General features: G+C 31.9%; 68 protein-coding genes (1 of these 68 only partly in view). 44 read left to right on the top strand and 24 right to left on the bottom strand.

Annotated elements, in window-relative coordinates:
* The 3 genes from QZU75_RS02275 to QZU75_RS02265 all read right to left on the bottom strand — a co-directional run.
* Positions 1-588: the beginning of an ABC transporter ATP-binding protein gene (locus tag QZU75_RS02275; RefSeq protein ID WP_296881325.1), read on the bottom strand. It extends 1,119 nt beyond the left edge of the window; 588 of the gene's 1,707 nt are visible here — the first part of the coding sequence; it begins with the start codon at positions 586-588; its stop codon lies beyond the left edge, outside the window.
* Between the two features lie 83 nt (positions 589-671).
* Positions 672-1,472, bottom strand: coding sequence for a DUF169 domain-containing protein (locus QZU75_RS02270; RefSeq protein ID WP_296881324.1), 801 nt, complete (start codon positions 1,470-1,472; stop codon positions 672-674).
* Between the two features lie 104 nt (positions 1,473-1,576).
* On the bottom strand, positions 1,577-2,368 hold the full coding sequence (locus QZU75_RS02265) for a nitroreductase family protein (RefSeq protein WP_296881323.1): 792 nt from the start codon (positions 2,366-2,368) through the stop codon (positions 1,577-1,579).
* Positions 2,369-2,605: 237 nt separating this feature from the next.
* Between QZU75_RS02265 and QZU75_RS02260 the strand changes: the two genes are divergently transcribed.
* A complete protein-coding gene (locus QZU75_RS02260; protein WP_296881322.1) occupies positions 2,606-3,466 on the top strand; it encodes a DUF1002 domain-containing protein in 861 nt (286 codons plus the stop codon).
* A 50-nt stretch (positions 3,467-3,516) separates the two neighbouring features.
* Here QZU75_RS02260 and QZU75_RS02255 read toward each other — a convergent pair whose 3' ends face one another.
* Positions 3,517-4,416 (bottom strand): zinc-ribbon domain-containing protein, encoded by a 900-nt coding sequence (locus QZU75_RS02255; protein ID WP_296881321.1) that lies wholly within the window; start codon positions 4,414-4,416, stop codon positions 3,517-3,519.
* 627 nt (positions 4,417-5,043) lie between these two features.
* On the opposite strand from QZU75_RS02255, the gene QZU75_RS02250 reads away from it, so the two are divergent.
* The 4 genes from QZU75_RS02250 (at position 5,044) to QZU75_RS02235 (ending at position 6,107) form a co-directional block, all read left to right on the top strand.
* Positions 5,044-5,619 (top strand): acyltransferase, encoded by a 576-nt coding sequence (locus QZU75_RS02250; protein WP_394350224.1) that lies wholly within the window; start codon positions 5,044-5,046, stop codon positions 5,617-5,619.
* Positions 5,620-5,638: 19 nt separating this feature from the next.
* On the top strand, positions 5,639-5,797 hold the full coding sequence (locus QZU75_RS02245; RefSeq protein WP_296881320.1) for a rubredoxin: 159 nt from the start codon (positions 5,639-5,641) through the stop codon (positions 5,795-5,797).
* Positions 5,798-5,867: 70 nt separating this feature from the next.
* Entirely contained in the window at positions 5,868-5,987 is a 120-nt protein-coding gene (locus tag QZU75_RS02240; protein ID WP_292783792.1) for a rubredoxin, read from the top strand.
* A 9-nt stretch (positions 5,988-5,996) separates the two neighbouring features.
* Positions 5,997-6,107, top strand: a complete 111-nt coding sequence (locus QZU75_RS02235; protein WP_292742119.1) for a rubredoxin-like domain-containing protein — start codon at positions 5,997-5,999, stop codon at positions 6,105-6,107.
* Between the two features lie 10 nt (positions 6,108-6,117).
* Here QZU75_RS02235 and QZU75_RS02230 read toward each other — a convergent pair whose 3' ends face one another.
* Entirely contained in the window at positions 6,118-6,717 is a 600-nt protein-coding gene (locus QZU75_RS02230; protein ID WP_296881319.1) for a YigZ family protein, read from the bottom strand.
* A 67-nt stretch (positions 6,718-6,784) separates the two neighbouring features.
* On the opposite strand from QZU75_RS02230, the gene QZU75_RS02225 reads away from it, so the two are divergent.
* On the top strand, positions 6,785-7,177 hold the full coding sequence (locus QZU75_RS02225; RefSeq protein ID WP_296881318.1) for a hypothetical protein: 393 nt from the start codon (positions 6,785-6,787) through the stop codon (positions 7,175-7,177).
* Positions 7,178-7,200: 23 nt separating this feature from the next.
* On the opposite strand, the gene arfB is transcribed toward QZU75_RS02225, so the two are convergent.
* Genes arfB through QZU75_RS02210 form a run of 3 tightly spaced genes read right to left on the bottom strand, consistent with a single transcriptional unit; the run spans position 7,201 to position 8,914 of the window.
* Positions 7,201-7,893: a 2-amino-5-formylamino-6-ribosylaminopyrimidin-4(3H)-one 5'-monophosphate deformylase gene (gene arfB, locus QZU75_RS02220; protein ID WP_296881317.1), complete on the bottom strand. Its 693-nt coding sequence runs from the start codon at positions 7,891-7,893 to the stop codon at positions 7,201-7,203.
* Positions 7,894-7,903: 10 nt separating this feature from the next.
* Positions 7,904-8,386, bottom strand: a complete 483-nt coding sequence (locus tag QZU75_RS02215) for an RNA-binding protein (RefSeq protein WP_296881316.1) — start codon at positions 8,384-8,386, stop codon at positions 7,904-7,906.
* Positions 8,387-8,440: 54 nt separating this feature from the next.
* Positions 8,441-8,914: a type II toxin-antitoxin system antitoxin SocA domain-containing protein gene (locus QZU75_RS02210; RefSeq protein ID WP_296881315.1), complete on the bottom strand. Its 474-nt coding sequence runs from the start codon at positions 8,912-8,914 to the stop codon at positions 8,441-8,443.
* 304 nt (positions 8,915-9,218) lie between these two features.
* Here QZU75_RS02210 and QZU75_RS02205 point away from each other — a divergent pair, with 304 nt between their 5' ends.
* From QZU75_RS02205 to QZU75_RS02195, 3 genes are all read left to right on the top strand, one after another.
* The gene (locus QZU75_RS02205; protein ID WP_116591755.1) at positions 9,219-9,449 is read left to right on the top strand and encodes an LSm family protein; all 231 of its coding nucleotides are present in this window, start codon (positions 9,219-9,221) and stop codon (positions 9,447-9,449) included.
* 57 nt (positions 9,450-9,506) lie between these two features.
* Positions 9,507-9,695 (top strand): 50S ribosomal protein L37e, encoded by a 189-nt coding sequence (locus QZU75_RS02200; RefSeq protein WP_067042784.1) that lies wholly within the window; start codon positions 9,507-9,509, stop codon positions 9,693-9,695.
* A 156-nt stretch (positions 9,696-9,851) separates the two neighbouring features.
* Positions 9,852-10,262, top strand: coding sequence for a hypothetical protein (locus tag QZU75_RS02195; RefSeq protein ID WP_296881314.1), 411 nt, complete (start codon positions 9,852-9,854; stop codon positions 10,260-10,262).
* A gap of 47 nt (positions 10,263-10,309) precedes the next feature.
* Here the strand turns inward: QZU75_RS02195 and QZU75_RS02190 are convergent, their stop codons facing one another.
* Positions 10,310-10,645 carry a hypothetical protein gene (locus QZU75_RS02190; RefSeq protein WP_296881313.1) on the bottom strand — a complete coding sequence of 112 codons (336 nt, stop codon included), beginning with the start codon at positions 10,643-10,645 and terminating at the stop codon, positions 10,310-10,312.
* Between the two features lie 160 nt (positions 10,646-10,805).
* On the opposite strand from QZU75_RS02190, the gene rnc reads away from it, so the two are divergent.
* Genes rnc through QZU75_RS02170 form a run of 4 tightly spaced genes read left to right on the top strand, consistent with a single transcriptional unit; the run spans position 10,806 to position 13,995 of the window.
* Positions 10,806-11,477, top strand: a complete 672-nt coding sequence (gene rnc, locus QZU75_RS02185) for a ribonuclease III (RefSeq protein ID WP_296881312.1) — start codon at positions 10,806-10,808, stop codon at positions 11,475-11,477.
* Positions 11,477-12,943: a homoserine O-acetyltransferase gene (locus QZU75_RS02180; RefSeq protein ID WP_296881311.1), complete on the top strand. Its 1,467-nt coding sequence runs from the start codon at positions 11,477-11,479 to the stop codon at positions 12,941-12,943. The genes rnc and QZU75_RS02180 overlap by 1 nt, the downstream gene beginning before the upstream one ends.
* Before the next feature lie 39 nt (positions 12,944-12,982).
* Positions 12,983-13,681, top strand: coding sequence for an AzlC family ABC transporter permease (locus QZU75_RS02175; protein WP_363139632.1), 699 nt, complete (start codon positions 12,983-12,985; stop codon positions 13,679-13,681).
* Entirely contained in the window at positions 13,681-13,995 is a 315-nt protein-coding gene (locus QZU75_RS02170) for an AzlD domain-containing protein (RefSeq protein ID WP_296881310.1), read from the top strand. The genes QZU75_RS02175 and QZU75_RS02170 overlap by 1 nt, the downstream gene beginning before the upstream one ends.
* 236 nt (positions 13,996-14,231) lie before the next feature.
* Here QZU75_RS02170 and QZU75_RS02165 read toward each other — a convergent pair whose 3' ends face one another.
* A complete protein-coding gene (locus QZU75_RS02165; protein ID WP_296881309.1) occupies positions 14,232-15,170 on the bottom strand; it encodes an alpha/beta hydrolase in 939 nt (312 codons plus the stop codon).
* A gap of 533 nt (positions 15,171-15,703) precedes the next feature.
* Between QZU75_RS02165 and QZU75_RS02160 the strand changes: the two genes are divergently transcribed.
* Positions 15,704-15,874 carry a hypothetical protein gene (locus QZU75_RS02160; protein ID WP_296881308.1) on the top strand — a complete coding sequence of 57 codons (171 nt, stop codon included), beginning with the start codon at positions 15,704-15,706 and terminating at the stop codon, positions 15,872-15,874.
* Between the two features lie 293 nt (positions 15,875-16,167).
* On the opposite strand, the gene QZU75_RS02155 is transcribed toward QZU75_RS02160, so the two are convergent.
* Complete coding sequence (locus QZU75_RS02155) at positions 16,168-16,470, bottom strand: tetratricopeptide repeat protein (protein ID WP_296881307.1); 303 nt, start codon at positions 16,468-16,470, stop codon at positions 16,168-16,170.
* Positions 16,471-17,187: 717 nt separating this feature from the next.
* Between QZU75_RS02155 and QZU75_RS02150 the strand changes: the two genes are divergently transcribed.
* Together QZU75_RS02150 and QZU75_RS02145 are read left to right on the top strand one after the other, a co-directional pair.
* Positions 17,188-18,012 (top strand): hypothetical protein, encoded by an 825-nt coding sequence (locus QZU75_RS02150; protein ID WP_296881306.1) that lies wholly within the window; start codon positions 17,188-17,190, stop codon positions 18,010-18,012.
* A 248-nt stretch (positions 18,013-18,260) separates the two neighbouring features.
* Positions 18,261-19,109 (top strand): hypothetical protein, encoded by an 849-nt coding sequence (locus QZU75_RS02145; protein WP_296881305.1) that lies wholly within the window; start codon positions 18,261-18,263, stop codon positions 19,107-19,109.
* Between the two features lie 200 nt (positions 19,110-19,309).
* Here QZU75_RS02145 and QZU75_RS02140 read toward each other — a convergent pair whose 3' ends face one another.
* The 6 genes from QZU75_RS02140 to QZU75_RS02115 all read right to left on the bottom strand — a co-directional run bounded on the left by QZU75_RS02140 (position 19,310) and on the right by QZU75_RS02115 (position 24,672).
* Entirely contained in the window at positions 19,310-20,497 is a 1,188-nt protein-coding gene (locus QZU75_RS02140) for an ATP-binding protein (RefSeq protein ID WP_296881304.1), read from the bottom strand.
* Positions 20,498-20,645: 148 nt separating this feature from the next.
* Positions 20,646-20,786 (bottom strand): hypothetical protein, encoded by a 141-nt coding sequence (locus tag QZU75_RS02135; protein WP_223166056.1) that lies wholly within the window; start codon positions 20,784-20,786, stop codon positions 20,646-20,648.
* Between the two features lie 227 nt (positions 20,787-21,013).
* Positions 21,014-21,682 carry a hypothetical protein gene (locus QZU75_RS02130; protein WP_296881303.1) on the bottom strand — a complete coding sequence of 223 codons (669 nt, stop codon included), beginning with the start codon at positions 21,680-21,682 and terminating at the stop codon, positions 21,014-21,016.
* Positions 21,683-22,148: 466 nt separating this feature from the next.
* Entirely contained in the window at positions 22,149-23,144 is a 996-nt protein-coding gene (locus QZU75_RS02125) for a tRNA-dihydrouridine synthase (RefSeq protein WP_296881302.1), read from the bottom strand.
* Positions 23,145-23,251: 107 nt separating this feature from the next.
* A complete protein-coding gene (locus QZU75_RS02120) occupies positions 23,252-24,244 on the bottom strand; it encodes a tRNA-dihydrouridine synthase (protein WP_149732400.1) in 993 nt (330 codons plus the stop codon).
* Between the two features lie 50 nt (positions 24,245-24,294).
* On the bottom strand, positions 24,295-24,672 hold the full coding sequence (locus QZU75_RS02115) for a helix-turn-helix domain-containing protein (protein WP_149732399.1): 378 nt from the start codon (positions 24,670-24,672) through the stop codon (positions 24,295-24,297).
* A 76-nt stretch (positions 24,673-24,748) separates the two neighbouring features.
* Between QZU75_RS02115 and QZU75_RS02110 the strand changes: the two genes are divergently transcribed.
* The gene (locus QZU75_RS02110; protein WP_296881301.1) at positions 24,749-25,438 is read left to right on the top strand and encodes a DsbA family protein; all 690 of its coding nucleotides are present in this window, start codon (positions 24,749-24,751) and stop codon (positions 25,436-25,438) included.
* Positions 25,435-26,124, top strand: coding sequence for a metal-dependent hydrolase (locus QZU75_RS02105; protein ID WP_149732397.1), 690 nt, complete (start codon positions 25,435-25,437; stop codon positions 26,122-26,124). Before QZU75_RS02110 ends, QZU75_RS02105 begins: the two co-directional genes overlap by 4 nt.
* A gap of 121 nt (positions 26,125-26,245) precedes the next feature.
* Here QZU75_RS02105 and QZU75_RS02100 read toward each other — a convergent pair whose 3' ends face one another.
* On the bottom strand, positions 26,246-27,520 hold the full coding sequence (locus QZU75_RS02100) for an ATP-binding protein (protein WP_296812803.1): 1,275 nt from the start codon (positions 27,518-27,520) through the stop codon (positions 26,246-26,248).
* A gap of 279 nt (positions 27,521-27,799) precedes the next feature.
* Entirely contained in the window at positions 27,800-28,801 is a 1,002-nt protein-coding gene (locus QZU75_RS02095; protein ID WP_296812804.1) for a hypothetical protein, read from the bottom strand.
* A gap of 673 nt (positions 28,802-29,474) precedes the next feature.
* Between QZU75_RS02095 and QZU75_RS02090 the strand changes: the two genes are divergently transcribed.
* The 6 genes from QZU75_RS02090 to QZU75_RS02065 all read left to right on the top strand — a co-directional run bounded on the left by QZU75_RS02090 (position 29,475) and on the right by QZU75_RS02065 (position 33,351).
* The gene (locus tag QZU75_RS02090) at positions 29,475-29,711 is read left to right on the top strand and encodes a helix-turn-helix transcriptional regulator (protein ID WP_296881300.1); all 237 of its coding nucleotides are present in this window, start codon (positions 29,475-29,477) and stop codon (positions 29,709-29,711) included.
* A gap of 11 nt (positions 29,712-29,722) precedes the next feature.
* Positions 29,723-30,454 (top strand): DUF4013 domain-containing protein, encoded by a 732-nt coding sequence (locus QZU75_RS02085; protein WP_296881299.1) that lies wholly within the window; start codon positions 29,723-29,725, stop codon positions 30,452-30,454.
* 9 nt (positions 30,455-30,463) lie between these two features.
* Entirely contained in the window at positions 30,464-31,297 is an 834-nt protein-coding gene (locus QZU75_RS02080) for a DUF4013 domain-containing protein (protein ID WP_296881298.1), read from the top strand.
* 61 nt (positions 31,298-31,358) lie between these two features.
* Positions 31,359-32,273, top strand: a complete 915-nt coding sequence (locus tag QZU75_RS02075) for an ATP-binding cassette domain-containing protein (RefSeq protein ID WP_296881297.1) — start codon at positions 31,359-31,361, stop codon at positions 32,271-32,273.
* 9 nt (positions 32,274-32,282) lie between these two features.
* The gene (locus QZU75_RS02070; protein WP_296881296.1) at positions 32,283-33,008 is read left to right on the top strand and encodes an ABC transporter permease; all 726 of its coding nucleotides are present in this window, start codon (positions 32,283-32,285) and stop codon (positions 33,006-33,008) included.
* 70 nt (positions 33,009-33,078) lie between these two features.
* The gene (locus QZU75_RS02065) at positions 33,079-33,351 is read left to right on the top strand and encodes a zinc ribbon domain-containing protein (RefSeq protein WP_296881295.1); all 273 of its coding nucleotides are present in this window, start codon (positions 33,079-33,081) and stop codon (positions 33,349-33,351) included.
* A gap of 164 nt (positions 33,352-33,515) precedes the next feature.
* On the opposite strand, the gene mtrH is transcribed toward QZU75_RS02065, so the two are convergent.
* Positions 33,516-34,454 (bottom strand): tetrahydromethanopterin S-methyltransferase subunit H, encoded by a 939-nt coding sequence (gene mtrH / locus QZU75_RS02060; protein ID WP_296881294.1) that lies wholly within the window; start codon positions 34,452-34,454, stop codon positions 33,516-33,518.
* Positions 34,455-35,117: 663 nt separating this feature from the next.
* On the opposite strand from mtrH, the gene QZU75_RS02055 reads away from it, so the two are divergent.
* The 16 genes from QZU75_RS02055 (at position 35,118) to QZU75_RS01980 (ending at position 48,654) form a co-directional block, all read left to right on the top strand.
* Positions 35,118-35,528 (top strand): PadR family transcriptional regulator, encoded by a 411-nt coding sequence (locus QZU75_RS02055; RefSeq protein WP_296881293.1) that lies wholly within the window; start codon positions 35,118-35,120, stop codon positions 35,526-35,528.
* Between the two features lie 309 nt (positions 35,529-35,837).
* Positions 35,838-37,289 carry an asparagine synthase-related protein gene (locus QZU75_RS02050; RefSeq protein ID WP_296881292.1) on the top strand — a complete coding sequence of 484 codons (1,452 nt, stop codon included), beginning with the start codon at positions 35,838-35,840 and terminating at the stop codon, positions 37,287-37,289.
* Between the two features lie 107 nt (positions 37,290-37,396).
* On the top strand, positions 37,397-37,612 hold the full coding sequence (gatC, locus tag QZU75_RS02045; RefSeq protein WP_296881291.1) for an Asp-tRNA(Asn) amidotransferase subunit GatC: 216 nt from the start codon (positions 37,397-37,399) through the stop codon (positions 37,610-37,612).
* Positions 37,613-37,624: 12 nt separating this feature from the next.
* Entirely contained in the window at positions 37,625-38,110 is a 486-nt protein-coding gene (locus QZU75_RS02040) for an amino acid-binding protein (RefSeq protein WP_296881290.1), read from the top strand.
* 9 nt (positions 38,111-38,119) lie between these two features.
* Complete coding sequence (locus QZU75_RS02035; RefSeq protein WP_296881289.1) at positions 38,120-39,139, top strand: homoserine dehydrogenase; 1,020 nt, start codon at positions 38,120-38,122, stop codon at positions 39,137-39,139.
* 27 nt (positions 39,140-39,166) lie between these two features.
* Positions 39,167-40,378 carry a cofactor-independent phosphoglycerate mutase gene (locus QZU75_RS02030; protein ID WP_296881288.1) on the top strand — a complete coding sequence of 404 codons (1,212 nt, stop codon included), beginning with the start codon at positions 39,167-39,169 and terminating at the stop codon, positions 40,376-40,378.
* A gap of 1 nt (position 40,379) precedes the next feature.
* Positions 40,380-41,000 carry a flavodoxin family protein gene (locus tag QZU75_RS02025; protein WP_296881287.1) on the top strand — a complete coding sequence of 207 codons (621 nt, stop codon included), beginning with the start codon at positions 40,380-40,382 and terminating at the stop codon, positions 40,998-41,000.
* Positions 41,001-42,359, top strand: a complete 1,359-nt coding sequence (locus QZU75_RS02020) for an MATE family efflux transporter (protein WP_363139631.1) — start codon at positions 41,001-41,003, stop codon at positions 42,357-42,359. It begins immediately after the preceding gene.
* On the top strand, positions 42,359-42,766 hold the full coding sequence (locus QZU75_RS02015; protein ID WP_296881285.1) for a GNAT family N-acetyltransferase: 408 nt from the start codon (positions 42,359-42,361) through the stop codon (positions 42,764-42,766). Before QZU75_RS02020 ends, QZU75_RS02015 begins: the two co-directional genes overlap by 1 nt.
* A gap of 8 nt (positions 42,767-42,774) precedes the next feature.
* A complete protein-coding gene (locus tag QZU75_RS02010; RefSeq protein WP_296881284.1) occupies positions 42,775-43,554 on the top strand; it encodes an alpha/beta hydrolase family protein in 780 nt (259 codons plus the stop codon).
* Positions 43,551-44,006 carry a hypothetical protein gene (locus QZU75_RS02005; protein ID WP_296881283.1) on the top strand — a complete coding sequence of 152 codons (456 nt, stop codon included), beginning with the start codon at positions 43,551-43,553 and terminating at the stop codon, positions 44,004-44,006. The genes QZU75_RS02010 and QZU75_RS02005 overlap by 4 nt, the downstream gene beginning before the upstream one ends.
* Positions 44,007-44,077: 71 nt before the next feature.
* Entirely contained in the window at positions 44,078-45,694 is a 1,617-nt protein-coding gene (locus tag QZU75_RS02000) for a CTP synthase (protein WP_296881282.1), read from the top strand.
* A 96-nt stretch (positions 45,695-45,790) separates the two neighbouring features.
* Positions 45,791-46,657 (top strand): prepilin peptidase, encoded by an 867-nt coding sequence (locus QZU75_RS01995; RefSeq protein WP_296881281.1) that lies wholly within the window; start codon positions 45,791-45,793, stop codon positions 46,655-46,657.
* A complete protein-coding gene (locus QZU75_RS01990; protein WP_296881280.1) occupies positions 46,658-47,086 on the top strand; it encodes a class III signal peptide-containing protein in 429 nt (142 codons plus the stop codon).
* A gap of 161 nt (positions 47,087-47,247) precedes the next feature.
* On the top strand, positions 47,248-47,967 hold the full coding sequence (locus QZU75_RS01985; RefSeq protein WP_296881279.1) for a hypothetical protein: 720 nt from the start codon (positions 47,248-47,250) through the stop codon (positions 47,965-47,967).
* A 6-nt stretch (positions 47,968-47,973) separates the two neighbouring features.
* On the top strand, positions 47,974-48,654 hold the full coding sequence (locus tag QZU75_RS01980; RefSeq protein ID WP_296881278.1) for a TIGR00289 family protein: 681 nt from the start codon (positions 47,974-47,976) through the stop codon (positions 48,652-48,654).
* A gap of 2 nt (positions 48,655-48,656) precedes the next feature.
* Here the strand turns inward: QZU75_RS01980 and QZU75_RS01975 are convergent, their stop codons facing one another.
* The 3 genes from QZU75_RS01975 to QZU75_RS01965 are packed head-to-tail and all read right to left on the bottom strand — an operon-like array spanning position 48,657 to position 50,328.
* The gene (locus QZU75_RS01975) at positions 48,657-49,196 is read right to left on the bottom strand and encodes an AAA family ATPase (RefSeq protein ID WP_296881277.1); all 540 of its coding nucleotides are present in this window, start codon (positions 49,194-49,196) and stop codon (positions 48,657-48,659) included.
* Positions 49,196-49,933 carry a phosphopantothenate/pantothenate synthetase gene (locus QZU75_RS01970; RefSeq protein WP_296881276.1) on the bottom strand — a complete coding sequence of 246 codons (738 nt, stop codon included), beginning with the start codon at positions 49,931-49,933 and terminating at the stop codon, positions 49,196-49,198. Before QZU75_RS01970 ends, QZU75_RS01975 begins: the two co-directional genes overlap by 1 nt.
* 11 nt (positions 49,934-49,944) lie before the next feature.
* On the bottom strand, positions 49,945-50,328 hold the full coding sequence (locus QZU75_RS01965) for a hypothetical protein (RefSeq protein WP_296881275.1): 384 nt from the start codon (positions 50,326-50,328) through the stop codon (positions 49,945-49,947).
* 315 nt (positions 50,329-50,643) lie between these two features.
* Between QZU75_RS01965 and QZU75_RS01960 the strand changes: the two genes are divergently transcribed.
* Entirely contained in the window at positions 50,644-51,690 is a 1,047-nt protein-coding gene (locus QZU75_RS01960) for a ribonuclease H-like domain-containing protein (RefSeq protein ID WP_296881274.1), read from the top strand.
* Position 51,691: 1 nt separating this feature from the next.
* Positions 51,692-53,197, top strand: coding sequence for a HEAT repeat domain-containing protein (locus QZU75_RS01955; RefSeq protein ID WP_296881273.1), 1,506 nt, complete (start codon positions 51,692-51,694; stop codon positions 53,195-53,197).
* Here QZU75_RS01955 and QZU75_RS01950 read toward each other — a convergent pair.
* Positions 53,192-53,950: a ferredoxin gene (locus QZU75_RS01950; RefSeq protein ID WP_296881272.1), complete on the bottom strand. Its 759-nt coding sequence runs from the start codon at positions 53,948-53,950 to the stop codon at positions 53,192-53,194. The two genes, QZU75_RS01955 and QZU75_RS01950, sit on opposite strands and share 6 nt — an antisense overlap.
* A gap of 139 nt (positions 53,951-54,089) precedes the next feature.
* Between QZU75_RS01950 and QZU75_RS01945 the strand changes: the two genes are divergently transcribed.
* Together QZU75_RS01945 and QZU75_RS01940 are read left to right on the top strand one after the other, a co-directional pair.
* Entirely contained in the window at positions 54,090-55,118 is a 1,029-nt protein-coding gene (locus QZU75_RS01945) for a M42 family metallopeptidase (protein WP_296881271.1), read from the top strand.
* A 117-nt stretch (positions 55,119-55,235) separates the two neighbouring features.
* The gene (locus QZU75_RS01940) at positions 55,236-56,102 is read left to right on the top strand and encodes a hypothetical protein (RefSeq protein ID WP_296881270.1); all 867 of its coding nucleotides are present in this window, start codon (positions 55,236-55,238) and stop codon (positions 56,100-56,102) included.
* The last annotated feature ends 481 nt before the right edge of the window (positions 56,103-56,583 follow it).

Here is a 56,583-nt window from a genome sequence, read left to right as displayed (position 1 = left end):
TCTTGATGTCTTGTTGATTTTATCAATGATTTCCTGTGTTATCTTAAAGTAGGGAATCACCTTTACCATAATGACTATAAGAACAATAATGACGGTTATGAATGTAACTGCAATAATCCATGAAAGGTCTGTTCCAAGTTCAAAGGCTTTAATGATACTTCCTACACCCAGCATCGGAGCGAATATGAGTGTTGTAAAAATCATTCCAAGAATGCTTTGAAGCTGGTTGATGTCATTGGTTGACCTTGTAATAAGAGAAGATCTTGAAATTTCATTCAGTTCATGATTTGAGAACTTTAAAACTTTTGAATAGACTATTTTTCTCAGATCCTTTGCATAGCCTGATGAAACTCTGCTTGAAAAATAGGACACTGCAATAGTTGCAAGAGCAGATATTGCCACCATCAAAAGCATCATCTCTCCAATGGCTGCAATATAATTAAAATCGGTGTTTTGAATACCTGTATTTACAATATTTGCAGTATACTGCGGCAGTGTCAAATCACAGTAGACCTGAACAAGTAAAAACAGGAATATGGCAAAAATGTAACCGATTTTATTTTTCATCGGAGAGATTAATTTTTTCATGGATTATACTTTAGTTTTGATATTAATTAAACTTGTATAATTATATTTAAAATGAGAAAAATAAGAATTGTAAATTCCAATTCTTATTTGAATTTTTTCCACAAATCAGTTTGAAGAACACTGTTTTGTCCAACCTCTTCAAGTTTTAAAAACAACTCCCATGGCATTGACACTGTCATATAATCGTTTGGGATGAAATGTTTCATTTTGGAACGTCCCGCAAAATCAATAGGACCTAAAATCGGTTTAGGATCATCACTTTCAGCTTCTCTAAACACAAAGTTTCCAATCGCCTGGCATGCTGATGCCTGAGGAGTCAGGATACATGCATTGTTATCTCTAAATGATGAATTGATTTGAAGCAATGCAGTCAGTTCAATAGGATTAACAGTAAATATAACTGATTTTGGAATTTCATCTTCTGTTAAATTTTCAATACCTTTAAAAATCACATATTGGCCTTCATCATAAACAGGTCTTGATTTAATACTCTCTTTTGCTGTATCAAAATCACAATATATTCTTTCACCGTGCCTGAACATTTCACGGGTCGGTTTAGGCATTTTTTCTAATCTATCTTCATATTCTGCTCTGTCTGGAGCGGATTCAACACCCAATGATAAAAATGTTGCCTGAAAATCGATTGCATCCTCATTTGCCATACCTGAACCCCATCCGAATCCTACAGATATCCCTCCACAGGTGATGTGTTCACGGCCGAAATAGGTTGTTTTTCTTTTAGCTATTGTTTGTGCAACAAAACTCATTACGCATCCGCCATTTTCTGTTTTTGGACCGAATGCACCTTCAGGTTTTGTGTCGGATTTCAGTAAAACGATTGGCGGAAATTTCATCTCCAGTTCTTGTGATATAATGCTTTGCATATTAACTACCTCTATTTGAATTTCTGTTTTAGTGCTTTAAAAGTATTTTTGGGAATATATTTCATCCATCTGTCTATATGGGATAGGGTTAAATTATTTAATATTCACATGTACTGGACTTTAGTTTCACTGTGAGGTATTGTCCTTTTGAAAGTCTTTTTGGGATATCCTATTATAAAAGATGAGTACATGTGCTTTTTCGCATCGATTTGCGGGAAAAATTCCATCAGTTTATCATGGTCTATCTCATCGGCTTTCAAGATAAACAGGGAATAAAATCCTCCAAGCCCTAATGAATATGCCAGCAGTTCCATACGGGTATTGGCAATTACTGCACTTGTTTTGTCTGTTGAAAATGTCAATATTAACTGCTGACCCTGCCAGAGGAGAGGATGGTATTTTCTTGTTGAGGGGTCTTTCAGATAGTCTCCCAGCTGCTTTATTCTGAAAAATTTATCTTCTTCAACCTTGATTATGCTGTAGACATGTTTCATGAAGTCATTCAGTTTTTTGTCCAAAACTACAAATTCCACGTCCTGCTCGTTTTGAGCTGTTGGGGAATAGTACGCTCCTTCAAATATTCTATCAAAAGTAAACTTGTCTATCTTTTTATTTTTAAACCAGCGTATGGAACGCCTTCGTTTTAAGAAGTTTAAAAGGTCATGATAGTTTAATGGCATGTCCTTGGATGTGTATTCAACAATTCTGTCTTCATGACCTTTAAATATTTTAAGGGTAACCGCACCTGTTGGACAAATTGCCATACAGTGTCCGCATTCAAAGCAGTTGTTCCCGGTTTCAACTGCAACTTCGCCGATTTCAATATTGTCTCTGATGCATACGGATTTGCATTGGCCGCATCCGATGCACTTGTCTTCATAAATCATTAATTTCATTTAAACCAAAATCCCATCTTTCTTTGCTATAACATATATTTACATTAATATTATAATTTTCATTATTCAATTTCTCTAATCTTTTGATTGAACAATTTTTAGAATATGCTATTGTATCATTGTTTATTTTTTACATCTTTTTTTATATCTAAAAATCATTAAAAAATTTTCAAAAAACTGAAACATTTATATACTACTTCGAATAATCTAAAATAGGAATTTACTGAGGTGATAAAAATGCGTAAAATTACTATAGCAATATTAGCTTTAATTGTAGTCGCCATGTTAATCCCTGCTGGATTTTCAGGCGAAGCAAATTCCGTTGTAATAACTTACGGTGAGACAACTCACTCAAATTCAGCATATAAATCAACTGTCGATGATTTTTTCAAAAGTCAGTCAAATGTAAATCTAAACAATGCAGAATCAAAAATCATCTATGCAAGTGATGTAAACAAAATTTCAGGATCAATATCCGGAAAAACATACTCTTCCAGTCAGATATTGTCCTCTGCATTGGTGGACTTGAATGATAATAAAAATCTTCAGGTAAGTGTTGACAAATCAAAAATCACAACAATAACTGGTGATATGTACATTTCAGCATTAAAATCCGCTGGAATAACCGCCGGCCATGTTTATGTAACAAGCCCTGTATCTGCAACCGGAGAATCCGCTCTTGCAGGTATAATGAACTCATATGAAGAAGCAACAAATGTTGAAATTCCTGAAACAGTAAAAGAAGCTGCAACTGATGAAATCGTTACTCAGGCAGAAATCGTTGATAACTCAGGTGTTGATGCTGACAAATTATCAAAATTGGTGGATGATGTAAAACAGGATGTCTCAAAAGACAACGTAACTGACCACAACACAATTGTAAACATCATTAACAATTATGTTCAAAACAACAACATTAATATCACTAATTCTGATATTGAAAACTTGGCAAACACTATTGGGCAAGTACAAAACGTTCAAGGAGACGTAAACCACTATAAAACTCAAGTAAATAACTTCATGAGTGGAAATTCAACAGGCGGATTTTCACTTGACGGATTATTTGCATGGATTAACTCCTTTTTTAGCTGGAGTTAATTCCTAACTTTTTTTTTTTAAAATAAATGATGGTTAACTAAAAGTGGAGTTTATACTCCACTTGAAGTTACAATGGTTATGTTTTCTGTGTAGAATGGTGTTTTTGATTTTGCGGAATCAACTACTTTAATTTCGGCTGTTTTCGGAGCTTGTTCATTGAAATAGGTTCCTTTGAATTTATATGTTTTTCCGCTGTCGGGATGAAGTTCGTTCCAGCCTATTGTTGATGCAATAACTTTTCCGTCATCATCATAATAATTCACTGTCACTTCTAAATAATCAAATGAGGAGTCTACACGTATGTCTCCGGAAACATCACCGCTGTAATATCCGAATCCTCCGTCAGTTATATTTTGAGTAACATTTCCAACTGCAATTGAATTTTCAGAATTTACCTGATATAATGCTCCACCAGCTATTAAAAGGACAAAAATCAATACAAAGGTCAGTATAGGTATTGCCCATAATTTTTTGCTGTTAATATTCATTCCTTTAAAGTACAATGCTAAAATTGCAGCTACTATGAACAATACTGCTGAAATTTCACCAAAACGCCCAATAAACATATAGACTAAAACTCCAGTTATAATAAATTCGGCGGCAGCTATAACCGGTTCATTCATTTTTTCCATTAAATAGATTCCTATTAAACCGCCTATTATGGCAATTGCCATTGAGGACATGATTGATGTCCATCCCATTAACATTGGTGTTCCAAGACCTTCTCCAACACCAACTACAATAGCTATTATTGCTAATATTAATGGTAACTTATTTTTAAATTCATTTTTATCATTTTTAGTTTCAACAGATTTATTTTCATTACTTTGAGAAATTTCCGATTTATTTTCTTCATTTGTTGGATTTGTATTCAAGTCAAATCCGCAGGAATCACAAAATTCCGCATCATCATCAAGTTCTTTACCACATTTTCTGCAATATTGAACCATATTTTTCCCTCCTTTGTTATATAATTGTTATAATTAGTGTGTTAATTTATTGTTTTTTGATTATAAAAAAGTTATGATGATGTTTTTTTAATTTAGGTAGGATGTTGCTATTAATTTTTGAAAGGTGTTTTAATGATAAAAATGGTTGGAGGGATTTGTAATTCATTTTTTTTAATTTTGTAAGTTTTAATCCAATACTGTTTTCATTATTTTCATGAAGTTTTTTCATTAACGACTCAATTTTTTATCAAAACTGTAAAAATAAACCACTCAATATATATAGTAATTAGAAACATAAATTAAATCATTAATACATTAAATTAAATTAAAGATAGGTTTGATAATATGGTAAGATTTTCACAAAGTCTTGAGGATAGGCAACCAAAAAGTAGAGAAAAACCTTATGAACAAATCAAGGACAGTCATCATTATTATTCCCATGAAGAAAGACAGCCTCATGTAACTCATGTAAGTGATGATAGACTATATGCTCAACCTCATAAACCTATCTATCAGGAACCTGCCTATCAAAGACAAGATAACCTTCATCGTCCCGCCCGAAGGGAGGAAGTTGATGAAATTATCTATGAAAGGCCGGTTATCGAAAGGCAATCAGTAAAACCTGATATCTCAAAACCGGAATTGAAATTCCCTGCCGATCAGAATATCCAGTTTGGTGTTAAATATTCTCCAAATTCAAGACCTCCTGTAATTGGTAAAAACCCTACCATAAGGTCAAATTCCATTATCTATAATGATGTGGTCATTGGAGACAATTTCAGAACAGGGCACAATGTTGTCATTCGTGAAAACACCAATATAGGAGATGATGTATTGATTGGAACCAATACTGTTATTGAAGGTGATGTAATCATTGGAAATGATGTCAGTATCCAGTCCAATGTGTATATTCCAACCAATTCTGTAATTGAAGATAATGTATTTATCGGACCTTGTGCTTGTTTTACAAATGACAAATATCCGGTTCGTATTAACTATGAACTGCAAGGACCTAAAGTAAGGCGTGGAGCTTCCATTGGTGGTAACACAACATTTTTATCAAATGTTGAGATTGGAGAAGGATCCATTGTCGCTGCCGGAGCTATTGTTATACATTCTGTTCCTCCATTCTATCTGGCTATCGGAACACCTGCACGTATAAAACCGCTTCCGGACCACTTGAAAGTTCCAAACAGGTTTTAATTATAATGGAGATTATTTTATGGCTCAATATAAGTGTAAAATTTGCGGATATATTTTTGATGAAGATAATATTGAAGAAGGATTAAATATTCCTGCCGGAACAAAATTTGAAGACTTGCCTGCTTCTTTCAAATGTCCGAAATGCAGGATGCCAAAATCAATGTTTGAAAAAATTTAAATACTTTTATATATTACTATTGTTTAAAAATAATATTTAATTATACAAATGTATAAGGAGATTGTTAAAAATGGCAAAATTTAAATGTAAACTTTGCGGATATGTAACCGAAGAATTTGATGAATTACCTGAAGACTACAAATGTCCTATGTGCGGTGCAACTGCTGACATGTTTGAAAAAGTCGAATAGGTGTCTTCAATGGCTTTCGTTTGCAAAGTATGTGGATTCGTTTTAGAAGAAGACGAATTACCAGAAGACTACGTATGCCCTGTTTGCGGCGTACCTGCAGCAAATTTTGAAGAACAATAAGTTCTTCATTTTAATTTTTTTCCAGAAATTGCTTATTTTTAAAACTAGTTTTTATTTTTCCGGAGTATTTTTCAAATATTTTCAAAATGTCTCTGGCATCTTTTGACACTATATCATAGCTGACCTTGTCTGAATATTCCTTTTCAATAACTTCCAGATTGTTGTTTCTGACTTCACTGTCGGCCAGTTTGATATCTGAGTATTCAAATGTTATTGTATAGACTTCATATTCTTCTATTTCAAGAATTTCAGCATCTCCGATAGCTTCCATAACTGATTTTGAATATGCTCTTACAAGTCCTCCTGCTCCAAGTTTGATTCCGCCGAAGTATCTTGTTACTATTGCTGTGACGTTGTGGAGTTCGTTTTTCCTTAAAACATTTATCATAGGTTTTCCTGCAGTTCCTCCAGGCTCCCCGTCATCGTCAAAGCCTTCTCCGTCACTTACAATATGTGCAGTACAGTTATGGGTGGCATCTGCATACTGCTGGTTTAATTTTTGGATTATCTCCTTTGATTCTTTTTTTGTTCTGGTCGGAAACAAAGAACAGATAAATTGGGATTTTTTAACATTTATTTCGCTTTGCACCGGTTCTTTAATAGTTTTCATTTTATCAATATCTTTATATATTTAATCAAATATATTATTGTTAGTAAATTTTTGGAAGGTGTTAAAATTGTCAAGTCGTTCAGCTACTGTTATAGTAATATTAGTCATAGCGATTGTAGCTTTCTGTTTAGCTACTGTATTTGCATCTATGACCGGACCAATATCAATTTTGCCTAATGCAAGTAATAATTCAAGTGTTCTGGATAATCTCTCAGCGATTACAGATTCTGATGATAATTATCAGACATATAGATCTCAGGATACTTCAAAAGATTATTCACATAGTTATGATTACAGCCAATCCAGCTCTGATGATTCACAAGTAGAAACTACTACGGATAATTCACATGTGGAAACTACTGTGGATAATTCCAATGAAAAAACTCCTACTGATGATTCCTCTAGTCAATCAAAAACTAATATTAATCCAGATAAATCTAATGATAATAAATTAGGATAATTTTTTATCCTTTCTTTTTTTTTTTAAAAATCTAACAATTTTTCAATATCAAAGATTACAGAGTTAATTGACAGATTAAACAGTCTTTCTCCGTATTCCTCATCTATATAAACGCCGTTTTCTTCAATGTCTCTTGCGCCTTCTTCGATGTTTGGATCATCTTTGCGTGCCTGTGTAAATCCATGCAGGCCAATTTCTTCATATTCATCGACATTTGTCTGATTTACAAGTTCATCTTCATTGACAATGCCTAAAACTTTAGCCATTGACAGTTCACCGCTTCCTCCGTGAGGGCCTTCAGATGAGATTACTTTATTGTTGAATATTATTGATAAGTCTGTTTTGTCTTCAATGTCCCATAATTCAGCCATTAACGGTATATTTCCTCCATGGGAATTAACAATAACTACCTTTTCAATATCCAAAAATTCTTTTGCTGAATTTAAGGTGTTTATGACATTTTCTTTTAACACGTCAAGGGAAACATGAACTCCGTGGTCGATTGTATCCAGTTCATAGGCTGGAAAGATTATTCCTAAAAATTTGGCTCCGCTTAGAAGTGATGCCTGAAATGCGATATGAGCACCGATTTTTGCATCTGTGTCGATTGGAAGTGCAGGTCCATGGTTTTCAAGGTGGGACCCAAGTGCGATTATTCCGATTTTGTGTACTTGTGGATCTTTTATGTTTCCTGCTCTGTATCTTAGTTCGGCCATATAATCACCATTATATTTCGAAGTTCCAGATATCGTCGCCGACGTAATGTTTGGTTTCAACAGCTTTTCCGGAATCGTTTGCAACCATTTCTTCACCGCTTATCAGACTTACTCCAATGGCCAGTGGTTTTCCATGGGTTTCATCTATGATTAACACAATGTCTCCTGCTTCGACGCCTTCAGAGGCATCTACAATTCCAGGGCTCATTATGTCTGCGCCGTTGCTTACAAATCTGATTGCTCCCATATCTACAGTTACGGTTTTGCCGTCAATTTCATTTGCAAGTGCAGCTTTCAGAGTTGGAAACGGTTTGTCGTCAATTATTATAATGTATGGTTCGCCGTCTACAAGTATGAATGAATTAGGTTCCGCTTCAAGAATCTCTACATTTTTCTTGCCCTGAAGCAAGTTACCGTATTCGCCCAATTCCGCTTTTATTTCTTTAATTTTCTTTTTTTTGAGGAAATTTCTTTTTTTAACTTTTATTGCCATGTTTATCCCATAGTTTATTAATAAATAATATTATTATATTTGGGATAAATAAAGCTATTCATTATTTCTTAAAAAGACATCTGTGTAGTTTATTTCATCTCCCAGTCTGGTGTTGATTATGGGCTTGTCATGGCCTGCATATTGTGTTATTGTCGTTGCATTGTTGTTTGACAGCTTTTCGATGCACAAATCAATTATGTCAAGTTCCTCCTGTGTAAATTGAGGTGTAGGTATTCTTGTTGGATAATATCTGTGGATTGTCCTGTTGTAGTAGGGTTCCTTTCTTAAAAACAGCTGTTTTTTGGATATCAGGCTTTCGGTAATTTTTCTGAAATGTTTAGGTTTGATTCCTCTTTTGGATTTGATGTATGTTTCCTTTGTGAGAAACTTACCGTAAAGCTCGTAATAGTTAAAATCAATAAAGTACATTACTGTACACAATACTGTCTTGCCCAGATTAGGTTTGTTTGAGCATTTAAAGAGAATGTACATAATCAGATTGATATATTTTTCTTCATTGATTTTCATTTTTTAGCCTGATGATGGTTGGTGATATTATGGTCTGTTGATTTTTAAATATAAGTGAAGTGCAAGAGAGCACTTGATAACTAATTTTAAATAGTGCTTAGACTAATTATTTATTATCAGCATTATTTTTTTACTATTTTTACCTAAAATAAGGTAACCTTTATATAGTAGGTTAGTTATAATTAATAGTATTAGTTTTAATTAGGTTTTGTCTTATCTTAACTTGATTATATTATGTATTTGGGTATGATTGTTACTCAATTCAGATTTAAAAACTAAAATTTTGATAATATAAGGTGATATAATGAGCGGACAAAATGTTCAAAGACCACTTGACGCATTAGGAAAATCTGTGGACTCTCCAGTTTTAATAAAACTTAAAGGAGATCGTGAATTTAGAGGAATACTTAAGAGCTTTGATTTACACATGAATTTAGTTCTTAATGATGCAGAAGAGTTACAAGACGGAGAAGTAACCAGAAGACTCGGTGTTGTACTCATAAGAGGAGACAATATTGTTTATATTTCACCATAAATATTATTCAATACTTTTTTCGATCATATTTTAACGATAAACTAAGGAGGTGTATCAATGTCAAAGGGAACTCCATCAATGGGTAAAAAGAATAAAAAGACCCATATCAGATGCAGAAGATGTGGTAGAAACACTTACCATATACGTAAAAAAGTCTGTGCTTCTTGTGGATTTGGTAAATCCAAAAAACTCAGGAGATACAGCTGGCAAAATAAAAAACCAACTACTAGACAAAGATTAGTATAAGTTGGTTAAACTACGAAGATTATTTCATAATCTTCCTTAAAATCTATTTTTTCAATGAATTCAATAATAATTTTCAAACTGCTTTTTTTTAGATAATCTTATATAACATGACTTATAATTTAGTTATAATTAAATAATTTTTTAGGAGGCTTAATTATGGTCGACATAAATGATGTAGCTAGAGAACATGATGTAGATTTGGAAAACTGTGTTATTTTTATAAGAGGTAAAGACGATATATTGGCTGTTGACATTTCCAATGCCGGAATCAGACAAAGAAGTGATGATACTATGGGATTCACTTTTTCAATAACTCCAAAACAGGCATTGGCTGTGGAAAAATACTTCAGTAAATTTGCAACCGGTGAGAAGTTCTATTTTGATATTTCTCAAACAGGTTACAGGCCGGTATATTACAGAGGACTTTCCCAGATTACAAAAGAAGTCAGCAATGAGTATCATCCGAAATTCAACATAACTTTATTTGCTCAAAAAGCTATTGTGGAACCGGAAGATTCTTATTTTGCACCTACCTGTGCATGCTGTGAGTTTTGCCATATAGAATAGTGGTGTTTTATTTTAAAAATTTTGATGAAGTTTTGATGAGGAATTATCTATAATTCCCCTTCAACTGCATCCCATAAGTCAACTGCCCAGCCCTGGCCTGCATCAATTACCATATCAAGCAGTCTTACTTTGCCGTCTTTGAATCTGAAGAGTCTGTAGTCAATCTGCGGTTTTTTGGCTGTGCCTTCCTTGTTGCAGTCAAGGTATATTCCTTCACTGTATTCTTCTTCAAAGTTTCCGGATTGGACAAAATCGCCGATGAGTGAGTATCCGTTTCTGACGCTTTTGTCTAGTTCGTCTATGGTTTTTAACCATCCTCCCTGTGCTCTGAATTTTATGTCTGGGTCGACTTTTGTTATTTCTTCTTGCCAATTTATTATCATATTACCAAATCCTTTTTAGTATTACTTTCAATTTAGTTGATATATAAAAGAAGAGATAGAGCATTTGATAAGTAATATTTATAACTATTGTTATATAATAATAATTATATAAGTCAAATTTCATATTTATTAATATATTAATCAAGTATGGGCTTTAAAAATGAATTTATTTGAAAAATTTGATATAGATAGTAATAATCAACTGTTATATGATATAGCATTCACACACGGTTCATATGCTACATTGCATGATTTGGATTATACTTATGAGAGATTGGAATTTTTAGGGGATTCCGTTTTAAATATAATCGTTTCAGAATACCTCTACAATAAATATCCTCAATATGAAGAAGGCATGTTAACTAAATTAAGGGCAAATTATGTATGCCAGAATGCTTTGATTTACTATTCACATGAGTTAGGTTTGCAGGATTATTTGAAAGTAGCTGCTGATGAATCAAATTTAACCCATAATGAAGTGTTATCCATTACTGCGGATATATTTGAATCATTTTTAGGCGCCATATTTCTGGATCAGGGTATGGAATTTGCAAAAGACTATATCTCCAAATATGTATTTCCTCATATTGATGAAGAAAAAGTATTCTTTAGAGATTATAAATCTGCAGTAAAGGAGTATGGTGATGCAGAAGAACTTGAAATCACCTATCAGATGATTAACGAATACGGCGTTCCTCATGATAAGACATTCTTCATATCCATTTTGATTGACGGTGAAGAGATGGGTATAGGTAAAGGAAAAAATAAAAAGGAAGCTGAACAGGCAGCTGCAAAAATAGCTATTGAAAAATTAAATATCAGGTGTTTTTAATGAGTGAAGAATCTGTAGGCATTGTTGAGACAAAATATTTGGATATTAAAGAGCCAATTCAATTGGATAGTGGAAAAATTCTCAATAATGTTACTGTTGCTTATGAAACTTATGGTGAACTCAACAAGGAAAAGTCCAATGCCATCTTGATTTGTCATGCACTGACTGGAGATGCCCATGCTGCAGGCTGGCATGAAGGAGACAGAAAACCTGGATGGTGGGAAATAGTAATAGGTCCTGGAAAGGCAATTGATACTGATAGATACTTTGTCATATGTTCTAATGTTTTAGGAGGATGTAAAGGAACAACAGGTCCAAGTTCAATCAATCCCAAAACAGGCAAGCAATACGGTCTTGATTTCCCGGTAATAACAATCAAAGATATGGTTGAAGTCCAGAAAAAGTTAATAGATTCACTTAAAATTGATGAATTATATGCAGTTATAGGAGGATCTATGGGTGGAATGCAAGTTCTTCAATGGCTTATATCCTATCCTGATTTTGTAAAAAAGGCAGTGCCAATGGCTACAGCCGCAATGTCTTCACCTCAACAGATTGCATTTAATGAGGTAGGTCGCCAGGCAATATTTTCAGATCCTGACTGGAACAGTGGAAATTATTATGAAACAGGATTGAAACCTGAAAACGGTCTGTCTCTGGCACGTATGATTGCTCACATTACTTATCTTAGTGACGAGTCAATGGATATTAAATTCGGACGTGACCTGCAGGATAAGGATGAGATAAGCTATGACTTTTCAATTGATTTTCAGGTTGAAAGCTATCTGAAACATCAGGGAGAAACCTTCGTGAAACGTTTTGACGCTAACAGTTACTTATTCATTACAAAAGCGGTGGATTTATTTGATTTATCTCAAAATAATTCATTGATTGACGGATTTAAAGATATTAAAGCTAAAGTGGAAATAATATCAGTTGATTCAGACTGGCTATATCCGACAGAACAAAGTACAGAAATACTCACAGCACTTCATGCAAACAATGTTGATGCGACATTTTCAGAAATAAAATCCAACTATGGCCATGATGCATTTTTACTTGAAGGAGGTCAGCTAAACTTTATCCTCTCCAAATTCCTGGCAAACAATGTTGTCAGTGATTTGATGAAAGGTGTTGTCGTTACAATAAAAGATAACGCAGACGTCCATGAAGCTGCAGAAATAATGCTTGACAAACAGGTAACTCATATTCCTGTTGTTACCGATGACTATAAGCTTATCGGTATTGTAACCAGCTGGGATTTGTCAAAATCAATTGCAATGGATACAAATCATCTGAAGGATATCATGACAACAACGGTAAAATACTGTTTTGCAGATGATTCCATTGAAAGCGTGGCCCGTATGATGGGTGAATATGATATTTCATCTCTTCCTGTTGTCAATGAGGATATGAAAGTTTTAGGAATTATTACAACAGATCAAATTAGTCATTTATTAAGTTAAATAACTAATTTTTCTTTTTTTATGTTAATTTAAGGAGACATTACTATTTCTAGAAAATCCAAGTTTATTGATGGTGCTAAAAAGGGTATTCCAATCACATTCGGATATGTTCCGATGGGTATTGGCTATGCTGCAATAGCTATGAAGGCGGGATTTACTCCTCTTCAGACAATATCTATGTCATTTCTGGTTTATGCAGGAGCAGGTCAGATTATCGCAGCATCAATGGCGCTGACTGGTGCAACGGCAATAGCAATCATATTGACAAACTTTGTTGTAAACTTAAGATATTTTGTAATGTCTACATGTGTTTTAAATCAGGTTGAAGAGTCCAATCTGGGTTTGAATATTCTTGCAGCACACGTTACTGTAGATGAGTCATTTGCAATGTTTTCACTTTCTGAAGACTCATCGATTTGGATATATCTTGGAATTGCGATTACTGCATGGCTAAGCTGGTGTTTGGGGGCGGCAATAGGTGTTGTTCTGCTGGATTTGCTTCCGGTAATTGTTACAAACAGCTTTAACATTTCTCTATATGCGCTCTTTGTAGCTATTTTGGTTCCTGCCGTTAAAAAATCAAAACAGATTGCACTTTTGGTTTTGATTACAGCTGTTTTAAACATTGTATTAAGTCAATTTTTAGGAAACTGGTCTCTGATTGTTTCAACTTTAATTGGGGCAGGAATTGGAATGTATATTGTTGATGATGAATATTTTCTTTCAGGTGATGCCTAATGGATTATATCAGCTTGGTGATTTTGGGATGTGCAATTGTAACATTCATTCCACGTTTGATACCTGCATTATTCATTGACAGACTTGAGTTTCCGCCTAAAGCAGAAAAATTTCTGAATTTAATCCCATATACTGCTCTTGCGGCATTAATCTGTCCGGGGGTTTTGACTGTTGACAATCAGCTATGGTATATCGGTTTGATTGGTGCTGTTGTGGCTGCAGGTCTTGCATGGAAGAAGGTTCCTCTTGGAGCTATTGTAATATTGACTGTGGTTGTGCTGATTACTGTTTATTCAATTGTTCCTTTCTTTTAATTAGTGAAGAATTATCGGTTGGGGGTCTGTTTTACTGATTTTAGATAGTTTGGGATTTAACATTAACGCAGCCGATTTGAAATTCAGAACATTTTTTTTTTAAAAAGTTTTTCATACAGAACAGATTGCCGAAAACAATCTGCGTTCTATCAAGGGAAAGGTTGTAAGGTCACTCGATGAGGCTATTGAATATTATGGCGATGAAATCTTAAAAAAGAGTAGCGATACTCTTTAGCCTATTCCTCCAAAGTTTTAACAACACTTTTTACAAAGTCCCTTTTCTTTTCCAAATGAATGCCGTGTCCGCAGTTGAAATATTCAACATCAATATTTTCAATTAAACTGACTACCAGTTCCAGGTCCTCATCTGTTAGGGCGCCCATAATAATGTTTTCATCACCTATTACAGTATTGGCTTTCATGAACAATGTTTTGCATTTTATATTCGAAAGCAGATTCCTGTAATCGATGTTGCAGTTAAAGGAGTCATTGTAGAAATTTTCTCCGAAGTAAGGATCATATTCATTCAATCCTTGAAAAGCTTCCATAAATTTTTTAGGCCAGAACGGAACTTTCAGGGGTTTTTCCGGATGTTTTTTTCGATATTTTAATGCAGATTCTCCGGATTTTGCCCTGATCTTTTCCCTTTTGTTTTCAGGGAAAAAGTTCCAGGCATATTGGTTCATGAAGTAGTAATATACAAAATCAGTCTCTTCATCCTGATTGATGAAGTTATGGCAGACCGTTGACAAATCATTAAAGTTATAATAATTGAATCTCTTCTCACCGCAGCTTGAAAACAGTGGTGGGTCTTCCAATATCAGATTATCGCAAACATCGGAAACTGAAGCTATATAGCAGGATATAAGGCCTCCGGAAGAATGACCCAATATGGATATTTTATCATCAGTCTTGGATTTGATAAAATCAATCAAATCATCGCCTAAACTGACTATATTGTATTTTTCCTTGTTATGGGAGCTTTTTCCATGTCCATAACAATCCACTAAAATCAAATGAAACTTCTTAGACAACTTTTTCACTACATTCGAATAGTTCTCTGCATTTGCGGATTGGGCATGTATTATTAGCAGCAATGGATTGTCATTATTCGCTTCATAATAATTAATGATATCGCCGTCATCTGTCTCATACCGATAATTATCCAACTTCATTTTATCATCCCTCATGATTAGCTATTATTAACTTTTGTTAATGATGTATAATATATTTTAAAATCTAAATGCTAAGATTCATCTAGACAATGTTGATTTGGTTGTTGACCGTTCCAAAAACAATTCTCCAATTGAAACTGTTCGTATAAAACTTATAAAAAGTTGCGATACTTATCGATTTTCACAACTCAAATTCTAGTACAACAGAAAACATAAAAAACATAAAAAATTTTTAAAATGATTCATTAGGGTATTTTTTATTTGTTGCAAAACCATTTTTTATTTTACCATCTATTAAAGGCATTTTCAACTGTCCGATATTTTCAGACAATCCATAATTTACAAATGAAATTTTATTGCTGTAGTTTTTTCACCTATATATCAAATATAAAACATTTTTACACTTCAAAAGCAATTTTTACTTGAGTATAAGCCAAATAGAAATTATTTATACTATTTTATCTAATATTATAAGTAATCAAACTCTTAATCCAAAAGGAGGTGATATTATTAGGAACAAAATAATATTTCCGATGAGAGAATTTAGAACAACTGTTCTATTGAACTCTCCTCTTGGCAAATCTATCTATTTGAATGGAGGAATCCTTATGAGTATCCAAAGGAAATTTTGGATTGGAGTGCTCATATACACCATAATCATGTGGTGTTTGGCATTCTACATCATATGGGTTACATATAACTAATCCGATGACTTAATTGATTTCTCCTTTAAACTGCAGAAAACATCAAATATTATAATTATTGTTTAGCAATAGCCTTAACGGGTTATGTTTGGGTTTGTTGGATTATAATCGACACTTTCTGCAGTTTATAAATTAAAAACAGTAAACTTTATATAAAATATATTTCATAATATTCAGTAGAGTTTAAAATCCACATTGGATACAATTAAATTCTAAACTATTTGAATAGATAGACTTTAATTCAATGTCTACTTGTTCCAACATGTGAAAACATGTTGTAGACATTGATTTGACTAATTTTTATTTGCTTTGTTCTTTTCTATTAGGGATTTTAATTTTTTTAATCTCCAGTCATGTTCATTTATCTCAGATGCTTTTATAAAGTAGTATAACGCCCCATCATAATTATTTAAATCAATTAATGTGTACGAAATGTTTATTAAATATTCGATATGATTGGGGTTGCCATCAACAGCCAATTTAAAGTAATGATATGCTTTTTCGTACTCTTCCAGGTTAATCCATGAACAACCTAAAGAATTATAAAGAAATGGATTAGTATTTCCTAATTCCTCAGATTCATTCAGATAAATCAATGATTCTTCAAATTGATTTAATAAACATAAAATAGCACCTTAGCAGATAAGATTTCTGGGTTTTTACCAAGGAATATGCGATAATCAACAAGTTTTAAAGATGCTTTCAAGTAATTATTTTCCAAACAAAAACTAGTCAATCTAGTCAACGTCCATTCAAAAGGAAATATTAATAACAGAATAACAGCAAAAGAACATGCCAATAAAAATAGATTGGAATTTACCAGTCCTTCATAAATTGAAGATAACATTAAAAACCAAAATCTAAAATGTTACATAATGTTAATGTGGCCTAATTGAATCAAATCTAAAAAAGCGCCTGATTTTATCAATATTAACTAATTGGAATCATAGATTATTTTTTTAACATTAACATTGAAAATTTAACAATAATTTAAGCAGAATTACTTGAATAAATACGAACAATTCGTATAAAACGTATGATATAGTTCGCAACCTTATTGATTTACTACACTAATGCCTCTTAATAAATTTCATTATAACAATAGAAAAATCTTATGATTCTAATGTTTCTTTTTTTAAAAAATTGTTCTCATCACGTAATATTTACTTCACTTCATAAAATTGATTTAGATTTACAAAATTGATGTTATTACATAATATTTTTTAAATTAAATAATATAAATTATTTTAATGATAAATTTAAATAATATTAGAAATATATTACTATATTAAACTAATTTAAGAGGTTTTTAGATGTCAGAATTTCAGGAAGACATGATATTTAAAGAGGTTAGTGAGGAAGATGCACGAATATTCTTAGATATCTTAGGTAAAAAATCCAAAAAAGTCAAGATAATGACAACAGAATTGCGCCAACTAGATCCAACGACATTTGTGCCAGATATAATACTGGAATTGGATGATGAAATATTGATAATCGAACTTCAATCAACAAAAGTCGGAAAAAAACATCACCAAAGATTCCACATATATGTGGCAATATCCGACTACAAATTCGATTCAATCCCAAAAGAAGTTAACCTATGTGTTTTTACCACTGCAGAAGAATCTAAAAAAATCATATATACCGTGAACAAAGACAATGACTTCATTTATGACGTGATTAGTTTAACTGATTATGACAGTGAAGAAATTATTAATACTATTAATGACAAACTTAAAGACAATACCGAAATATCTGGAAAAGAACTAATCTTATTTGCTTTAGTTCCCATCATTGAAAAAAATGATGGTGTTGAAGATTATGTCGAATATGTGGTAAATACATTAATCGACTTAAAAGGATTAACTCCATCAATTAAAGCATTAGTTTATGGAATTGAATGGCTGATTGTAGACAAATTCGTTGATGATGAAAAAACAAAAAACATATTACGCGATTTGTTGGGTGATAGAATGAGTTTAATACATGAATATGCAGAAAATAAAGTAAATCAAGAACAAATTAGAATTATTAGAAATCTTTTAAGACATGGAATGAGAGCTGAAGTAGTTGCTAAATCTGCTGAAGTACCATTATCCAGAGTTAAAGCTATTGAAAGAAAAATGAAAAAATAATTTTCTTTTATTATTTTTTTAATGAATAGTTGATAATACATATAGTAATTAAATTATTTTTACATTGATTACTAGTAAAAAACCATCCCCGATAATCTTCTATACCTTAAGGCGAAATGTGAAATAATCATGGTTAAACATGAAAACAATGATTTTTCACAATAATATGGCGTGCAAAAATTTACTTTTGATTTAAATAATATAAAAATCTAATAAATTTATATCAAAAATATTTTACTTGTGAGTTCATGGTTAATTCAAGATTATTAAAAATACTATTCCCAATTGATATTAAAAGTTTAACAATCATGGAAAGAATATACCACATACTGATTTTTACTGTTCCACTTCTATTGTTCGCTATAGTAATGGCTACTACACCCAGTGGTTGGTTTACAATAGCATTATGGGCATTATATGTTGTTTTGTTTGCTCCTTGGTGGTACTGCATGTTAACTTATGAAAATCTAGAGAAAAAATATAAACTTGACTCAGACATCAGATTTGGAAATACATATGAATTTTTTTCTAAGTTCTTGGCTTCATTCGCTCCAGGAATAATACTTACAGCAATAACAATTTCATATATAATGAATGAAGTCTTTCTAGGGGTTGTCATTTCCTTTGCTTTCATTATTCCATCATTTGCATTATATTTCAGAGATGATGTTTTTAATGATGAAAGTTGCATTGAAGGCCAAGATATTATTTTAGGTTATACTCCTGCATGGTATGGATTGTTGAGTGTGGCTATAGGGCTTTTTGGTTATATCAATGCATTTAAATTGAATAATCCAAAACTATCAATTTGTTTGATTTTAGTAACTTTGATTTTCCAAATACTTGCTGTTGCACCGGACAAACTTAATAAAGTCTTATTTTTTGAAGTTAGGAGAATAAGTGGATGTTTACTACTTCTTTTTTCAGTAGGTGCAATATTTTTATTAATATGTTTCATGATAACAGGACATTCCGTTATTAACTTAAATAATATTGATTTATCATTTGAAAGTATTGTAAGAAAAGCTCTTACTTGGGGTACTGGAATTATTATCGCAATACTATTCATACGGAAAATTAAAAGCATGAATAAATAATGATTTTTTAAACACCCTATTGCTAAACTTTATCAAAATTTAACAATATTTAAATTAGATTATTTGAGAGAAATACGAACATTTCGTATAAAACGTATGATATAGTTCGCATGCTTATCTTTTAACACCTCTGAACTCTAGGATACTTTATTTTGTAATAATTAAAAAACTTTTGAAAGCAAATCCAAAACTAATGCTAATTAAATACTTCTAAATGGATATATTCCATTCTTTTCATGACTATTTTGAAGCCAGTAGGTGAGTATTGGGTCAGTAATTTGGTATTTGTCATTTACATATTCAATTAAGTCAAAATCAAGCAGGCGATTCAATGGCCTATTAAGTGATCCGCTAGTAACCTCTAAAGTGTTTGCTATTTCAATTCTCCTTTTAGGGTTTCCAAGTAAAGAAATGATTATTTTTTGTTCTTGAAATGTTAATTTAGACCACATGAATATAAAATGTACTGCAAGATAATCAATCGAATCCTTAAATAACTCAATAATGTTATTTTCTGTTAAGGTTATGTTTTCTGGAAGAATTTTTGCAAATATGTTGATGTAATAAGGTATTCCTCGAGTGCATTTGTAAAATCTTTCAAATCCCCCATCATCCAGCAATATGTTTCTTGGAATTGATTCGATGTATTCCCTTGTTGTTTGTTTTGAAAATGGATGGATTTCAATTGTTAGCATTCTTCCTCCAAATGCACCTTCCTTTCCATTTAAATCATTGATTAAACTGTCTTTCAAACTCATACTTCCACAAAATAGGTATGCAACATTTTTTTGGTTTTGAATGAAACTACGCATATACCATAAAAATTTGTCTACATTGTCTAAATCTTTAATCAATTGGATTTCATCAATGAAAATGAATACTCCTTTTAATTTGTCACTATTGTCTTCGTAAATTTTTTGGGGCAATTCCATTACAAAATCAGCTAATCTTGCATAATTCTCCTCACTTTCAAATACTGGTACTGGAATGTGTTCATAAGATAAAATCTTATCTATCTTGAATTTATTTGTTTTAAAGTATTTTTCTATTTTCTTGTCAAGTGTTCTTAAGCCGAATTCTTTCGAAGCTTTTATTATTGCATCATAGATTATTTTGATTATGCTGCCTCGACTTAGCTTTTTTTGTTGGTATGCATTACTTCTTGACAGATCAATATCTACTACCAGATATTCCTTATCAAATTTATGTTTAATTTTTTTGATGAGTGCTGTCTTTCCTACTCCCCTAATTCCAGTCAATAGTATTGTGGGGGATGAATTGAATTCCGTGGTTCCTAATAGACTTGACAGTATATTAATTTCATCTGCCCTGTTGTAGAATTGTGTTTCAGTTAAATTTGTATCTGTAATGCTTGCAATTTCATCCATGTTTAACCCTCATGTAATGTAATTTGCATTATGTATTGTAATATAATGTAGTTTTAATTATATAATTAATTTTTCATTATATATTGTAATATAATGTATTTTTCATTACATTTAATCTTTATGTTATTGAAATCTTGTTTGATAATACTCATTGTGGATTGTGTAAGAATGTTTCAAAGATTAAGTCAAAATCTCCAATTCTTTGAATATTCTTAACACCAAAATGTTTAGTATCAGGCACAAAGAATTCACCACAGGAATTAATTATTTCAATTGAATAATCAATCATTTTAAAATATTTATTTTTTTATTTTAAAAAATATAATTCAATATTATATTTAATTACAAATTTTATAAGCTTTTTGTTTTAAATAAATACAAAATTATAAAGTTAAAGCAATTTTACAAAAGTAGAGCAATTTGATAAAAGAAATTTTTAAAAATAAGAGAATACTATTGGAAACAATATTATGGGAATATCATATACACAATCAATAATTAATCTGAAATTTTAGTTTACCAATTTACAAATAATGAACCCATTATTGCCATAAGTATTATTCCAATTATTAAAAATTTTGTTAAACCATTCTTTTCTTTTAATTCGAATGGTAGAATTTTATTTGCTATGTCTGGAGATAATATAAATGAAACAATTAGTAATGAGGAAATAAAGTAGATTAAGTAACATATGTCTAAGTTACTTTCTGCAATACCTGATATAACTTTCATTAATGAAAATCCAATGAGATGGCAACTTATAAGACTTCCAAAAATATAATAAATAGCAGGATGATATCCGATAACATATTCTATGATTCTATTTCCATTTTTATCTTCAGTTACTAATTTGTGACTGTTCTCATTTTTATAAACGTTAATTCTTAAAAACATGAAAAATGCAGGGTATAATGCTGCTAAACAAAATCCAATGGCAGAATAGATTCCTCCTTGATGTGAAGCAATTGGATAAATAATAAAAGCAAATGCAATACTTGCAGGAATGAAAAATAAAACTACTCCCTGATAAGATAGGCCTTTATATTCTTCATAAAATAATCCATATTTTCCATCAAGATAATCACGATTATAAACGATAATTGCTGATAATAATGTAAGTATTGTAAAACCGATGATAATATTAATTACAAATGAGGTGGGTAAATCTACGATTAAGAATAACACTAAGGATATAACAAGTCCAATTAGTTCTAAAAAAAATAGATCCTGAAATCATATAAGATTTCAATTCATTTTTATCTAAAGTAGACCAATCCTTACTAATATTTTTAATTAATTCTTCAAGCAAGCACATCACATTTATTAATTGAATTTCCATAAAATATATTTATTTCAGCACATATAATCATTACTAAAAAAAAGGAAACGAAATTATAAAAGATTAATAAAACAAAAGTAATCCATAAATCAATTATAATTGGAAACATAGCATACACCGTACATTACCAACAAAATTTAATTAATTAGACAAATTATTTTGAAAAAACTACGAACAATTCGTATGAAACTTATAAAAAAGTTTCGACACTCTCATTTTGCAACATAATAATTTTTAGATGCGATAATACTCTCATTAGACCAAATTTCATGAAACTATTTTAATTGCAGATATCTTTAAAAAAAATGATGATTAATCACTATATTCTATCAAACAAACACTCTGTTTTTTCCAATAGCAGTTGTTACAAGTTTTACATTCAGATTTGCCATATCCATCAATTTTCCATTGAGTTAAAAAAGTAGGATCTTTTACAAAGGGTCTTTGCATTGAAATAAAGTCAATATCAGTATTATTTAACAATTCGATGATTTTATCCATATCTGACCTTCCCCCACCTAAAACAACGGGGATGGAAACATTCTTTGCAACTTTATCCGCAAAGCTCACTAACATGTCTTGATTTGATTGACCTTTTCTAAAGTATTGTGGAGATAAGAATTTAGTAATCTGTAAGCTATCTGCACCGTTTTCAGCAAGAATTTTGCAAATTTCCAGAGAATCCTCTTCATCCTGATACAAATTAACCTTACAGTGAACATGCAATCCTGTTGTTTTTTTAATCAATTTAATTATCTCCAAAACCATTCTCACACGATTGTAAGTATTTCCACCATAATTGTCACTGCGTGTATTTTCAAAAGGATTCATGACACGTGATAAATAAAAATTATTGCCTATGCATAATTCTATTCCATCAAATCCTGCAAACATTATCTTTTTTGCTGCAACAATATAATCCGCCTGAATTGTCCTTATATCCTCCAAAGTCAAATCATTGACTTCCATCATCTGTTTCCCATTTACATTACAGTTGATAAAGCCTATTTGGGCAAGAATTGGAGTATTATTTTCATGGGCTATGCTGGTAACCTCTTTAAAGTCCCGTATGAATGAAGGAGCATTAATATAATCAGTAAAATCACTGAATCTGTCATGACTATATAATGAAATCAACTCGGAGACTATTACGCCAACATTATTTTTTGATAATTTTTCATATCTGTCAAATACATCCTGAGACAGATTTTTACTGGAATCGTTTTGGGATTCCCACAACCCATTTCTTATTATACGACTGGAAACCTCAAGACTGCCGAATTTAGTGTTGTCAAATATACTTTTCATAGTTACATATTAGATAAAAGGAATATAAAAAGGAGAAAGTAATTCACAAATTACCTAAAATTAACTGATTCAATAATTAATCTCAACTTTTGCTTCCTTAAATTACCCTAATAATGGTAACATGTGCTGGTCTTTGTCCTATAACAATTATTGCATTTCAAACATTTGGATTTACCTTCACCATTGATTTTCCAATTATTTAAAAAATCTTCCTTCGCAACAAAAGGCCTGTACATTGACATGAATTCAATATTAGTACTGTTCAGCAATTCATTCATATGAATCATATCATTAAATCCCCCACCAACAATGACAGGAATGTCAACAGAATCTATTAGTTTAGAAGTATAATCTATTAGTTCATCTTCTCCAGATACTTTGTTGGTGAAATACAAAGGTGAAAGAGGTCGTGTTAACTGAAGACTGTCAACTCCAACTTTTTCAAGTAATTTACAAGCTTTAAAACTTTCAGTTGAATTAAATCCATTTTTCCTCTCATCAAACGTGTTGATTTTGCAGGAAATATGTAAATCCAAGTTATCTTTCATTACTTTAACCAATTCCAAAACCAAACGTGACCTATTAAATAAATTTCCACCATAATTATCTTCCCTTTGATTATAATATGGATTGATGAATTTAGATAGGTAAAAATTATTACCTATTGACAATTGAATCCCGTCAAATCCTGCAAATTGCAACTGTTGAGCTGCAGAAATAATATCCGCCTGTATTTTACGAATATCTTCAACAGTTAAATCATTGACTGAAATATCCAAGTCAATTCCACGGTTGAATTTGATGAATTCAACTTGCCCTAAAATTGCAACCCCATAACTATGGCAAATTTCAGCCAATTTTCTTGCCACAGTCATGAAATTCCGATTGCTCATTTTAAAGGAATGTTCACTAAACTTATCATTAGGATATATTGAATACAGCTCAGAAGTAATTAGACCAACCCCGCTTGAGGCTATTTTTTCATATCTATCATAAATTGCGTTTAAATCATCTTGTTGGGATTCCCATAAACCTGTTCTGATGATTCTGCTGTTAAGTATTAAGTCACCGAATTTACATTTATCAAATATGGATTTCATAAAAAGTAATTAGTAAAAAATAGTATAAAAAGAAATAAGTAATTATAAACTTACCGGATATTGTAAATTTTGCGGTATTCACCCAAAAGTTCTTCAATTTCCACATCATCAGAATTGGAATAATTCAATTCATCAAAATAATACTCAGTGATTTCATATAGTATCCTATTAGCCCTAAGGCCTTTAGGAGTTAAAGCATATTCTGTCTTATTATGGTGCTCATCAACAACTGTCTTGGTGATTAGTTCCTGTTCTTCCATATACTTCAGAGTCTGTGCCAACACATGATTACTGATTGTGGGATTTGCATCCTTAAACTCGTTGAAATGTGTCATTCCCCTGAATATATTTGACATGATACAAAAAATCCATTTCCTGTTAAACAAATCTAAAGTATTTCCAATCGGGCAAATATCATTGCTAATCATATTATCTACCAAGTAATTATACAGTTACTTACTTATTTATTAATTAAATCTTTTAAATATTTCTTTGAGGAATATTATGAAAATTACATACTGGAGCGACTTTGCCTGTCCATACTGTTACATTGGCAATAGCAGATTAAAAAGAGCAATCAATGATTTAAATTTGGATGTTGAATTTGATATCCGTGCTTTTGAGCTTGATCAAAACGCACCAAAGGATGTCAAATCCACTACTGTTGAAAGGTTTGCCATCAAATATGACCTATCAATTGAAGATGCTAGAAAGCAGGTTGCACAAATTTCAGGGCTTGGCCGTGATGAGGGCATTGATTTTAAATATGAATCAACACTTTACACTAACACCCGTGATGCCCACAGACTGATGAAACTGGCACAGGACAAATATCCTGAAAATGTGGAAAAACTGGCCAGATTACTATTTGATGCTTATTTTGTTGAAAACCTTAAGCTGGCAGATAAGGAAGTGCTACTTAAAATCGCTTTAGATGCAGGTTTGGATGAAAATCAAATAAATGACGTGCTGAACAGTAATTTATACAACAGTCAGGTTGAAGAAGACGAGGATATTGCATTATCCGGAGGAATACACGGTGTTCCATTTTATTTATTTGACAATAAATACTCAATTCCAGGCGCATTATCATATGATGACTTTAAAAGTGTCCTGTCACAAATTGTTGCAGAAAATGAAGTTGATGATGATAAGGACGCAGACAGTTGTGCTGATGGGGTCTGTAAAATATGAAACTTAAATGGTTAGGTCATTCGGCATTTGAATTAACCTCAAATAGAGGATTAAATATTTTAATCGACCCATTCATTCAGGCAAATCCTGTATGCCCTCTAAAAATTAGCGATTTGCATCCTGACATTATCTGCATCACCCACGGCCATGCAGACCACTTCGGAGATGTCATTGAAATATCAAGAAACAATACAAATTTGATTGTTATAACAAATTATGAAATTTCCATATATCTTCAAAGAAAAGGAGTAAATGCCATTGGAATTAACTATGGTGCATCCGTTAAATTTGAGGATGTTGAAATCAGAATGCTTGAAGCCAGACACAGCTCAACATTTGACTTTGAAATTGATACAAAATATGCAGGGAATCCTGGAAGCTTTTTATTGACTTTCGACAACAATTTGAAAGTTTTTCATGCTGGAGATACTGGACTTTTCTCTGATATGAAATTTGTAATTGGAGAAATTTACAAACCGGATATTGCAATATTACCTATTGGAAACATTTTTACAATGGACATCAAAGAAGCATCAATTGCAGCTAGCTGGATTAAACCCAAATTTGTTATTCCAATGCACTACAATACATTTCCTTCAATTGCACAGAACCCTGAGGAATTTGAAAAATTGGTTCCAAACTCTAAAACATTAATTCCAAATGTCATGGAAAGCATTGAATTTTAAAGAGTGTGTTTAACTTACATCATTGCGCAAATAGAATTAAGTTAAAATTAGAAAAAAATACGAACAATTCGTATAAAACATGTGATATTGTTGTCATGCTTATAGATTTCAAGCATTGAAACTATCTTAAACAACCTATTGGAATAACTTTAACTCCATCTTTTCTTGTATAAGCTATTTCTCCCCCAGTTAAAACTGCTAAAAAACTAGGATTTCTAACCTGATCATTAACTTCAATCAATTTATTCACTTTCAGTAAATTTCGGGCCCCTTCCTCTATTTTAGTTTTTCCCAACTTACATTCGATTAATGCATATCTTCCATCGTTTAGATGCACAACACAGTCAACTTCCGTGTCGGAATTGTCATGATAATAAGATATTGAACCACCCAATTTAGAAGTGTATACACTCAAATCACGAATACATAAGTTTTCAAAAATAAATCCAAATGTTTTTAAACCATCAATTGTATTGAATGCTTCAGGACTCATATCTAAAGAGGCTACAGAAATGGATGGATCAATGAATACTTTTTTATTGCCTGACCTCATTGATGATTTTGATCTAATGTTTGGAGCCCAGCCCCTTAAATCTTCAATGACAAATAATCGTTTCAATGAGTCAACATATGAATAATAAGTGGGCTTGCTAATGTCACCAAAGTTAGCTGAAATATCTGCCATTATTGTAGTGTCCTTAGCTAAAGTAGAATTATTTCTTGCAATAGCTTTTAAAATTACTTTTACCCTATCAGGGTCACGTTTAACACCATCTACATTAGAAATATCACTTTCAGCTATATTATCCAGATAATTATAAGCTATTAATAATTTATCTTTATCGCTTTTTTTATTTATGGAATCTGGCCATCCTCCACGGCATGCTGCAAAAATTAAATCATCCATTGTTAAATTGGATTCAATTCCATCAATATCCATATTCGGATTATCAAACAATTCCTCAATAGAAATCTTACCGTTTGATTCTCCACTTTCATATAGACTCATAGGCCTCATTAATAGCCTATGAATTCTGCCAGTCCCAGAATGCATAATTTTAGACTCATCAACTACTGTAGAACCTGTCAATATATATAATCCTTCCCCTTGAAGTTCATCAACACTATTTCTAACACCATCCCACAATATTGGTGCCATCTGCCATTCATCAATAAGTCTAGGTTTTTCACCTTCCAATAATTTGGATGGTTTAATATCTAACCACATCTGATATTCCTCTTGCCTGTCAATATCCTGAAGTTTTAAAACACTTTTTGCATATTGTTCAGCAGTAGTTGTCTTACCACACCATTTGGGACCAACAATAAGCACTGCACCAATAACATTCATCCACTGCTCCAATTCATCATCCAAATATCGGACCATATACTCCATAGAATCATACCGTTTAACTATTTTTTGATAATATATTTAACTATTTTTTGATAATATATTTAACTATTTTTTGATAATATATTTAACTATTTTTTGATAAAACATTTTAAATACTATTAGATATAGGTTTCCATACTATGGATTATATGTTAATTTGAAACTTAAATATAGTTTTTGTTTGAAATAAAAACAATTTAACGAATTAAAAACAATTTTACTAAATAAAATCAATAATTTAACATTTCTAACTTATCAATAATACTGTTAAAATAAGAACTATTAAAAGCCTATTCCAGATAATCTCCTGTATCTCAAGACGAAACGCATTAGAATTAAAGTCAAACCTTCAAAAAACCAAATTGGGAATAAAAATTTGGGATCCATATTAAAGTATCCAACCAGTGAAAATAATCCTGCAAATAATGCCCATAATCCCGCATCGATTCCAATTCCAAGAATTGACAAAAATAATGATTTTTTATAATAATAAGCAGTGATTATTATAGATCCAAATAAAATTATTCCAGCAAAACTCATTGAATCCAGTTGCAAAACATTATAATATTTATCAAAAATAGCAGATATTATAAACAATGCAAAAAAGGATAACATGAAACATAATTTTACTTTTTGCATATCAATGTCTTCTTCTTTTTTATTCAATTCAGCAACCCTTTTTGATTCAATTATCTTTAAATCCCTAGAGGTTATATCTACACTGAACTTAAATGCCAGATAAAACGCATTGAAGATTATAAATGCATCGATTAATGATGATAGGGGAGTAAGTACGTAAAATATCACTTCACATACAAACATTGACAAAAAAGACAATTCACAAAAGACCAAAAAACTCCAGAAATTTACCTTCAATCTGGAATCACATTTATTAGCCATGACCTGATACAGATTATAGCTAAAAAACAGGCTAATAAATACTGAAAAAAATATCAAACAGTATTCCACACCATCAAGATTATAAGTAAATGTACTTGCCATAACGTTTTCAGCTAAAAAAACCCCCACTAATAAAATAACAAACAGAATGCATGAAAGTGCAATATGAAAATTTTTAGATTTGCCGATATAATATGCAATGACAAGCGCAACAATTGAAGAACTTATAATTTGGCATATCAATATCCCAAATGGAGTAAATGGTGAGTAAACAAGAAATTCCTGCAGATATAGTGAAAAATATACCAATGATAGAAACATTGTAATTGCCAAAATAATCTTAAAGCAATATATGTTTTTTCTCACAAATGTTTCTACACTCAAAATACTCTCTCCACTACCAAATAATAATTAGTTTATCTTTATCATGCTATTTAATTGTAATGATTATTTTACATCAGCCATTATTATATTAAAACCTAAACAAACTGTTCGTATAAAACAAAACTGACTTTTGATGTTATGGGTAATGTGGAATTTGGACATGTCCTATTAAAAAACTTATTTTTTGATTTAGAGGGCATTGTTTTTTTTTTTAAAAATAGTCTTGAAAATATTTTTCAGTTCCAGACAGATTATAGAGGAAAAAAGGGTTGCATATTTGAGTTTGTTTAGCATGATTTTTTTCTGTCTGGAACACACTCTGTAACATCAAATGTGTTAATCAAATGTTACATATGTTAAAGATGATTTACCTAATATATAAATGTTTCGTTTTTAATTTTATTATAAAAAAGTGAATATATTTAATTTAAATTATAAAAAAAGAATTTATGATTACCTATTTTAAAAAATATATATTTTTCATTTTGTTATAAGTAATTAAATTTATAGTTATTAGTTAAATTGATTTTAAATAAATTATTTTAGATTAATTTAAAATAGTAAAGTATATATACTATGTCATATAACATTAACATAAGTAATTAGATTTTAACATAATTACTTGGAGTACTTAAATACTTTTTGCAAAATGGATTAATATTGTGGGAATACTATGAGAACCATGATTAAATATTTAAGACAGGAGCTCAAAATGAGCCAAAAAGAGCTTGGGGATAAAGTTGGCGTAACCCGACAAACCATTAATGCGCTGGAAAATGGTAGGTACAATCCATCTTTATTTTTGGCATACGAAATAACCCAGGTTTTTAATAAAATGTTATTCAAAGGAGATCGAGAACAATATTTCGTCATGGAAGATATTTTCATTTTCGATGATGATTACTTTTAGGAGTTGAAAAAATGATATTAGATATTTATAAAGATGCACTAGAATATTCAGCTAAAGACTGGACAAAACTAGTGATATTGGGAGTAATATGTATATTCAGTTTTCTGTTTATTCCACTTTTCTTAATTACAGGATATAATTATAGGGTGATTAACACAGCCGTTCATGGTGTTATCAATGGAAGGGATCCTTTGCCAGAATTTGATGATATAATAGCTATGTTCATCGATGGTGTAAAGGTAGTAGCAGTTCAAATAGCTTATTTACTTGTTCCGTTTATAATATTTGTAATATTCGCAATTATTGCAAGTGCAATAGGAGATATTGCATCAGCAGTATTAATGATTGTTGGATGTTTGATTACATTTATAGTTTTTGTGATTGCAGAGCTAATGATGCAAATGGGAATATGTCACATGGCATTTAATGAAGGAGCATTTTCAAAAGCATTTGCATTAGGTGAACTAAAAGAAGTGATTGATGAAATTGGATGGTTTGAATGCATTATAACCTATGTTGGATTGATAATCATTACCTTGGTCATTTCATTTGTTGTAACTTCAATTATTGGAATATTCTTTGCAGCATTCGGATTTTCCGGAGCGATTTTAGGTGCAAATCCGGGCGGTATATTTGCAATAGGTTTTGTTATTAATGCATTAGTATCAATGTTTATTGTAGGACCATATTTAAGCCTATTCAATTCAAGATCAATTGGATTGTTATACACAATGCAAATCTAGGTGACTGAAGTGGCAAGCATAACAGATTGTGTCGTTGAAGGGTTGAAATATCCTTTCAATGACATTAAAAAATTTTTAGGTTTTGGTGTTTTATTTGCGCTATTGAGTGCATTGTCAACATATATTGGCATTAAGTCATTTGATATTTTCAGAACATCTGTCCATATTGCCGAAAAAACTAACACTACTGCTTCACATATACCATTTTCACAATTGCCGGCAGGCGACATTTATATTGTTGCGGGATTATCCCTCCTCAGTTTAATCGTTTTCCTGTTCATATGGGGATATCAATATGATGTAGTGAAGTTCTCAATAGACAAAAAATCAGATCTTCCAGGATTCGCTGACATATTGGGAATGTTAATTAGAGGAGTCAAATATTTCATTGTGACTCTGGCATACAGTATAATTCCAGTTCTTGTATTTGTTGTGGGAATGACATTAGGTGATCCATCCGCATTCATAGCTGTATCATTAATTTCAATGTTACTGTTTATAGCCGCCTATTTTATTATGATTATGGCATTAAACAACATGATTGCTCATGATAGTCTTAAAAAGGCATTTGACTTTAGCGAAATTACTGGCAATATTTCTAATCTAGGATGGGGAAAATATATTGGAATAATGCTATTTACAATCATTGTAATGATGATTATTTCAGTTGCCGTAAGCTTTGTAATGAGCTTTATAACTGTAGGATTTGCTGCTGTTATCAACAATCAGGCAGTAGTCATATCATTTGTCATTGCAATAATTCAAGGATTATTTATAGATTCATATATGAGCTTATTTTTCAATAGGGTCTGCGGATCGATATATAGAGAATCAATTAAATAGTCGGAATGTTTTAACACATTCTATTTTTTCTTTTTTTTAGTAAATTTAGGGAGTTTTTTTTATGGTAGACTATGTTATCGAAACAAATCAATTGTCAAAAATATATTCTAAAAATAAGGTTGTAAATTCAGTTAATATGCATGTTGAGAAAGGAAAGATTTACGGGCTTTTAGGAAAAAATGGAGCTGGAAAAACCACAACCATGTGCATGCTTTTAAATCTCACATATCCAAGCAGTGGAGAGATATTTCTCTTTGGAAAGAACCCTAAAAAACATTCAAATGTTTATTCAAGCATCGGTTCTATTATTGAAACTCCAGGTTTTTATGAAAACCTGACTGCATATGAAAACCTGAAGATAATCGCCAAAATAAGAGGGGATTTTGACCCATATAACATAAATTCAGTTCTTCACATGGTTAATTTGGATAAAGACAAATCTAAAAAATTCAAGGATTTTTCACTAGGCATGAAACAGCGTCTGGGAATAGCTGCAGCTATTATGCACAGTCCTGAACTGCTGATTTTGGATGAACCAATAAATGGTCTTGATCCATTTGGAATTAAGGAAATAAGAACATTGTTTAAGAGATTATCCCATGAATTCGGAATAACCATCTTAATTTCAAGCCATATTTTAAGTGAAATAGAAAATATTGCTGATGTAATTGGTTTTATGGATGGAGGCGTTTTAATTGATGAAATTTCAAAGGAGGAATTATACAATCGATTGAACAAATTTGTAGAATTTGAAGTATCAGATATTCACTTGGCTCTATGTATATTTAAAGAATTGGAACTTAAGCAAAATGAAGATTTTATAGTCAAGGGGGATACAATTCGTTTGTATACTCATTTGGAAATGAGAGACAAGTTCAATGCACTATTTGTTAAAGCAGGTATTGATGTTAAAAAGGTAAATCTATGTGAAGAGAATCTTGAAGAATTTTTCACAAGATTTGTTTCAAATAATTAGGTGGTACTAATGTTTACTTTTATTGAAATGGAATTTTTAAAACTTAAAAGATCAAGAATATTCTTGTTGAGTTTATTGGGGGCTGTCCTTCCTCCTCTTTTGATGTTTATAGCAGTCACTGCCTTTGATGAGGGACGGACTTTTGAAGCATTATTCACTAATGTTAATATGTATATGTCAGCAATGTTTGCGGTTTTAATCTTTGCCATAATCATTTCTTATCTGTTCGGAAGGGAATATAATGAACATACTCTAAAGACAATGTTGACAATCCCCGTATCAAGGGCAAAATTTTTAGCAAGTAAATATGTCATGTTTTTAGTATGGATTGTAATTTTAACTGGTGTAACAAGCTTATCAACACTTATATTTGGTTTTGCTGCAGGTCTTGAAGGATTTAGCATTAATCTGTATTTAAATAGCTTTGCACAGCTTCTTTATGCCAATGTGTTGTTGTTTTTAACATTCTCACCATTCGTGTTTATATCATTATTCATTACAAACATGGTTCCTGCAATGGTTGGAGGAGCTGGTTTGTCCCTGGTGAATTTAATGGTGTATGGCCAAAACTGGGCACCTTTTGTTCCTTGGATATGTCCTTATTTACTTGCATCAGGTAAAATAGCAGAATACACATCAAGTATTTCAGTTTCATATGGCATTATATTAGCTACTTTCTTAATCGGAATTGTAATATCTTATATTTACTTTACAAAAACCGATGTTTCACTTTAATATTACTTGTCAAATGCTCTTTGCATTGATTTAAATATTTGAGTATAAAAATATATCTAACGGTGATACAATGAATGATTTTGAAAATCAGAAATTCTGTCAATCATGTGCTATGCCTATGACTGAAGAACTTTTTGGAACAAATGCAGACGGCTCAAAAAACGAAGACTACTGTATGTACTGCTTTAAAGATGGAGAATTCACATCAGATATGACAATGGATGAAATGATGAATTTCTGCATTGAAAAGATGGTTGAAGTTCATCCGGAAATCGATAAAAACGAAGCTTCTGCAATGATGAATGAAGTATTTCCAAAACTAAAAAGATGGGCGGATGACTAAATTTTAATTTTTTTTTTAATATTTTCTATTTTTTTAAAAATTAAATTTAAAGCACTGGATAAAATATCCAGTGCTGATTTGATTTATTTATGTTAAGATTCTCAAATATTATTAGGGTAATATTTGAGTTGATGTTGAGGTTGAAAATGGTTATCCTTGATAATTTATAACAATCTATTCATTGGGTGGAAATCAACAGGTTCGGTCCCCATAGGTTTTACAGCTTCACATATAAACATATCTGTTTGTGCTACTGCCGGAAATGCAATTTTAGCATTTTCAATAGGTCCAAAAAGAACGAAATCTCCGCCGCACATTACCTGTACAATATTCGCACCAATATCACAAACTGTAAATGCAGTTTTATTTCCTTCTTTTTTGTATTCTCTTAACCAGTCCCATGCAGATGGTACATTGTGTATTCCAGATCCGACAGGATATCCCCATTTAGCTTTTTCAGCGAATGAAGTTCTTGCTGCAATACCTGCTCCTTGACCTAAAGGAGTTACTGCAGTATCCATCATAAATCGGTCAATTCCACATTCTTCAGCCACTTCGAGTAAACCTTTTTCATATGCTCCATCATCTCCGTCTTCCCACATTGCCATTTTACCTTCAATGGTAGCATTCATTGGGTTGAATCCTAAGATAATGGATGCAGTAAGATCTGTTTCGGCAAGGGCTTCTAATTCGGATTTATCTGCTGCCATGTTAATTGAGTTATAAATTGCTCTATCGGTTAATCCAACTTCATCAGCATATTGCGCACCGGCAACTCTTGCATCTCCTGATGTTGAATCTATAAGGAATGGTGCATCACAGATTTCTCCAATGTATTCAATATATTTCGGGAGTGCTTCAACGGTTTGTCCAAAAACTTGTACAATATATGGATTACCTGTTACGTCTGAAATTGATGCCATATCATTAACTAGTTGTTCGGCTCTTGCGGCATCGAAATCACCAGTTAATTCATCATTAAGAATATTGTGACCGCCGTAGAAAATAGTTCCAGCTAAAACTGTAGGGTATTCTCCAGGTTGTCCACCCATTTTGACTCCGGCGAAGTCAAAAACTGTTTGTTCTTTATCAAATTTAAACATTTATTTTAACCTCTATTTTTTGTGACCTAACTATATTCAATTAAACTTTAAAAAAATTAAAGTCAGGTCTAACAATATATTTTATTTAGCTCTATATAAGTTAATATTATTAATTTTATAATATATTCAAAAATATTTAAATTACTGTTTAAAATTATTAAATTATAATATACACATTAAAATTATGAAATATGTGGTTTCTTTCGTTGTTTGGTGAAAAAGGCAAATAATTTGTATAATTTAGTAAAATTCTCTTAAAAAACTTAAAATAATTAATTGTTAATGATTAATCATGATTGTGAAAAAAAATTGAAAAGTTGTTAAGATATTAATCAAATATCAATTATGAGTCTTTTTTTAAATCAATATTAATTGGATTTAACATGGTTTTGTTTTAAATATTCAAACATGATTATAATTGAAAATTAACTATTTAATTATTGATTTTTTCTTTTTTTTAAATCTCTATAATTTTAATGTTATTATCGGTCTATTTGAATTGTTTAATTAAAAATTGGCTCATTTAATTAATTATTCTTAATTTTATAATATAAGTTTATATATAATTTTAATTATAATTTATAATATATCAATTTAATTTGTGTAATTTTTGTTTAACATTAATTGTTATTTTTTCTAATTGGTGTTCTGGAACTGTTTAATATGGGAGATTCAAATTCAGCTATTCAAAAGAATTATGTGGAAGTCCTAACAAACAATTCCATAATAAAACATTATGTAAATGGGATGTCCCGTTTTTTGATTCTATGGATTATAAAATATAAAGGTCCGATTCATGGTTATGCGATTCTAAAGGAATTGGATGGATTTTTTAAAATACTGATTGATGAAGGATCCCTGAAAAAATCAAGCCCCAGCAATATTTATCCTATTTTGAATAGGCTTGAAGATTCAAATCTCATTGCCAGTGAGCTGAAAGTTAAAAAGAATAAGAAAATAAAATATTTTAAGATAACTGATGAGGGGGTCCATGTTTTAAATTACATGTATTCCCGTTTTGATTTAATTCATGGCAATCCTCAATGGACACTATTATTTAAAACTATGGATTAATTTTAATGTATTAGGTGTAATTGACAGTTTTAACTATTGAATCATTTAATAATGATTATTAAATCTTATTTTTAATTATGTTCTCACACCATATTTTAAAAAAATATTTTAATGTATTCTCCAATATAATAATAGTTAACAGTATTTTTAAGATTAAATTCATATAAAAGATGATTTCTATCATGAAATGTTATTTTCATTAGTTTACAGATGAAATTTCCAGTCAATGATGGATAAATTAGAATTGTGAAATAAAAAAATTAAGATGAATTTAAGCAGCTAAAAAGTAAAATGGGATTTTTTGATATTATGTGTTCAATAGTTGGTTTACAAGGTAATGTTAAAGCAAATGAAATAATAAAAATGTTAAAAACCTCTAAAAACAGAGGTCCGGATTCATCAGGAATTTATTTGGATAAAATTTATGAAAACATAGATTTGGATGAATTTGAAGATGAAAACTCATACTCAATAGCTTTTGGTCATAATCTGCTTTCCATTTATGATAAAAATGATAGGATATCAAAACCACAGCCTGTAGCTAATGATAATCTTGTTTTGGTTTTCAATGGGACCATATATAATTTCCAGACCATCAGAAATTTCCTCAGTAAGGTTGGTGTTGAAGCAGAAATCACCTCTGATACAGAAGCTGTATTATACTTAATCGATTTTTATTTACAAAAATTGGACCTTCTAAAGGCTGTTCAATCAGCAATAAGACTGCTTGACGGTGATTATGCATTTGCCGTTTGGGATTCACAAAACCTTGCTATTGCACGTGATCCTCTTGGAGTTAAACCACTATTTTATGCACAAAATGATGATTTAAAAGGATTTGCATCATCAAAACTTTCCCTAAAAGAGGTGGGATTTGCTGACATTAACACATTAAAGCCGGAACATATTCTATATAACTGGGAAGATATATCTCCCATCCAGCCGATTTATGAAAAGGTCTTTGAAGGAGATGTAATTAAAATAGATAAGATGTTAAGGTTAAGTGTTATTAAAAGAGTCAGTGATTTGTCTGAGATCGGTGTTATATTTTCAGGAGGTCTTGACAGTTCATATCTTGCACTGCTTTTAAAGGAAATGGCTGAAAATATTCCCTTGAAAATTAAATTGTATGCCGTGGGAGTTGAAGGCTCAAAGGATGTTGAATCTGCAATTTACGCTTCAAAATTCCTGAATCTTGATTTGGAGATTTGCACATTAACAGAAGAGATGATTCGAAAAGCGCTGCCTAGTGTTGTAAAAGCAATCGGAGATGATAATCTGATGAAGGTCGGTGTTGGTCTTACAACTTACTTTGCAACTAAAATGGTAGCAGAAGACGGCATAAAGGTAGCTATTTCAGGTCAGGGTGCAGATGAACTCTTTGGAGGCTATAAAAGATATGTGCAAAGTTTCATTGACGGAACATTAAACTATGATATAAGGGAAGATATATCAAATATGTATCACGTTAATCTTGAAAGGGATGATGCATGTTCAATGCTTAATTCAATTGATTTGAGATTACCGTTTCTGGATAAGGCATTGGTGGAACTGGTTTTGAATATCCCTGACAATAAAAAGATAGTTTCCATGCATGATGATATGAGAAAAAGTATTTTAAGAAAATTGGCCTTTGAAGAGGGCTTGGATTATGAAATAGCATACAGGCCTAAAAAGGCAGCCCAGTACGGAACAGGCATTGACAAGATTTTGAGAAAGAAAATCATAAAGGATACAAACCTTGCCGGATTTTTGGAATAATTTTAAAAAATTGTTCCTTTTTTTATTTTTTTAATTTTAAAACTTTAACTTTATTAATATTAAAAAACAAAATAAATATATTATTAATTATTAGGAGTTTAATATTTATGACAATCGAAAAAGATGCTGAAGATATTATAGAAAAATTTTCAAAAATTTTGGAAGACATTCCTGATTCAGATGAAACCTGGTACATCACAGACAATTTGAATTTAACCCGTGATGATGAATCTCATGAGAAAAATCCTGAAAAAATATTAAGAAATGCCCGTATCGATAAGGAAGGAAACTTAGTAGTTAAAAAAGCAGGTTGGACACATTAAAGAGTGATTTAAATGAGAATGGACTTAGTTTTAGAAGTTTTGGATATTCCTGGCCAATTAGTTTCAGTATTGGAACCGGTTGGTGCTCTTGGTGCAAATTTAGTCACTGTTATCCATAAAAGGGAATTAAAAAACGAACAGGGAATGGTTCCGGTTCATATTACAATAGAAGGTGAACGTGAAAATCTCTTCAATGTTATTCAAAGATTTGAAGATTTAGGTTTTTCCATTATAGAAATGGATGGTGTTGTTAAAAAAGAATTAATCAGTACAATATTATACGGCCATATTGTAGACAAGGATTTAAGGGACACTATGGATAAAATCAATGCACTGAAAGGTGTTGTTATTGTTGGATTTGATATTAAATTGGATGGTGAAAAAGAATCCACTGCATTGATTAACATTGAAACTGATTATGGATTAAAACAATATGTATTTGATAAGATTAAAGAAATTGCTGATGAAAAACAGCTATTGATGATTAATGAAGTTTAAGTGATTATTATGGATGAATGTAAAGTCATTATCATGGGATTTGGATCAGTAGGTCAAGGTGTGGCTAATGCAATTTCCATGAAAAAAGATTTAATTAAAGATAAAACAGGAGTGGAAGTTAAGGTTGTAGCTGCTGCTGATTCATCTTCATCTGCAATATCTGCTGATGGTTTGGATGAAAAATTACTTGTAGAAACAAAAAACAATGGAGGAAAATTATCTGCATATCCGGAATTCGGATCTGAGATGAATGGTGAAGATGTTCTTGATGCTGTTGAATATGATTGTCTTATTGAAGCAACTCCTACCAATATTGTTGATGCAGAACCTGCATTTTCACTAACACTCAAAGCATTTGAACAAGGAAAGGATGTAGTTACCTCAAACAAAGGACATTTAGCACTAAAATTCAAAGAAGTTGTTGGTGCGGCTGAAAAAGCAGGTGTAGAATTTAAATATGAAGCCAGTGTCGGAGGAGCAATGCCTATTATCAATTTCACAAAGCAAACATTGTCCTCATGTGACATCAAATCAATCAAGGGTATTCTGAACGGTACTACAAATTATATTTTATCAAGAATGACCACAGAAGGTACTTCTTATGAAACAACCCTCAGAGAGTCACAGGAATTGGGAATAGCCGAAACAGACCCTACACAGGATGTTGAAGGTATTGATGCTGCTTGTAAAACCGTAATTCTTGCAAATTCCCTATTGGGCATTAATGCAACTTATAGTGATGTTGAAGTCAAAGGTATTTCAGATATTAACTCACAGGCTATTGATTTGGCTAAAAAAGATGATTATCTAATAAAATTGATTGCTGAAGTATCTCCTGAAAATTTAAGGGTGTCTCCACGTCTGGTTAAAAGAGGAAGCTCCTATGACGTAGGCGGAACTTTAAACATGGCTACAATCGAAACAGATATAGCCGGAGATGTTACTGTAATGGGACTCGGAGCAGGATCAATCGAAACTGCTTCTGCGATGTTGACTGATTTAATTAGTATTTTAATAAATAAAAATTAATTAATTTTTTTATTTTTATTTGATAGTATGAAATATGTAATTTTTATCCCTGATGGGTCAAGTGATTATCCTGTTGATGAATTAGATGGAAAAACTCCTTTAATGGTTGCCAATACACCAAATATTGATAAATTGGCAAAAGGAGGATTTGGAGGATTTACAAATAATGTTCCTGATGCATATACTCCGGGTTCAGATGTTGCCAATATGAGTATTTTCGGATACAATCCTGCAGATTACTATACTGGCCGTGGACCTCTTGAAGCGGGCAGTGAAGGCATTCCGACAACTCCAAAAGATGTAATATTCAGATGCAATACAATATTCAGCGAAAACGGTGAAATGGATGACTTTAATGCAGGTCACATTTCCACTGAAGAAGCAGATGAGTTAATGAAAGGATTAAATGAATATTTCAATGAGAAATATCCTGATTTTAAAGGCAAATTTTATACAGGTGTAAGCTACAGACATCTGTTCATATATTCATGTGACAGCATTGAAGATGCTGAAATATTATCCTCAATTAAAACAATGCCTCCTCATGACATAGCAGGCGAAAAACTTGTTGATAACTTATTTGGCGAATGTGAACTGGCAGAGATGATTCAAAAGATAATGTTTGAGTCAAGAGAATATCTTAAAGATGCAGATGTTAATCAAAAAAGAGAAATTCCTGCAAATATGGTATGGCTGTGGGGACAAGGAGTAACACCTAAATTGCCTAACTTTGAAGAGACTTATGGAATAACTGCATCTGTAATTACAGGTGTGGATTTGCTTAAGGGAATCGGAAACTTCGCAGGAATGAACATCGTTAACGTGCCTGGTGCAACAGGATACTTTGATACTGACTACAAACAGAAAGGTGAATATGGTATTGAAGCATTAAAGGAAACTGATTTATTACTGATTCATATTGAAGCTCCTGATGAGGCAGGCCATGCTCAAAACACCGAAGAAAAAGTCAAAGCTATTGAAAGAATTGATGAATTTATTGTAGGTCCTATAATTGACAGTTTGGAAGGTGAAGACTTTAGGGCAGCAATACTACCAGACCATCCAACTCCAATAAGTGTTGGAACACATACCCGTGACGATGTGCCTTTAGTAATATATGATTCAGCTAAAGAAGGAGATGAATGCAAATCATTTGATGAGGAAGGGGTTAAAAAAGGTTCACTAGAAACCAAACCTGGACACTTTTTAGTTCAAAGATTATTATCTGGAGAGTTTTAAAATGAAAGTATTATTGTTAAATGGAAGTCCTCACAAGAAAGGATGCACTTATACAGCACTTTGTGAAGTCGAAAAAACATTAAATGAAGCAGGAATTGAAACTGAAATATTTTGGATTGGAACAAAACCATTGATGAGCTGTACTGCATGTTCAAAATGCAGTGAAAAAGGCGAATGTGTCTTTGGAAAGGACGGAGTTAATGAATTTGTCAAAAAGGCATATGAAGCTGACGGATTTATATTTGGTTCACCTGTTCACTATGCTGCAGCAACCGGTGCAATAACATCCTTTTTAGGAAGAGCATTTTATTCAAACTCAGAACCTTTCACATTTAAACCTGGCGCAATGGTATGTTCTGCAAGAAGAGGAGGAACTACTGCAACATTCGATCAGCTCAACAAGTTTATGGGAATATCACAAATGCCTATAGTAACCTCTTATTACTGGAATATGGTTCATGGAAACACTCCTGATGAAGTGCTTCAGGATGAAGAAGGATTATGCACCATGAGACAGCTAGGACATAATATGGCATTTTTCCTGAAATGTATTGAGGCAGGTCGTGAAAAAGGGCTTGAACATGAAGTAGAGCCTAAAATAAGTACAAACTTTATAAGATAGATGATGAATATTTTTAAAACTCCTGAAGGTTACATATATTCAAACAGAGCACTGCTTGCATTGTTCATTCCGCTTTTAATTGAATATGCTTTGGAATTCTTTGTAGGTCTGGCTGATTCTATAATGGTGGCATCACTTGGTGAAGCTGCAATTTCAGGAGTTTCTCTAGTTGACTTTTTAGTTCAACTACTTATTTTTTCTTTTTCAGCTCTTGCAACCGGAGGAGCTGTAGTGGCCGGACAATATCTGGGTGATAAACAGATTGAAAATGCACAGAATTCTGCAACACAGCTTGTTTGGTTTTCCACAATATTGTCTACAGTTTTAATGATATTGGTAATCATTTTAAGGCAATTTCTAATTGGAATATTATTTGGCCAGATTGATGCTGAAGTATGGCATAATGCTGATGTATACCTTTATATAGTAGCTTTGTCAATTCCATTTTTAGCTATTTATAATGTTGGAGCAGCTATTTTTAGAACAACCAACAACACAAGGCTTCCGATGAGGATACTGCTGATTTGTGATGTTTTAAATGTTATTGGGAATGCAATCTGCATCTACTATTTGGGTTGGGATGTTAAAGGCGTTGCTATTCCAACTGTAATATCAAGATTTCTTGCCGCAATTTTGATAATGCATTTTGCAGTTGATGAAAATTATAAATTGCATATTAAAAAGACATTTAAACATAAGTTTGACTTTTACATACTCAGGAAAGTTCTAAATGTTGGAATCCCCTATGGGGTTGAAAACGGGCTTTTTCAATTGGGAAGAGTACTGGTTTTAAGTATTGTTTCAACATTCGGAACAATGGCAATTGCTGCAAATTCCGTAGGTTATGCAATTGGAATATTTTCTGTTCTGCCGGGTTTTGCAATTAATCTGGGTTTGACTGCCATAATTTCAAATTGTGTTGGAGCAAATGATTATGAACAGGCAAGATATTACAATAAGAAATGCCTGATTATTGTAATCATTTCCCATATTGTCATCAATCTGATTATTTTTGCAGGCTTGCCTTTGATTTTAGGCATTTATAATTTATCTGCCCAAACTGCAGCGATGGCAACTGAAATGATTATATGGCATGGTATTTTTGCAATTATAATCTGGCCCTTTTCATTTACAATACCTGCAACATTCAGAGGAGCCGGAGATTCAAAATCAGTAATGTATATAAGTTTAATTGTAATGTTTGCATGCAGAATAGGCTTGTCATATGTTATTGCAGAGTGGATGGGAATTGGAGTGTTTGGAACATGGATAGCAATGTTTATCGACTGGTATGTGAGGGCAGGAATTTATATTTACAGATATTTCTCAAACAAATGGACCGAATACAGGGTGGTTTGATGGGTGAAATAGAATACATGGAAATTCATGAATTTACAACAGATGATTTAAAGGATTTGTTTTTGTCTGTAGGGTGGTCTTCAGGCCATTTTCCAGAAAAACTGCAGATTGCAATGAGAAACTTTGAAACCGTAATATCAGCATGGGATAAAGACAAACTTGTAGGCATGATTTGTGCAATGGATGACGGAATCATGACTGCATACGTTCACTATCTTCTGGTAAGGCCGGAATATCAGGACATGGGAATTGGAAAGGTATTAGTTTCAAAAGTTAAAGAAATATATGATGACTATCTCAGGATTGTTGTAGTGGGATATGATGATGAGATTGGATTTTATGAATCCTGCGGATTTAAAAAGGCGGAAGATGCAAGTCCTCTTTTCATCACTGATTTGTGGACATAGGTGGTAATATGGTTTTATTCAGAGGAGATGTTAAATGTAAAAGCTTACAGAGACGAACTTCAATCAGCGTTATTTTACCGTCAGACAATATTCATTTCCTGCAGGATGCAGAAGAAATAGTGCCCAAACCTTATAGGACACTGTATTTGCTTCACGGATTGTATGGAAGCGATGACATATTTCTTGCAAACACTTCCATTCAGAAATTTGCAGAGGATAACGGCATAGCTGTTGTCATACCCTGTGGAGAAAACAGCTTTTATGTGGATAACCCAAATGCTCATGCATATTACGGGGAATATGTCGGTCAGGAACTTCTGGATATCACCAGAAATATTTTTCCACTTTCACACAAACGTGAAGACACATTTATTGCAGGATTTTCAATGGGAGGCTATGGAGCAATCAGGAACGGTTTAAAATACTCTCAAAATTTTTCTAAAATTGGAATGATTTCGGCCGCATTAATAACTGATGATATCGTTAATTATGTCAGTGATGATAATGTGCTTCGCTCCAGAAATTTCTATGAATCAGTTTTTGGTGATTTAAATAAACTGAAAGGCTCTGATAAAGACCCAAAACATTTGATTGAAACCACTGAGGATATCCCTGATATTTTCATGGCATGCGGGGTGGATGACTTTTTACATGATAAAAACGTTGATTTTTATGAATTTTTAAACTCCAGAAATGTTGATGCCGAGTTTATTGAAGCTCCCGGCGAACACACATGGGAGTTTTGCGATAGATATATTAAAGAATTTATTAGATGGGTGAAAAAATGAACTGTCCTAACTGTGGAAGAGAATTGGATGAAAATAATTATTGTTATAGCTGCTGTGAATACATTGATTTAAGTGACATTAAATTTTGCCCTCAATGCGGCACTCAGCTGGATGAGAATAACTACTGCAGTGAATGCGTAAATTATTACAGTGATTTTGATTTAAATCAGAATTACGGCGACAACGGATTTAATGAAGTTGATTATGATTCAATGGTTAATAATGGGGATGAAATTTGTTTGAACTGTACTTATTGGGGTGTAAGTCCTTACGGAGCATCTCATGGGATGGTTTGTAGAAAGGGACAGTTCAGTGACGGTCCTGGCGATTCATGTGGATTTTTTACTCCCGAATCTCAATTTGCAAGCTATGGGGATGATGGACAATATCAATTTAATGAAACCGGAATGGCCATTTCAAATAAATTATATCACTGGAAAAACAATAGGTAGATTCATTTTATATATGGATTAAATTTTTATATATTAGGAATTACTAAAATTATACTATACTTAATTGATTAATGGAGAGGATTTTTCTGACAAAATATATTATCATAACTGGTGGGGTAGTTAGTTCCATAGGTAAAGGTATTACATCCGCATCTATGGGAAGAATTTTAAGATCTTATGGTTTAAAAGTTTCAGCTATAAAAATAGACCCGTATTTAAACTGGGATTCTGGAACACTCAATCCATATCAACACGGTGAAGTATTTGTGACTCATGATGGTATGGAAACTGATTTGGACCTTGGTCATTATGAAAGATTTTTAGATGTCGAACTTGACGGTATGGCTAACATTACCACAGGTAAAGTTTATGAATCAGTCATTGCAAAAGAAAGAGAAGGCGGATACTTAGGCGAATGTGTACAAGTAATTCCACACATTACCAACCGTATTAAAGAAATGATTAGAGAAAACTCTGAAAGTGCTGATTATGATGTGGTTTTAGTTGAACTTGGAGGTACTGTTGGAGATATTGAAAGTCAACCTTTCCTTGAAGCTTTAAGACAGCTTAGAAATGAAGAAGGACGTGAAAACGTCATGTTTGTCCATGTTACATTTATTCCCTACCTAAATGCAGCTGGAGAATTCAAAACTAAACCAACCCAACATTCAACCAAAGAATTGAGAAGTGTCGGTATAAATCCTGATGTTATTGTGTGCAGATCACAGGTACACATTGACGATGCATTGCTCGGTAAAGTCGCTCACTTTTGTGATGTTGATGTAAATGCAGTTGTAAATACTCCTGACGCAGGTACAATCTATGAAGTGCCTTTGGTTTTAGAAGAAAAGAACATTGGGGAGTTGATTGTTAATAGAATTGGTTTGGATATTGAAGCTAATCCGTCCAAATTGGATGACTGGGCTGAAATAGTTGAATCATTAAGAATTAAAGATCCTCAGGTAACCATCGGTATTGTTGGAAAATATGTTGAACTTGAAGATTCATACATCAGTATCCGTGAATCTTTGCTTCATGCAGCTGCAAGTATTGGTGTTAAAGCCAATATCAAATACTTGAGTTCAGATGTTGAAGAACTTGATGAGGATGCATTAAAAGAATTCGACGGTATTTTGATTCCTGGAGGATTCGGTGAACGTGGTTTTGAAGGCAAATTGGATGCTGTCGATTATGCAATTGAAAATAATGTGCCGTTATTCGGAATCTGTCTTGGAATGCAGTCTATGGTGACTCAGTTTGCAAGAAGAAACGGATATCCTAATGCTAATAGTTCAGAATTTGATGATGATTTGGAATTCCCTGTAATTGATATGATGGAAGAACAAAAGAAAATCAAAAATATGGGCGGAACTATGCGTTTAGGTTCATATGACTGCAAAATTGTTGAAGGTACAAAAACTTTTGAATCATATGGTGAAGTTGACATTGAAGAACGTCACAGACACAGATATGAATTCAACAATGATTTCAGAAAAGATTTGCAGGATAAAGGTTTAATAATTTCAGGAGTTAGTCCTGATGACTTCCTTGTGGAAATTGTTGAATTTCCTGATCATCCTTGGGCTATCGGTTGTCAGTTCCATCCGGAATTTAAGTCCAGACCGAATAGGCCTCATCCTTTATTTAAATCATTTTTAGAAGCTATTTATGAGTTTTCTAAAAATTAATTTTTTTTCTATTTTTGCACAATATTACAAATTAAAAACAATTTAACACGTTCGTTTTCTATCTAATTAATATTCTAGTTTGTTTAATCTATAATTATGAATTTTAGTACCGTATTTTTAATTCAAATTATAGTTACAATCCTATTTTCTATTTTGGCATCAATATTTGATGTTAAGAGTGGTTTTGTTCCCGACTGGTTAAACTATCTGTTGATTGCATTCGGCCTTATGTCGAATTTTATTTTAACATTAATTACAAGTAATGTTAAATACATTTTAGCTTCGTTTATTTCAATGCTTATCACATATGTCATATCTTATTTGCTTTGGAAATTGCATATGTGGGGAGGGGGTGATGTAAAACTATTTACTTCAATAGCTACAGCTATACCTTTTGGATTAAATGGTGATATTTTTAATATTTTTCCGTTATTGTCAATTTATCCATTTGCATTTACAGTGATTTTTAACAGCATTTTGGTGTCATTTCCATTTCTTGTCATATTCACAACTTACTTGCTGTTTAAAAATAAGATGGTGAATAATAATGTTGATTTGCTGGTGAATGTTTTCAATTACCCTGCTCTTAGAACACTAATCAAAACAACCCTCAACAAGACTGTCAAAGTAAAAGACTTGAAGGAAGGGATGATTGTAAATAGATACAGCTTTAATGATGAACACATTTTTGAACTTATAAATGATTTAAACGGTAATTTAAAAGTTTATAAAAGCGGTGATGATGATTATAAATATTATTTCAAATCTAAAAGTGCAGGAGGACTCACTAAAGAAGATGTGAATCTGCTGAAGGTAATGTGTCTTCAAAAATATATTTCAGATTCATTATATATCAAAATTTCATTCCCCTTTACTCCTGCAATTCTATTCGGGCTGATTATAGCATTGAGCTATGGCGATTTGATGATGCTAATTACAAAAAATTTTGTATTGGTGATGTAAATGATCGGGGATAATAGGGGTCAGGTCTCTTTGGAGTATTTGATTATATTTGCCGTATCGCTGATAATTCTAATTGCATTCACGATGCCACTTTTAAATGAATCAATGTCCAATACATTTGATGTAACTAATTCCCTGGATGTAAAATCGGACTTATCGAAAATTTCTCAGGCGATAATGAAGGTTTATGGTGGAGGTGAGGGATCAAAACAAACCGTAACTGTGGATGCGAAAAAAGAATCAAGGATTGATGTTTCAAGCAGTCAAATTTCATCAAAAGTAAAACTTAACGACAAGCAAAGCAAGGTAATAAAATTAAATGTAAAGTCTAATATAAAAGCAGGTTCCATCAAACTGGACAAAGGAAAAAATACATTTGTAGTTGAGTGGCCGGTAGGTAAAAAAAATATGATATTATATAAATTATAGTCAATTTTCATACAAAGTTATTTAACTATTTAATTTTAAATAATTAAAATAGTATTTTAATGGCGTGTGAATTTATGGATATATTAATAGCAATTGTTTTTATTTTTTTATTCATATTAATGATGGTATTTGTTTTTTCCATAGGTAGAATACGGCACCATATGCCTAAAAAAGAACTTCTTTTAGTGCTTATAATTGCATTTTTAATAGGTGCAATAGGAGGGGCATTCTTTTTAGAGCCAATTTATGAAGAACTGCCTTCTGCTGTAAGTTTAATTGAAAAGAACGTACCTGGTAATGAAGAAACATTATATTTAGATTTATCATCTTCTATAAATATGAATGAGTTAAAAGATGAGTTGTCAAAAACTGAAGGTTTTATTTCATTTAAAGAAACCGGCGTTACGATTCCTTTATGGAAATTCAATGACAGGGAATATAAATATTTTAATGATATTTTAGGAAATATAGATTCTCATTATAAACATTATAACGTAACCAAAGATGGAAGACTTCAAATTCAGCTTGAAGATAATTATTCTTCTTACGAAGCTTTAAAATCATTTTCAGATTGGTACAAATTAGTGTATGGAGGTTCAATTTCATATGCTCAGGTACATGCTGAATTAGTAGTTTCATCATCTTCAGTAGAAAAATTCAGGGATATCTTAATGGAACATGGTGTTGTGCCAAGTAAAATGGAAGGTCCTGTGCAAAACACTTATAATCAAACCAACAATACCCTGTTGCCAAATGCTTATTTTGTTATAGCTACTGGAGCAGTTGGAGTTATTGTTGCAATATTTGGAGTTTATTATGAATCATTTGGAATATTTTCCAGAAGATTTAATAGGTCCATGAGAAATAAGCGTAAAAGGTAAATTTATATGAATGCTTGTGTATTGTTTTCTGGCGGTAAAGATAGTACAATGGCATTATATTATGCTTTAAATGAGAAAGAAGATGTGAAATATCTTCTTTCTATGAAATCTCGTAATGCCGAATCATATATGTTTCATGTTCCAAACATTCATATAACTGATTTGCTCTCAGAGGCCTTTGATATTCCCATAATGTCTGTTGAAACTGATGGAATTAAAGAAGAGGAACTTGAAGATTTAAAGCATGCATTTCAAGATTTAAAAAATTTGGGAATAGAATGCATATACACAGGCGCACTTTACTCTCAGTATCAAAAATCCCGAATTGAGAAATTGGGTCAGGAAGTTGGCTTGAAAATCATCTCTCCATATTGGCATGTTGATGAACTGGAGTATATGCGTGAAATTGTTTCTTTAGGATTTAAAATAATTATCAGTGGTGTAGCTGCCTGGGGATTAGACGAATCCTGGCTTGGAAGGGTCATTGATGATGATGTTATTGATGAACTAGTAAAACTTAATGAAAAGTACTATGTGGATATAGCTTTTGAAGGAGGCGAAGCCGAAACACTAGCTATTGACGGACCTATTTTTAAAAAGAAAGTGAAAATTTTAAAAGATAGAAAAGAATGGCATCATGATAGTGGTGTTTATATTATTGAAGATGCCGTTTTGGAAGATAAATGATTTTAAAGGTTCATTTCATCTAAAAATTCATTAATTTTTTCTTTATAGCTTTCAATATCACTTTCGTTGATGATTAGTCTATCTGAAAGCGCAATTACATTTCCGATTCCGAAACCTAATTCGTTCATATCTCTTTTTTGGAATCCTTCATAATCCTGTGAATCATCTTCTCTATTTCTTAATTTCAATCTTTCAAAGCGTAATGAAGCATTTGCGAATATTGAAAGAATAAAGAAATTGCTGAAGTTTTCCTTAAACATTTCCACTTCATGATGGCTTCTTATGCCCTCAATTATGATTAGGTTTTCAACACCCTCTTCTTCGAGCTTTTTAATTTTTTTGATTGTTAATTCAGAAACTATGTATTCTCCGAACTCTTTTCTCAAGTTTACAGCAGTTTCCTTGGTAGGTTCTCCTCTTTTTTTAGCTTCTTCTCGTATGATGTCTCCCATACTTACTATTATTGCGCCTTTTTCACTTGCCATTTCTGAAACTAAAGCTTTTCCAGAACCTGGCATTCCTGATATTCCCATTACTTGCATTATAACCCTCTTTTTATATGTTCTATAGATTCTTTAAGATTTTCATCATTGTCAAATTCATTAACCATTCCGATCAAAACATTCTTGTCCTGAGTTTTTAAATCTTCAGCTATTTTTGTCATGAATGGAATTGCTCTTACAATATTGTCCATAATTGAAACATCAGACATTTTTGAAGTTCTTGAAAGGGGATTCAAATCAATTGTAATTGTATTTTTACCGCTTTTTTTAAGAATTTCGGCTCTGTCTCCGTCTTCTAAAGGTATTAATATTGTATCTGCTGTATATATTCCGGTTTTACTTGCAGTTGCTCTATTATTTTTGATATCATTTAGATATTCAATCTCATCATCAAGTGAGCCAAGAATATCTTTATATCCGTGATCTTTGTATAGGTTTGTAAGAAGTCTTACTCTTTCGTCAGTCCTGTAAAACAGGTTTATTTCAATTTTTGCATCAACTGCTTTGGCCAGGTCAATTATTTCGTCAATAGCTAATACGCTTGCATTTCCATTGACTGAAATAACCGGATTATTTGATAAAAGTAATGCTGCAACAGCAACGTACATTGCTCTTTTTGCAGGGTAAATTGTTTTTTCTCCAATTAAATAGTCAAAAGCCTCTCCTCTTCCATGGGCAATCATTGCTGAGTCTGCCAAATATCCTTTTTCGGAAGCTTTAACTATTTTGTCTCTAAGCAATAATGATTCATATCGCGGGTGGGATTTTGGTATCATTTTTTATCTCCTCATTTTAAATCGATATTCATTTGGGATAAATATCCCAAAAATGTAGTAATTAATAATGTTAGTATAATCATGGATGAAAGATGGAATGAATAATCTGTGAAAATTAAATTTTTGGCATGAAAGCTATCCAAAAAGATATAATCTAAGACTATGTCAATTATGATGAATATGATTCCTACTAAAAATCCTTCAATAACTTCGTTTGAATCGATGTTTCTTATGTATAGGATTCCAAAAAACCCTGTAACTATTATTAGAATAATTGGAGTAATAATATTCATATCGGGTAATCTTGATATAAAAAAAGGGGTTATTATATTTGATAGAATGAGTGTTACTATCCATATTAATATTCCATAAATTATAGCTAATTTTAATTTCATATTTAGACCTAAATTATTACTATTAATAAGTTAGTTTGAAAATCATATAAATTTTTCTAAAATATGAAAATAATTTAAAAAATAATCAATTGGATGGTTAGGTAGCTATATAAATTTTGCTACCTAACAACTTGTTTTTACAAGCTTTTAGAGAAATGAATTTTAAAATTTGGCTGTTTAATCTATCTCTAAGGCTACATTGTAGCCAATTTTATTTATGTTTTTATAGTATATAAAGTTATTTATAATTTATAAAAATTCAATTATACTTTATAAAAAAGTTATATATAAATTGACTAATAAAGTTAATAATGAATGACAAACTATGATGAACATGAAATGTATCTGAGAAGAGTTCTTTCTAATTCAATTTCTTCTTTAAATCCATCTGAAGATGCTAAAAAGCGTGCAAGAAAGTTATCTCCATCCTATTTTGAAGATTATAAGCAAAAACTTTTAAAAGATTGGGAAGGTAAAAAATTGGATGATATAGAGAATTGCGAAGTTGTTTCAACTTCCTATGGGGATACATTAAAGATTACACATGAAGAAAAGGTCAGCTTTAAAATTGATGACAATGACTTTAAAAATCAGATAAACAGTAATCTTAAATTACTTCCAAAAATCGGATTGAAAACAGAAGAGAATCTTAAAAATAAGGGATACACTACCATAGAATCACTAAAAAATCATGATAAATATTGTGATAGTGCAAATAAATTCACAAGTCGTATAGATGATTTGTCATTTGGTGAAATAATAAATCTGTTGGATAAAAACAGATATAGCAAAAAATGCAGGGACAACGTTATAAGGTCAATAAGCTTAACCGACAAGGAAAATTTCAAATTCATGGATATCGAAACATTGGGCCTGTCAAATGTTCCAATAATATTGATTGGTGTTGCAGAACTTAAAAAGGATAAAATAATCTCTTCCCAATACTTTTTAAGAGAAATTTATGAAGAGCCTGCTGTTATTGAAGCTTACCTCTCACATCTGGATGAGGATTCCGTTCATGTAACATTCAACGGAAAGAGTTTTGATGTGCCATACATAAGAAACAGGTGCCTGTCAAACAGACTTGAAATCAATTTCAGACTGCCGCACCTTGACTTGATGTATTTTGCAAAAAACCTTTGGGGCAGCCAACTTCCGAATTGTCAGCTGCAGACTATTGAAAAGGAACTTTTCGGTATTGAAAGAGAAGGGGATGTTCCAGGACAGTATATTCCAGGATATTATAATGCCTATTTAAATGAAAAAAACATTGGACCGATTGTTCCGATAATAGAACATAATCGTCAAGATATAATTTCATTAGCCAGTTTTCTAGAGAGAATGTATGAGGATGTAAATTAAAATGGGATTTTTAGACAGATTTAAAAACAAGCAACCAAAAAAAGAGAAAGTCGTAAAGCCGGATGATATCGAAATAGATCCTGAACAGTTGGCTTTAAAGGAAATGGCCATTAACAGTAAAGACAGGACTCAAAGAGCTGTTGCGGCAGACAGTATAACTGATCAGTATGTGGCTTTGGATATTGCAAAAAATGTAAAGGACAGGGCTATCAGGCTTATTGCAGCAAACAAAATCAAGGATGAGGATTTGCTTTGGGATGCGGCTGAAAATTCAAAATTTTTTGATGTGAGAAGCTTTGCCTATGAAAGATTAGGCGAGAACAACAAGTCAATCTATGAAATCGTAGTCAACACAAAGAAAAACAAGAACGTTGATGAAATTTTTGAAAAGATAGTCGACGAGCAAACTTTAGAGGACATAGCCGTCAATGCAATTGATAAAAATTACAGAAGAATGTCTCTGGAAAAAATAGAAAGTCCCGAAATATTATATGATCTGGTCTTTAAGGCAAATGATTCATCCATCAGAAAATCTGCGATAAATAAAGATTCTTTTGTAAGTGAAGAAATCCTGCAAAAGGTGGCTATTGAAGACAATGATGAAGGGGTTAAGATAGCAGCAATCAAAAAGATTAATAATGAAGAGACACTTGCAAAGATTGCCGTTAATGAGGATAATGCAAAAATCAGAACTTTAATATTTTCAAAGATAGATAATGTGGGCATACTCAAAAACATTGCCCTTGACTCAGAAAAATCTGATGTTCGTCTGGATATTATCAACAAGGTTGATGATGAGGAATTGTTAACTCAATTGGCCTTAAATGATTCAGATAAAATTGTAAGAAGTGAAGCTGCCAAAAAAATCACAGATGAAGAAGTGCTTTTAAAAATTATTCAAAATGATGATGACAGATTTGTAAGACAGATTGCTGTTAAAAATCTTTCAAACACTCAGGAATTAATTGACATAGCATTGAATGATGATGATCAGTTTGTAAGAAATCATGCACTCTCTAATCCCGCATTAGTTGATGAAAAAGATTTTACATATATTGCAATTAATACAACTCATGAAGATGTGGCGGCTCAGGCAATGGAGCACATTAACGATGAGTCAAACTACATTGACATATTAAAGAATGCAAAATTGGACGAAGTTAGAAAATCCACACTGGACAACATCACAGATTTGGAAACTCTAATCAGAATTGTCCTTGCAAATGAGGATGAAGAATTTTCATTAAAGGCTTTAAACAAGATTAAGGTTGAAAAATGTCTGATTAAGATTTACGAGCAGGGTATTTCTGAAAATATTTCAGTCAGAACGGTTTCTTTAATCAGGGATCAGAAAGCCTTAACAAAAATTGCCAAAAACGATGATTCATGGAGAGTTCGTGAAGCTGCATGTAAAAAAATAGTAAGTAAAAAGGTTTTAAAAGAAATATCTCTTTCAGATGATAATGAATATGTAAGGGCAGTGGCTAAAAAAAGAATGAAATTATAAATAAAATTCACATTCTTTTCTTTGATTGTTTGCCTTTTCAAATTCAGGTTTTTTGGCTTCAAATGCTTCTCCTGAAAATGTCCTTGCATCTTCAGGGCAGATATGAATGCATGCAGTGCATCTGGAACACAAATCAAGGTCAGTAGTGACAGGGTCATCGTCAGGAATTGCTTTTTCAGGACAGATTGAAACACAGTCATAACAAAATGCGCAGGTCATATCATCACAGCTTATAACAAATGGAAGCTGTTTGTAGTCGACATAGGGTTTATTTCCAGGAATTTCAGAAGTTAAACTTTCACCTGTTTTGATTTTTTCAATGCATTTTTGGCTGAAATCATCTATTTTTTTCAAATCTTCACTGTCAGGCCTTCCTACTGCAACGCCATCAAATATTGAATGATGGCTGACTGTTGTGGCGGCTGCAACTACATTGAACTTATTTTCTTCCAGTAAATCTACAAGTTCCAGCAGTGCATCAGTTACATGAGCATTTCCATAATTAGCAACAGCTATTGCAGGAGTATTGTTTCCTTTAATTTTTTCCAGTCTTTTTCTGGCACTTTTAGGAATTCTTCCGGCAAAAACAGGCATGCCCACAATGGCAATATCTTCATTTGAAAATTCTTTTTCAGAGTTAAAATTCAATAAATCATAGGTCTCTTTTTTTTGGCTGAAATTGTTAGCAATCTGTTCAACTACTTTTTTTGTAGTTGATGATGGACTAAAATATATTTTTTCTACATTTGACATACTATCTCCCTATTAAAATTATTTAATATGAACTCATTTAAATCTTTTTGATGAATTATATTGTTAGTGAAATAATTTTTTTCTAAAAATAGAAATTATTTAAATATTATTAAATCAATAAAAATTATTTGGTGATACGATGGAATTAATGAGAGAGCTATCTTTGGCACCAGGTGTTTCTGGTTCAGAAGAAGAAATAGCTAAAATTATTACACGTGAATTAAAAGATGTTGCTGATAAAATTGAAACTGACAGTATGGGAAACTTGATTGCCACTAAAAAAGGTGAAAAAAAGGCTCCTACTGTAATGCTTGCAGCACATATGGATGAAATAGGATTAATGGTAAGATACATTGATGATAATGGTTTTATTAAATTTTCAAACATTGGTGGAATTAATGATCAGATGTTAATGAACCAAACTGTAACTGTTCATTCTTCTGTTGGTGAACCGATTGTCGGAGTAATAGGATCAAAACCTCCACATGTAACAAAACCTGAAGAAAGAAACAAAGTTGTTAAAGCTGACGACATGTTTATTGATATTGGGGCAAAGGACAAGGAAGATGCAGAAAAAATGGTTAGAATTGGAGATAAAATGACCTTCAATTCACTCTTTGTTGAATATCCTAATAACTTTATCATGGGTAAGGCACTAGACAATCGTGTCGGTTGTTATGTAATGATGGAAGTTTTAAAAAGAGTCAACACAAGGGCAACCGTTTATGGTGTAGGTACTGTTCAGGAAGAAGTAGGTCTTAAAGGAGCTAAAACTTCTGCATTCAAGTTAAATCCTGATTTGGCTATTGCACTTGATGTTACATTATCAGGTGACCACCCAGGAATCAAACCTGAAGAAGCTCCTGTTGTAGCAGGAAAAGGTCCGGCAATTATTTTAGCTGATGCAAGCGGAAGAGGGATTTTGACTCAACAGTCAGTTAAAGACATGCTCATTAAGGCCGGTGATGAAAATGACATTCCTTACCAATTGGAAGTAAGTGATGGTGGAACAACCGATGGAACTGCTATTCATTTAACTCGTGAAGGAATCCCTACTGGTGTTTTATCTGTTCCTACTCGTTACATACACACTCCTGTAAGTGTATGTAGTATGGATGATATTGAATCAACCATTCAATTAATTACTGAAGCTATAAACAATTTATAGCTACTTTTTTTATTTTTTTTAATTTTGTTTTGTTTATTCTTGTACTGATTTCAGTATTTTCAATTTTCTTTAAGTATTTATATGATGATGTTTAAATTTTAAGTGAAGGTTGTTAAAATGAGTAAGAACCATATTACTATTAGGATTATCAGTACAATTCCAGACATGGTTGCTGAACATTATTATTTCATCAAGCATGTTTTTCCGGATTTGAAAGAAATATGTCTTGACCATGATATAGTATTGGATTATGTGGATTTATTCTATTCAATGACTGAAAAAGAGTTTAATTCATGCAGATCTGTTATTAAATACTTCGAATCCATTGATTCTGACAGGACTTTTTATGTCTGCTTTAGAGGTCAGAAATTAGGATGTGTTCCAACTCATGAAGACATAGACAGATTGACTCTGCAGAAATATCCAGAATTGGTAAATTATATTGGAAATATGTCATTTATGGAATTGACTGTAATGCATGCAATTCATCCGTTTGAAAAGTATGAAAATGGTGAAATTCAAAGATTGCCTCCTGTAAAACATTCCTTATTCTATTTTAGGGACGAACACTATCTTGATAAATTATCTGAATCCCAACAGGAAATTTATACATGTAAACCTGAATGTGATGATGAATTTGTTCAGGATTTGAAGTTGGCAATGGCTAAAGATTTGATTTTTCAAAATAAGCAAGAGCTTGACGGTGTTAAAGATAGCATTTCTCATATTAATGTTAGGAAATATGAGGGTATCTGGTATGAAAATGGGGATTTGATGGATATAATAGAAGGTTATTCCCAGGAATATGCCAAATTGAAAAATCAGACTTTAGATGATCTTCCTGACTATTATAAAAAATTTTCATTTAATAATTCAAAGGGCAATTTTGTAGATTTCATTTGTGAAAATAAGTCTTTAAAAGAAGTGATGATAGAAGATTTTCTAAGTGAATTAAAATTAGAGTTTCCTGAAAAATTTAATTAGATAGATTATTTGAATCTCTACATTCTTAAGTGGAAGTGACTGTCAAAATGTTAGCTCTTTGACAGAATTTTTTTAAATTTCTTTATTTTCTTTTGTTTTTGCATAAAATTAGTGAAATTCTTTAAAAAGGTTTAAATAGTAGTTGTTGTTCGTTTTTCATCAGGTGTTTAATTTGTTGATTTCCGTATTTTTTATTTTTTTTTTAAATCAATCTAATACTTAATAAAATAATTATATGTTTTCTAAACCTAATTTTAAATATTTTTTAAGGTGTATTTTTAAAAATTAGGGCATAATAATCTTTATATAGGTTGGAAGACAAATGTTTATATATGAAAAGCAAAAACAAAAGTCTTCCATGTCTTATTTTGGAGGACAACCAATATATTTAACTATTTGAATTCAGATCCTGTTCGAAAAAATGATAAAAAACCATCAAAAAGCACTTTTGGAAAAAATACTGTTCAATTTGTCTTATATC

Source organism: uncultured Methanobrevibacter sp., from assembly GCF_902764455.1.
Classification (GTDB): Archaea; Methanobacteriota; Methanobacteria; order Methanobacteriales; family Methanobacteriaceae; genus Methanocatella.
This window is presented reverse-complemented; position numbering and strand designations above follow the sequence as displayed.

Excerpts from the sequence above, each read along its gene's own strand:
- QZU75_RS02270 (WP_296881324.1), bottom strand. The coding sequence starts at position 1,472 with ATGCAAAGCATTATATCACAAGAACTGGAGATGAAATTTCCGCCAATC.
- QZU75_RS02265 (WP_296881323.1), bottom strand. The coding sequence starts at position 2,368 with ATGAAATTAATGATTTATGAAGACAAGTGCATCGGATGCGGCCAATGC.
- QZU75_RS02260 (WP_296881322.1), top strand. The coding sequence starts at position 2,606 with ATGCGTAAAATTACTATAGCAATATTAGCTTTAATTGTAGTCGCCATG.
- QZU75_RS02255 (WP_296881321.1), bottom strand. The coding sequence starts at position 4,416 with ATGGTTCAATATTGCAGAAAATGTGGTAAAGAACTTGATGATGATGCG.
- QZU75_RS02245 (WP_296881320.1), top strand. The coding sequence starts at position 5,639 with ATGGCTCAATATAAGTGTAAAATTTGCGGATATATTTTTGATGAAGAT.
- QZU75_RS02240 (WP_292783792.1), top strand. The coding sequence starts at position 5,868 with ATGGCAAAATTTAAATGTAAACTTTGCGGATATGTAACCGAAGAATTT.
- QZU75_RS02235 (WP_292742119.1), top strand. The coding sequence starts at position 5,997 with ATGGCTTTCGTTTGCAAAGTATGTGGATTCGTTTTAGAAGAAGACGAA.
- QZU75_RS02230 (WP_296881319.1), bottom strand. The coding sequence starts at position 6,717 with ATGAAAACTATTAAAGAACCGGTGCAAAGCGAAATAAATGTTAAAAAA.
- arfB (WP_296881317.1), bottom strand. The coding sequence starts at position 7,893 with ATGGCCGAACTAAGATACAGAGCAGGAAACATAAAAGATCCACAAGTA.
- QZU75_RS02215 (WP_296881316.1), bottom strand. The coding sequence starts at position 8,386 with ATGGCAATAAAAGTTAAAAAAAGAAATTTCCTCAAAAAAAAGAAAATT.
- QZU75_RS02210 (WP_296881315.1), bottom strand. The coding sequence starts at position 8,914 with ATGAAAATCAATGAAGAAAAATATATCAATCTGATTATGTACATTCTC.
- QZU75_RS02205 (WP_116591755.1), top strand. The coding sequence starts at position 9,219 with ATGAGCGGACAAAATGTTCAAAGACCACTTGACGCATTAGGAAAATCT.
- QZU75_RS02200 (WP_067042784.1), top strand. The coding sequence starts at position 9,507 with ATGTCAAAGGGAACTCCATCAATGGGTAAAAAGAATAAAAAGACCCAT.
- QZU75_RS02195 (WP_296881314.1), top strand. The coding sequence starts at position 9,852 with ATGGTCGACATAAATGATGTAGCTAGAGAACATGATGTAGATTTGGAA.
- QZU75_RS02190 (WP_296881313.1), bottom strand. The coding sequence starts at position 10,645 with ATGATAATAAATTGGCAAGAAGAAATAACAAAAGTCGACCCAGACATA.
- rnc (WP_296881312.1), top strand. The coding sequence starts at position 10,806 with ATGAATTTATTTGAAAAATTTGATATAGATAGTAATAATCAACTGTTA.
- QZU75_RS02180 (WP_296881311.1), top strand. The coding sequence starts at position 11,477 with ATGAGTGAAGAATCTGTAGGCATTGTTGAGACAAAATATTTGGATATT.
- QZU75_RS02170 (WP_296881310.1), top strand. The coding sequence starts at position 13,681 with ATGGATTATATCAGCTTGGTGATTTTGGGATGTGCAATTGTAACATTC.
- QZU75_RS02165 (WP_296881309.1), bottom strand. The coding sequence starts at position 15,170 with ATGAAGTTGGATAATTATCGGTATGAGACAGATGACGGCGATATCATT.
- QZU75_RS02160 (WP_296881308.1), top strand. The coding sequence starts at position 15,704 with ATGAGAGAATTTAGAACAACTGTTCTATTGAACTCTCCTCTTGGCAAA.
- QZU75_RS02150 (WP_296881306.1), top strand. The coding sequence starts at position 17,188 with ATGTCAGAATTTCAGGAAGACATGATATTTAAAGAGGTTAGTGAGGAA.
- QZU75_RS02145 (WP_296881305.1), top strand. The coding sequence starts at position 18,261 with ATGGTTAATTCAAGATTATTAAAAATACTATTCCCAATTGATATTAAA.
- QZU75_RS02140 (WP_296881304.1), bottom strand. The coding sequence starts at position 20,497 with ATGGATGAAATTGCAAGCATTACAGATACAAATTTAACTGAAACACAA.
- QZU75_RS02135 (WP_223166056.1), bottom strand. The coding sequence starts at position 20,786 with ATGATTGATTATTCAATTGAAATAATTAATTCCTGTGGTGAATTCTTT.
- QZU75_RS02125 (WP_296881302.1), bottom strand. The coding sequence starts at position 23,144 with ATGAAAAGTATATTTGACAACACTAAATTCGGCAGTCTTGAGGTTTCC.
- QZU75_RS02120 (WP_149732400.1), bottom strand. The coding sequence starts at position 24,244 with ATGAAATCCATATTTGATAAATGTAAATTCGGTGACTTAATACTTAAC.
- QZU75_RS02115 (WP_149732399.1), bottom strand. The coding sequence starts at position 24,672 with ATGATTAGCAATGATATTTGCCCGATTGGAAATACTTTAGATTTGTTT.
- QZU75_RS02110 (WP_296881301.1), top strand. The coding sequence starts at position 24,749 with ATGAAAATTACATACTGGAGCGACTTTGCCTGTCCATACTGTTACATT.
- QZU75_RS02105 (WP_149732397.1), top strand. The coding sequence starts at position 25,435 with ATGAAACTTAAATGGTTAGGTCATTCGGCATTTGAATTAACCTCAAAT.
- QZU75_RS02100 (WP_296812803.1), bottom strand. The coding sequence starts at position 27,520 with ATGGAGTATATGGTCCGATATTTGGATGATGAATTGGAGCAGTGGATG.
- QZU75_RS02090 (WP_296881300.1), top strand. The coding sequence starts at position 29,475 with ATGAGAACCATGATTAAATATTTAAGACAGGAGCTCAAAATGAGCCAA.
- QZU75_RS02085 (WP_296881299.1), top strand. The coding sequence starts at position 29,723 with ATGATATTAGATATTTATAAAGATGCACTAGAATATTCAGCTAAAGAC.
- QZU75_RS02075 (WP_296881297.1), top strand. The coding sequence starts at position 31,359 with ATGGTAGACTATGTTATCGAAACAAATCAATTGTCAAAAATATATTCT.
- QZU75_RS02070 (WP_296881296.1), top strand. The coding sequence starts at position 32,283 with ATGTTTACTTTTATTGAAATGGAATTTTTAAAACTTAAAAGATCAAGA.
- QZU75_RS02065 (WP_296881295.1), top strand. The coding sequence starts at position 33,079 with ATGAATGATTTTGAAAATCAGAAATTCTGTCAATCATGTGCTATGCCT.
- mtrH (WP_296881294.1), bottom strand. The coding sequence starts at position 34,454 with ATGTTTAAATTTGATAAAGAACAAACAGTTTTTGACTTCGCCGGAGTC.
- QZU75_RS02055 (WP_296881293.1), top strand. The coding sequence starts at position 35,118 with ATGGGAGATTCAAATTCAGCTATTCAAAAGAATTATGTGGAAGTCCTA.
- QZU75_RS02050 (WP_296881292.1), top strand. The coding sequence starts at position 35,838 with ATGTGTTCAATAGTTGGTTTACAAGGTAATGTTAAAGCAAATGAAATA.
- gatC (WP_296881291.1), top strand. The coding sequence starts at position 37,397 with ATGACAATCGAAAAAGATGCTGAAGATATTATAGAAAAATTTTCAAAA.
- QZU75_RS02040 (WP_296881290.1), top strand. The coding sequence starts at position 37,625 with ATGAGAATGGACTTAGTTTTAGAAGTTTTGGATATTCCTGGCCAATTA.
- QZU75_RS02035 (WP_296881289.1), top strand. The coding sequence starts at position 38,120 with ATGGATGAATGTAAAGTCATTATCATGGGATTTGGATCAGTAGGTCAA.
- QZU75_RS02030 (WP_296881288.1), top strand. The coding sequence starts at position 39,167 with ATGAAATATGTAATTTTTATCCCTGATGGGTCAAGTGATTATCCTGTT.
- QZU75_RS02025 (WP_296881287.1), top strand. The coding sequence starts at position 40,380 with ATGAAAGTATTATTGTTAAATGGAAGTCCTCACAAGAAAGGATGCACT.
- QZU75_RS02020 (WP_363139631.1), top strand. The coding sequence starts at position 41,001 with ATGATGAATATTTTTAAAACTCCTGAAGGTTACATATATTCAAACAGA.
- QZU75_RS02015 (WP_296881285.1), top strand. The coding sequence starts at position 42,359 with ATGGGTGAAATAGAATACATGGAAATTCATGAATTTACAACAGATGAT.
- QZU75_RS02010 (WP_296881284.1), top strand. The coding sequence starts at position 42,775 with ATGGTTTTATTCAGAGGAGATGTTAAATGTAAAAGCTTACAGAGACGA.
- QZU75_RS02005 (WP_296881283.1), top strand. The coding sequence starts at position 43,551 with ATGAACTGTCCTAACTGTGGAAGAGAATTGGATGAAAATAATTATTGT.
- QZU75_RS02000 (WP_296881282.1), top strand. The coding sequence starts at position 44,078 with ATGGAGAGGATTTTTCTGACAAAATATATTATCATAACTGGTGGGGTA.
- QZU75_RS01995 (WP_296881281.1), top strand. The coding sequence starts at position 45,791 with ATGAATTTTAGTACCGTATTTTTAATTCAAATTATAGTTACAATCCTA.
- QZU75_RS01990 (WP_296881280.1), top strand. The coding sequence starts at position 46,658 with ATGATCGGGGATAATAGGGGTCAGGTCTCTTTGGAGTATTTGATTATA.
- QZU75_RS01985 (WP_296881279.1), top strand. The coding sequence starts at position 47,248 with ATGCCTAAAAAAGAACTTCTTTTAGTGCTTATAATTGCATTTTTAATA.
- QZU75_RS01980 (WP_296881278.1), top strand. The coding sequence starts at position 47,974 with ATGAATGCTTGTGTATTGTTTTCTGGCGGTAAAGATAGTACAATGGCA.
- QZU75_RS01975 (WP_296881277.1), bottom strand. The coding sequence starts at position 49,196 with ATGCAAGTAATGGGAATATCAGGAATGCCAGGTTCTGGAAAAGCTTTA.
- QZU75_RS01970 (WP_296881276.1), bottom strand. The coding sequence starts at position 49,933 with ATGATACCAAAATCCCACCCGCGATATGAATCATTATTGCTTAGAGAC.
- QZU75_RS01965 (WP_296881275.1), bottom strand. The coding sequence starts at position 50,328 with ATGAAATTAAAATTAGCTATAATTTATGGAATATTAATATGGATAGTA.
- QZU75_RS01960 (WP_296881274.1), top strand. The coding sequence starts at position 50,644 with ATGACAAACTATGATGAACATGAAATGTATCTGAGAAGAGTTCTTTCT.
- QZU75_RS01955 (WP_296881273.1), top strand. The coding sequence starts at position 51,692 with ATGGGATTTTTAGACAGATTTAAAAACAAGCAACCAAAAAAAGAGAAA.
- QZU75_RS01950 (WP_296881272.1), bottom strand. The coding sequence starts at position 53,950 with ATGTCAAATGTAGAAAAAATATATTTTAGTCCATCATCAACTACAAAA.
- QZU75_RS01945 (WP_296881271.1), top strand. The coding sequence starts at position 54,090 with ATGGAATTAATGAGAGAGCTATCTTTGGCACCAGGTGTTTCTGGTTCA.
- QZU75_RS01940 (WP_296881270.1), top strand. The coding sequence starts at position 55,236 with ATGAGTAAGAACCATATTACTATTAGGATTATCAGTACAATTCCAGAC.